The organism is Paenibacillus sp. FSL R5-0908 (assembly GCF_038006245.1).
Taxonomy (GTDB): domain Bacteria; phylum Bacillota; class Bacilli; order Paenibacillales; family Paenibacillaceae; genus Paenibacillus_AQ; species Paenibacillus_AQ odorifer.
Genome location: NZ_JBBOUV010000001.1, coordinates 346029 through 403699, shown reverse-complemented (window position 1 = coordinate 403699; position 57671 = coordinate 346029). Strand labels below are relative to the sequence as shown.

Sequence of the window (57671 nt, the reverse complement as noted above, 5' to 3'; positions counted from 1 at the left end):
CATAAATAACGTATCAATCCAGATTTCATTATCATTGAGCGTAACTTCATCCTTGCTCGCTCCTGTTGTGACATGCTGATAACCAGACTCCTCCGTCCGCGGCAAGCCATGCATCAACCACTGCACCCATTCCAGGCTTAATTCCTCCGCTTCCTTCAGTTCCATTAATGACAGCAACGGCGCTGTTGTATTGATATTCCGGCTCGGCAGTCCCTTGCCCAGCTGCTTGCTCATCCAAAGCTTGGCATATTCTTGATAACGCTCATCCTTGAAATGCTGTTCAAGCTTTTGAAGTCCGTAAAGCCCCACTCCCTGCGGCCAATCCCATTCCTCCATGCCAAAATCACGAGCAAAATACCCCCGTCGTCCCGCATCCTCCCCTAAATTTTGCAGTTCGGCTTCGTTTTCCGGCCGCTCCAGCTTCAGCAGCTTATCCGTCACGCGGTTCAGCTTTTCAATGATCTCAACTTTACTAATCCGGATGTTGTTCATCTGTTTCCCGCCCCTTCGCCTGCTATTTTGGGTCTTCCCTCATGTTGGGTAGTTCCATTCACCCGTAATATATCAAACCATTCCATACAAAAACTACTTTATATTTGCTGTAATAACCCTCATATATTGCAAATCTTGCTTTTCTGAACATATAATAAGTGCATATTACAGAATAAGGCGGTGAGAGCATTTGCTTGAAAGCGACTTACTGTACGAACAAGGGTATAGCGTACGTATCAACACGCCCGTTGATCCCCTTTTTTATTATTTTGATTATGACCAGCGTTCTCATGATATCAATATGGAGGTTCAGCATTTTCATGATTTTTACGAGATTCATATCTTAATGGATTCCCGAGCCACTCATATTATCGATGGGAATGTCTGCGCCCTCCAGCAGTATGACATCGTACTCCTGCGTCCTTATCGGATGCATAAGACACAATATCCGGAAGGGCCGCCATTTAAGCGGCTGATCATAAACTTCGCCATGCCCAAGGATATACCCGGTTTAGAGAACGCTTACAAAAGTATGTTCCTCTCATTTCGGGAAGAAATACCGATCTACCGTTTGCCAAAAGAGTTACGCAAAGCCGTGTTTGATCCTCTTAACGCTATCTTCACCTTATCACATAGCACTTCACCATTAAATCCAGTACTGATTCACAGCCTTTTCCAACAGTTTCTATGTGCTTTATACCAGCGTAGAGACCAGAACAGCTATGTCCCAGAGGAGATCGGAAATGCCATTATGCAAAAAATCTACTCGATCACCGCATACATCCATAGCCATTACAACAGCGAGTTGTCCCTTGATTTCCTCGCTAAAGAGTTCTTTATCAGCTCCTATTATTTATCACACCAATTTAAGTTAATCACCGGCTCCACGCTGACAGAATATATTCAGATGACCCGGGTCCGTAATGCCCAGCAATTGCTGATTTACACCCGCCTGAAGATTTCCGAGATCGCCGGGCAATGCGGATTCAACAGCTTCTCCCAGTTCAACCGCATATTCAATAAGCTTAGCGGGGTCTCTCCATCCGAGTTCCGCAAGAATCAGATCACATCCAACACTGCTTCGACCACACTGTCCTATTGATGCACTGCTTACCATGCTGGTGCAAGGGTAGTCACGTTTAACTGTATTTCATACAACTATTTTTTCACGCATCACGCCACCATTAGATATAGATGTATTTGGTGCAACTATTTCCTTGGTTTTTTCGCCTCAAAGCAACATCTCGAGGTTTTAGTTGTACAGAATACAGCTAAAATCCGAAGATTCACTATTTCATACGGAATAGTTGCACAGAATACAGTTATTTCTCAGATCCCAGCAAAACTCCTTCTTCCAATTGAAGATAATCCGCCCAAACAAGTCTCAGCTCAGCAAGCCACCGCAAATCAAAAAAACCAGGCAGCGATTCTCCACTAACCGGAGAATCGCTGCCTGGTTCTAACTTCAATTACATCTTAAGCCGTACGTTCCGTTGCTTTGAGACGCAGCGCTTTTTTCTCTTTCGACTTCGCCACTGGCGGTTTCAGAGAAATCGCGATGATGCAGGCCAGCAGACACAAGAGGCCAAAGATAACAAAGGTTGGTTTGAACCCGCCTAGGAAGACGGCGATAAACGAACCGGAAAGGGCACCAATACCAAAACCTTGGTAGACAATTCCGTAATTCTTACTGTGATTTTTCAGTCCGAAGAAGTCGCTGACAATGGCGGGGAACACCGTAATATTCCCGCCAAAGCAGAACGCAATGGCTGCTACACAAGTGAAGAAAAGTCCGAAATTCAGGGTCGCGTAGCTGAGGGTCAGCATAGCCGCCGCAGTTACAGCAAGTGATGCGCCTACCAGCTTCAAGCGACTCATTTTGTCAGATAAAGCACCCAGAATTAAACGTCCCGCTGTATTAAAGATCGCAATCATAGCTACCGCACTAGCTGCTGTCTGTACATCAAGTCCAGCCAGCTGCACGCCGATATCTTTTACAATACCGATCAGATACAGACCACACATACAAGCGGTGAAAAAGATGATAAATAGCAGATAAGCTTCTTTTGTCCGCAGCATTTCTTTGACCGTATAGTCTTTCGGTGAACTCATTACTGTAGCTGTCGTTGAACCCGCTGGTGCTGGGGCCGCTTGAACCGGAGCTTCTCTTACGAGCAAGGAACCGATTACAATCATGCCCATTACAATCAAACCCCAATACATAAATGTATTAGACACACCCACTGAGTCTATCAACCCGCCGTTAATATATTTAAAGATCAAACTCCCTGTTCCATAAGCACCAACGGACACGCCGGAGATTAAACCTTTATTATTCGGAAACCATTTAATTAAATTAGATAATGAAGTGATATAAGCTGTCCCATCCGCAAAACCAACGATCACCCCAACCAATAAATAGAACATGAAGAGTGAATTGGCCTGCGAGCTAAGAATCAATCCTAGTCCGAGCACAATCCCAGCAGTAGCAGTCAAACGGCGAAGTCCGAAACGATCCTGCAGCTTCCCTGCGAACAAGGTCGCGAAAGCGAGTGCAAAGCTCGTTATAGAAAAAGTAATCGAAACGGAGTTAAGCTCCCAGCCAAATTTTGTTACCAGATGCGCATTAAATAAACTCCATGTATAGATGGTACCTAGACCCATTTGCATAATTACTGTACCTAATACGATTAGCCACCGTTTGGTGCTTTTGCTGTCCATTGTCGTAGTCATGGTCTTTTCCTTCTTTCTCTCTCGTTGTCTGCTACAAGAGCTTCTATCGCCTCTTTATTGTAGCTAAACCAGCCGATGTTGAGAGAAATCCGGCATGAGATGACGGAAATGAAGAATGAATTGCATTTATAAGCGCATAATCTGCCTGAATTCCTTTACCTTACTACGACTTACCGGCACTTCAAAACCTAAATCATGCAGGCGCAGCAAATACGTATTGTTGAACCACGGGATGATTTCCTTGATCTTGGACAGGTTAACAATATAGGAACGATGGCAGCGAAAAAAACGATCCTGCGGCAGCCGCTGAAAGAAATCGCTAATACTAAGTGCCATGCTGTATTCCTCACCTTTAGTCATCACACTTGTGCTTTTTTCCTGCGCGGAGGCGTAATAAATATCGTCGGCATTCACTACGATAATCTTTTCATTTTTCCACAGATTGACCTTGTCACTGACCGGATTACGTTCTTCTTCCCCCTGTCGTCCACGGCTGGCAAACGCATTTTCCAGCTTGTGCAGCATGGCTTTGATGCGTACCTCGCTATAAGGCTTAAGAATATAGTCAAAAGCTTCAATCTCAAACGCCTCAGCGGCATGCTCCTTATACGCAGTGATGAACACTATGTAGGGTTTTACCGAGAATCTACTGATATTTTGTGCCAACAGCACTCCGTCGATGGAGGGAATATTAATATCCAGAAAAATCACATCTATCGTATCACTCTGCAAAAATTTAAGCGCGTCCAACCCATCTTCAAACTGTGCCGTTATATCGATCCCGCTGTGCGTCTCTATTAAATAAGCCAGCTCCTGTCTTGCCAGCTCTTCATCTTCTACGATGATCGCTCTCATTGGTCCTCCTTTTTAACATCAAAAAAAATGTTCGTACCTTTATCCAATCTCTGAATGGTAAGTCCAGTCCCATAGATCAGCTTTACCCGCTGGTGTACATTAAACAGCCCGATTTTATTCTCCGGCATATCGCCAGTATAGACCTTCTCTATCGTTTCCTCGCTGATGCCAGCTCCGGTATCGCGAATGCCCACCCGTACGGTATCCCCGTGGTCTTTTACAGAAATCGTTACTGTTCCTATCCCTCTTACCTTCAGTATGCCATGTATAATCGCATTTTCTACAAGCGGTTGAATGATCAGACTCGGAATCCGAACCTGAACCTCATCAATATCATAAAGCACGTTAAGCCGGCTTCCAAAACGCGCCTTTTCGATCTCTACGTATTGCTGGACCTGCTGTAGCTCTCGTTTGATATCAATGAATTCATCGGTAAGCTCCAGATTGTATCTCATATAACCGGACAGATTCACAATCAGCTCGCGCGCCTTATCCGGGTTAATTCGAATCGAGGACGCAATTGCATTCAGTGCATTGAATAAAAAATGCGGGTTAATGCTGGTCTGCAGTGCCTTCAGCTCCGCTTTGTTCGCCATTTCCTTAATGCCTTCCACCCGCGACACTTCCATCAAGGTAGAGATCATTTGCGACAGACCCACGGCCATAGCTTGGAGCGAGTAGGTAATCTTGTGGGCTTTGGTGTAATAGATTTTGAGCGCTCCCGTCACCTCACCCTTTTCCTTCAAAGGTATGATGATCAGCGACTTGATCTGCGGATTCACGTAATCACTATCATCGTTACGGATAGTAATTTCACCACTGGACAACGTTACTTTAGTTTCCTCACTGATAATATCGTTAGTTGTCTCATAATCCTCCTCACCCACGCCAACATAGGCACGAATAAACCGAGTATCGGTAATGGCTACAGCGTCTGCACCGATATCCTCTTTGATGATCTGGCAGATGGTGCGCAGCGACTCCTGATTAATATTGCGAAAATACGGCAAGGTCTTATTGGCAATATCAAGCGCCAGCTTGGACTGCTTAGCCGCAATCCGTTCCTTCTCACCTTCCACGCTCTGCACTAACACAACAATCAGGCCGACACTAATCTGGCTCATAATCATCGGAAAAGCGATCTTGGACACGATATCTACACCCAGCGCCATCGGTTGAGCCATCGCTAGAATAAGCAGCATCGTCAGTGCCTCACAGGCCATTCCCGCCAAAATCCCTGCTATCCAGCGACGCTCACCAGAGGTGCGGCGATAGATTATCCCAGATACTATGCCTGCGGTGATACTCGTAATCAGACAAGGAAGAGAGGTTACCCCTCCGATATCAATCAGAAAACGGTGAACCCCTGAGATGATGCCTGTTATAAGTCCAACCCATGGCCCGAACAAAATCCCGCCAGATACGATGGCGATAATTCGTACATTCACAAGCGAACCTTCCACATTAATCCCGCTATAAGTGCCAAAAATGGCAAATAAGCTGAAGATCATCGTCGCAATAGCAAGCTCTTGCGGAGCGTAACTCCCTTTTTGAAAAACCTCTTTAAACCGCGGCAGACGAGTCAATACAAACAGACACATCAGCAATAACGCAGCTCTTTCCAACAATTGCAGTAATATAGTAAACGTATATTGCACGGTCACCGCCTCCAAAGGTCTCGATGTCGATTCATTATAAAGATAGTTCATGCCTCTGTCCATTCAGCCTATCCCTTTCTACCTCTATTGAAACTCTTGTTGTATGATATTAACAGATTGGAAGCATGAATATTCGGAGGTGGCAGTGTGCACAAAATAGAACACGAGGCAGATATCATTCAGCTTGTACATAATGATCCCTGGATGATGGCTATTTTAGAAAACGCCAGATCGCTACAGTTACCTGACTGGTGGGTTTGTGCTGGGTTTGTACGTTCAAAAATCTGGGACACCCTACATGGCTTTGAAGAACGGACCCCTTTGCCAGATATTGATGTTATTTATTATGACGGCAGCAATCTTCATGAGGAAGTGGAAAAGCAATGGGAGGCAAAACTGAGGGAATTAAATCCCTATGTGCCATGGTCGGTTAAGAATGAAGCAAGAATGCATACCATTAACAACCTTGCACCCTATACGTCATCTGTAGATGCCATCTCCAAGTTTCCGGAAACAGCTACAGCGCTTGGGCTTTCCTTAGATGAATACGGTAAGGTTATCCTAACCGCTCCGCATGGGATTGCGGATGTTATTAATGTAGTGTTGCGGGCTACCCCTCATTTCAACAATAATCCAAGCTTACTCCCTATTTATGAAAAACGAATATCACAAAAAAACTGGCAGGCAACGTGGAAGCAATTGCAGGTCAGCGCTACCTAAAGCTAAGTTGTGTTAGCATCGGAATAAAAAAACAGCAAGCCTCTGCTACAGTAGGGCTTGCTGTTGTAGCTTTATCACACCGCTAAATCAATACCAACCACGCCTACTACATCTCCCTGACGATTCCGGATTGCTCTAGATAATGTAATACAAGAACGTTTCGTAATCGCAGATACATAAGGTTTAGAGACATATTCACCTTCATTCATGGCCCCATTCCACCAATCACGCCGCTTAGCATTCAACAGGCCAGCCGCTGGCTCGGAGTAGATAAAGGTTCCATCCGTCCGATTGGACCAAATGGCTTGTACATCTGGAATTCTCTTAATGTAAGCATTCAAAACACCTTGATGAACTTCAGTATCTGGAGCGTAAAGTTCTTCCTTGGCGGAAATCGTCTCCAAGAGACTCTGCATTTCCTGAAGCCGGGCTGCATATTGGCTCATCTCAATTTCCGCTCTGCCCGCAATGCTAGTAACCGATTGCTGCAACGATTGTGACTCCGCCAACAGATTGGCGCTGACTTCGTTCAGCTGCCCAATTTGATCCCGCTGCCGTGTCACCTGCTCCAGCGTAAGGTCTACATTGGCAATCGTCTCATTCACGATCGCTACAGCACCGCTCAGCTCCGTCGTCACTTCTACAATCAGCTTGCCCTGCTTCGCGGCAGCATCGATTGTTTCCGTTACGGCGCTGCCTACTTCATCTACTCTCGACGCGATATCATCGAGTCGAAGCTTCACCGTGCCGACCTCGTTCACCCCACGCTCCACTGAGACTTGCTCTTTCGTAACGGATTCCAGCACCTGCTGTACTCCATTATTAATGTCAAGCAAGATGCCTGAGGAGCGGTCTACCGAGCTCTTGCTTTGATCAGCCAGCTGCCGAATCCGGCTGGCCACTACTGCAAATCCGCGGCCCTGTTCACCGGCCCGGGCCGCTTCAATAGAAGCATTCAGCGCGAGCAATGAGGTCTCATTCACAATGGAATTAATCAATGTATTGATCTCCTCTACCATCGCAATATGATTACTCAGGGTAGTAAACTTAGCTAACATGTCCCCACTCTGTGTTTGCAGATCCTTCATCACCACATCTGCAATGCTCAGGGAATCTACCATTGCTGTCATTCCTTGCCGAGCATAATGCATATTCGAGCCTAGTTTTTCCGTCAATTCTTCGATATGTGCTGTAACTGAGGCTACACCACCCATCGTCTGATAGGCCCCTTCAATATTGGCTTTAGCCTCGTTGCTGCGAATCCTTAAATCCGTTTCATACGCGTGTGAATAATCTGCAGTCTGCTGCAGCTGCTCTGTATGGCGGCTGATTTCTTCAAGTGCACCATGCAGCCGATCCGAGGTAACTACAATCTCATTGCCAAGAAGCTCCACTTGGTCCTGTGACTCCTTCAGCAGCGCTTCTTTGCGATAACCGTAGCGGGATATATTCAGCGAGAACCATCCTAGAGAACCCATAAGCAGAATAATCACCAGCTTATGCATCCAGAGCATATCAATCAATAAGCTGTACACACTGACAAGAAGCAACAGGACGACTACGAAAATCTGGTTTCGACGGATCTGCATCTTTATTCCCACTCCACTCGATTGATGTTATGTATTCTAACATTATATCAGCAGAGTTAATTAAAGGAAATACTTTCTATAGTATTCCTTTTCGATCAATCATTCCCCGGGCCAGGTAATCTCCCCTTATAAAGATGCTTGTTGATCTCCTGCTTCCAAGAAAGCCATCAAGAGGAAACCTGAGCTTATTGTCGAATATATAAGCATATTGCCACTGGAAAAGAGGATCACATTATGCGCGCCACACCTCAAACTCCTCGTCAGACCTATTGGAATCGTGTGCTTCTCAATTCATTCTGGATCATCCTGATTGTGTATTTAAGTATTCAGTTCATTGTGACTCTATCCTTATGGAGCCAGCGTCCGGAAACCCCAACCAGGAACGGTTATATTGAGCACTCGTTGATTTCTGATTCCATCATAGTGGAGTTTGATCATTATTCTAGAAGTAATCTATAGATGGAGGCCTCTGTGGGCCCAACTCTCCATTACGGTTGCAAGCCATCTATTTGCGGTTTTGATTATCGTCAATCTCAGCGATGAGTTGCATGTTAAATCATTAATTATGCTGTTCCCGCTACTAGTCTCGATGATCTATCTGAAGAGCAGTTATATGATAGCCACTTCTGCTATTTCTCTACTGTACACGATCATTTTATTCACCAAGACATCCATTCACGAGTACTTCCCAATCACCCAAACAATCATTATCGCTCTTATTTTTGCAGGTACTGCTTTGGCAGGTTTTGCAGTAATCGTTCGCGGACGTGATTTGATGCAATCCCTGCAGAACTCCGTCAAGTCAGAACAGGAATTACGCATTCAGAATATAATCATGGATCGTCTATCTAAGATAGATCCCCTGACTGATCTGTATAATCACAAGACTTTTCACGAATATTTGGGTTGGCTAATCGAGCATCAGCAGAGTAATCCATTCTCCATGCAGCTTGCCGTTATGGATATCGATAATTTCAAAAAAGTAAATGATTGCTATGGACACTCCGTTGGAGATATCGTATTACAAAAAGTCGCAGCGATCCTACTCGAGTATATCGGTCCTGATGATTTCGCCGCACGGTACGGGGGCGAGGAGTTCATTGTCATTCTGACTACCAAAACCTTTGAGCAATCCTATGAAATCATGCAACAAATTCTAGCTAAAGTCGCCGATACTCCTTTTGCCGAAATGGAAGGGAAAAGCATAACCGTCAGTATCGGGATGCATGATTACACAGGCGAAGACTCCAAAAATACCACTTTTCAGCAGGCTGATGATGCACTTTACGAAGCTAAAAACACCGGGAAGAATAAAATTGTTATCAGCTAATGGCAAGCTCCACAGACACTGTTTATCTGTCGGAGCTTGTTTTTTTGCAAAGCCTTAATTTCAGAAGCATTTCACACCAAAAACCCCCACCTGTAGATGAGGGCTGTGTATCAACTGCTAAATTCCGTAACGCTTCTGCGGTTCCAAAAGCTCTACCACTTCCTGCTTCGGAACAGGTCTGCTAACCAGATATCCCTGTACCTTATCGCAGCCCGATTTTCTGAGGAAATCCAGCTGGCTGATCTCTTCCACTCCCTCCGCAACGACCTCCAGCCCCATATTGTGGCCCAGCTGTATAATGGTCTGCACAAAAGACTGGCTGTAAGCTTTTTCCGAAAGCGAATCGATAAAGGTCTTATCCATTTTAAGCGTAGAAATCGGCAATTGCTGCAAATAACTAAGAGATGAGTATCCCGTTCCGAAATCATCCAGCGCAATACGAATGCCTTGGGATTTGAGGAATTGAAGCTTATTCACGATACTCTCAAACGATTCCATAAAAATAGACTCGGTAATTTCCAGTTCAAGACAACTAGGCTTGAGCCCACTTTCAGTCAGACTTTCCTGCACCATCTCGACGAAATCATCCTGCAATAGTTGAATAATGGAAATGTTAACTGATATCTTGTAAGGAATGCCCATACGATCTTGAATGCCTTTCATAAAGATGCACGATTCCCTAAGCACCCATTCTCCAATATAAATAATCAGCCTGGAATCCTCGGCGATTTTGATAAAGGAAAGTGGAGATACAAAGCCCAGCGTTGGACTATTCCAGCGAATTAAAGCCTCAAAACCAGAAATTAATCCAGACTGGATATCCACCTGCGGTTGATAATATAACTCAAACTCATTATTATTCATGGCACTGCGCAAATGCTTCTCTATATTCATCCGTTCATTAAACGCAGTATGCATGGATTTGTCATAGACCACATAAGTCCCTTTGCCATCCTCTTTCGCCCGGTACATAGCGACGTCCGCATTTTTCAAGATTTGCTCGGTGGTCTCCCCATCTTCCGGATAAAAGGAAATTCCGATGCTTACGGAAACGTACAAATAACTCTCTCCGATTAAAAAGGACTGCCTGAATGCTCTCATGATCCGCTCCGCCAGGTCTAGCACATCCTCGTGGTTTTCTATATCCTTAATAAAAATCACGAATTCATCCCCGCCGAGCCGAGAGAGCATATCCCCTTCACGCACCACCGACTGCAGTCTTTCGCTAGCCTTTTGAATGAGAACATCACCGGATTTATGCCCTAAGGTATCATTGATGTATTTAAAATTATCGGTATCTACGAACAACAGCGCCGCCTTGCCTCCTGAACATTGCAGATATTTCTCCATAGATTCCAGTAGACATACACGGTTGGGTAAATTACTAAGCTCATCCACATAAGCCAGACGATGCATGTGTTTTTGATTCTCCACCAGCATATCGTATTGCTCTACAAGCTCCTGCTGTGTGGCTGTAAGCTGTTCATAGGTTGCCTCAAGCTCCTGATAACTGTTGCTCAGCTTTAGCTCTACCTGCTTCCGCTTACTAATATCAATCAGCGAACCGATAAATAACACAACTTCATCCTTTGGATCAACGATAGCTTTACCACTTACCTCAAACCAGACGAACTGATTATCTTTGGTCCGCATGCGGTATTCTGTCTCGTAGATAGGGGTTAAACCTGCCAGATGATCATGTCTTGCCTTTTGGGATGATGGCTGGTCATCGGGATGAATAATACTAAGTACCCCATTTTCGAATGAATTGATTTCATCCTCCGTATAGCCCATAAGCTTGTACCAGCGATCCGATAGATTATACAGTCCAGTCTCCCAGTCAAGCTCCCACATGTATGCACCAGAACCCTCTGTCGCGAGACTGAACCGTCGTTCACCTACTTGCAGCTTAGCAAATTGCTCCTGTAGCTCGACCTCTGTCGCTGACAGCTCTTCGTAAGTAGCTTCCAGTTCCTCATAACTTTGCTGAAGCCTTAGCTCATTTTGTTTGCGCTCATCGATATCCACTCCTACAAGCACAAAAATATCAGCTGCCTGCTTATCCAATCCTTTTAACAAGGTGGTCCGAAATGAAAAATACCGCGCCGCTGGCGAATTGTCCGGAAGTTTATGCTCGATATTATCAACATAGTCAAGCTGTACGGCCCTTTCCAGCAGATTCCGAATAGCCGCCGTACTGCCTGTCAGACCCTCCATATCCGCAATGTTTTTGCCCACTACTTCATTCTCGCATAGGCCCGTCATTCGCTCAGCGTAATTGTTAAACCGAACTACCTTTTTATCCGCCTGCACAGCCCAAACCACCATACCGCTATGCTCTATTACATCCTCAAAAAATTGCTGTTCCGAATAAACCGCACGCCGTAAGTGATTAATATACATTTTTAGCAAAACCGCACTAATGATTAGAAGACCAAGCAGAATAATGGCTCCCACAATAAATCTATTGCGCATCATAACTTTATAATAATCTGAATGAACGAAGAAATAGTGCTGATACAGCTCTTCAAAAGCACCGGAACGATGCAGGCGATCCAATCTCTCGTTAACATAAGTTACTAGCTCCGGAGCGGATTTACTTATTGCAAAAGCAACATCCCTAGGGTAGAGATTGCTCATTTTTTTGATAATACTCCCCTTCAATTTCTGTTCAGCAATCAGATAATCGATCACTTCCTGATTCTCAAATAGAAGGTCGATTTCCCCTTTTTCAAGAGCCTTTAAAGCTTCAGGAGTCGTTGCATACTCTATGTAATTTGTAATCCCCACCTTGCTGTTCAGCACGGTTGCAGAATACTGTCCATTCCCTAATCCAATCTTATAACTTCCCAACGTCTTTAAATCGATCTCATCCTCAAGCTCTCGCCTTGCATAGATGGAAATATAGTTTTTAATAACTGGATCTGAAAATAACACCTCTTGGTTACGCGACTCCGTAATTGCCATAAGACCTGCTATCTCAATATCTCCTTGAATCAGCCGACTGTAAACTTCATCCCATTGCCCAGTACTGTAGTGAATAAGGTAATCCTGCTTCTCAAAAATCATCGTGCTCAAATTAATATCAAACCCGGTCAAATACCCGTTTTCTACATATTTATAAGGTGGATATTCCAGTTCAACTTGGTACCTTATATCCTCTCTTTCGGCGTGAGCGGCTGTAGGAGGTACGAGCAAAAGCAGAAAAATAATCAGAAGCAACATTGTGCACCGCTTCATTGCCCAATTCCCCTTTTTGCTAAAATTTAGAATTTAAAGCATTATTCTAAAAAGTATTCGACAAAATATGGTAAGATTCCTGCTAATTCTTTCCTAAAACCACACATTATACGCAAATCCCCATCTTTCGATGGACTCTTTTATTTGTAAATGATAAAAGTTACGAAGTCTTGATTTTTATATTGCTTTTTACATAGAAAATGTGGATAATAGCAATAACGATAAATGTTGATAATGATTATCATTATTATAAGCGTTAATAATTTCAATTTACGATATTTAAGTTAAAAGGAGACTGATCACCCATGAACGTTACCTCTACCCGAACAACATTACAGGTTGACGATTATCTGGATCTGCTCAATCTTGCCGTTAAAGTTGGAGATTTGAAATGGCAAAAAGAAATTAAATCCAGATTGCAATACATTCTCTGTCTGCCGACAAGATAATGCTTCCGAGTATACGCCGTGTTCCCTTATTTGGGGGCATGGCTTTTTTTGTTGGTATGCAGACATAGCTATATAATAATAGGAGTATCTCCAGGTCACCTGATGGTTAATGATATAGTATAATTATCAGCATAATATATAGAATAAAAAGTCCTTCAGATCGGAGCGTGTCAGCTTGAAAAAGTATATAGCTTTATTCTTAATGCTCAGCCTGTTATGGGTACCTGGTGCATACGCCGCTGGAATTCCTGCCCAGCAGGGATTCGTTACCGATAACGCTGAAATGTTCAGTTCCGCAGAAGCCGCTTCTATTTCTGCTACCGCCACTGGAGAACTCCTGACCATCCATGTACTCACTGTAGATTCCACAGACGGTACTCCAGCTGATAAGTATGCAGACAAGGTTTATGACTCGTGGAAACTGTCCACGCGGGATCTTCTACTGCTGATCTCCGCTGGTGACCAGTCCATTGAGCTAAATTTCTTAAATCCAGACTTTCAAAGCTCGTTAAATACTTGGTCTAAGAATCAAGGAGGGTCCTCGGGAAGTTCAGCCATCCAAAAACTGCTCGACACCTACTTCATTCCTTATGCCAAAAAAGGGGACTTCACTGGCGGGACAAAGGCTTTGATTAATGCCATCCATTCCATCGGAGATCGTGCCGGCAATACCGGAGGAACCGCAGGAAGCGGGAGCGCAGCCGGGGTCGGGAATGGTGTAAACCGCTCCAGCAGCTCCATGTTTATGATTGCAGCGATTCTTATCGGAGCCTTTCTAATCCTCCTTCTACTCTTTGTAATGGTTACGGGTCTGCGTCGACGCAAGCAGCTTAGCGAGCAACAGAAACAGTTATCTAATTTAATGGTCCAGGCAAATCGGGCACTGGAATCGCTAAACCCTTTTCAAGGGATCGTTCAAGGGAAGACGGGAGAGCTAGTCGAAGGTATTTCCAAGCGGCTATCCGCCAAGCTCGTTGAAATCTCCGCACTACAAAGCGAAGGTCAAGGCGTTCAGCCAGCATTTTATCGCTTGGCTGCCCTCAAGACAGCCGTGAAACAATTACAGCTGTCCGAAGCTTCCTTCCGCGCAGCGCTTGAAGAGGAAGAGAAACACATTGCTGTCATCAGCGAAGCAGACCGCAATGTCAAACAGCGTATTACAGAGTTGAAAGAGGATACGCCAGAGCTTGAAGAACAGCTGCAAGGTGCAGTTAAAGAAACCGGGTATGAGCTTCAAGAAATTGTAGAGGAACTTAAGGAGCTTGCGGAGGAAACTGCTAAGGCAGACCAATTGGAGCTTTTTGATCCGATTGCTGCACAAGAGGTTACCGAGGATGCACAGGAGCGTCAGGAAAAAATCGAACAGGATCTGAAGGATGTTGATCTCTACGATGATAAGCTAAATAAATTTCCTACGGTATTAGCTGTGGCACGTGCCAAAATCACCGGGATCATTGAACAGAATTCACTGCACAATATGAAGGTTAAGCCATATGAACACCTGGAGCAGGCCCGCGTAGAATCGTTGACACTTGAAGCGCCGCTGCGTATAGGAGATATGGATGAGGTGCGCAGAATCGGCGCCAGTCTAGATCTGCTTCTGGATGAAGCTGTTGCTATGACAGAGCAGCAAGCACTGCTGCGGCAGAATAACCGCAGAGATCTAGAGACATTCCGCACCACATGGAGCCATTTGAAGCAGCGGCGAGACGAGCTGCAGGCCCGAATTACAGAAGCACGTGTACATTTCGAAGAACAGCATGTAGCTACCGTAGAGAACATTCTGATGGAGTGGAGCACACGTCTTCGGGAAGGCGCAGGTGAAGTGGCGCAAATTGAGAACTGGACCAGTGATGAACGGGGCGAATATGACAAGGCCCACGATGCGCTGGAGCGCTTGCTGTCATTGCAGGATGAAGCTGGCCGGCAATATGACGGTGTCTCTGAAAGTCTAAATGCATTAAATGAAAGACTGGATAAAGTACAACGTCTCTTCTCCGAAGGACAAAGCCGGGTAGAGACGACCCAGCGAATGCTGCACAGCAGAGGCTTGTCTTCCAGAATCCGCTTTGAGTTATCCTTACTGCCGGAATATAGCCAGTTGGAGCAACGGCTGTCATCCCGGCCTTACAACCTGGAGGAACTAGAATCGATTGGCCGCGCTTATGACGCTCAGATCACTTCCTTTGTGAATGAAGCGAACCGAATCGTTCGCCAAAAGGAAGAGGAAGAACGGCTTGCCCAGCTAGCCATGATGAGAGAGCAACAGCGGCGTGCGCAAGCCCGTAAACGAATGTCCTCCGGTCCTCCTTCTTCGGGCGGATTCGGTGGGGGACGTTCCTCCGGCGGTTCTTCCTGGGGTGGAGGAGGCAGTGGCGGCAAATCCTCCGGCGGCTCTTCTTGGGGTGGCGGCGGCAAATCCGGTGGAAATTCATCGGGTGGCTCTAAGTGGTAATTCCTCACCATTAGATGCAAATGGATATACAAAAAGACTTTTTCGCCTATACGGGCGAAAGAGTCTTTTTAATTATGAATTATTGCTGTTTCATTTGTGGTATAAATGTGCCATCGGAAGATAAATTGTAACGGCCGTGCCCACTCCCTCTTCACTAGCTATTGCCACATATCCTCTGTGGGCAGTCACGATTTTTTTGACAATCATGAAGCCAAGTCCATTTCCATCGCCTCTGGTCGTGTGAAAAGGCTCTCCTAATTTATCCAGAACTTCCTTGTTCATCCCCTCTCCATTATCGGTGAAGGTAATCACCTGGAATTCATCCTTCACATCAAGAGTCACTGTAATGCTCCCGCCAAAAGGCAAAGCTTCCATTGAATTTCTTAGGATATTCAGGAAAATCTGCTTAATCTGATTGCGGTCACATTCGATCTCAGCATCATAATGAATCTTTGTATTTAACGCTATATTATTCATCTCCACCTGAATCGCGAAAATATTCAATACTTCCAGCAGGATCGTACTACATTGTTCAGTCATATAATGCGCAGCCTGCGGCTTACCCAGAATAAGAAACTCGCTCACAATGAGATTCATTCTTTCCACTTCTGACATAATGAGATCATAATGCAGCAGACGTGAATCTTTATTAGCCAGTTGAAGCATCCCTTTCACCGTAGTCAGGGGATTGCGGATCTCATGTGCAATGCTCATGGCCAGTTGTCCTGCGACCACTAGCTTTTCTGTATTGCGCAGCACTTCTTCTGTTCTTTTCATCTCCGTGATGCTGCGCAGACTTCCAATCACACGCGCTAAGTAACCATTTGCATCGTAAACGGGGAGTACATCTAACATATAATGCTCGAACAACCCGTTTTTCTCCTGAATCACTTCTAACCCGGCACATGCGACATGATGTATGATGACATGTTGAAAGTATGCGCCCACATTCCTAATTTCAAAGACACTAGTTCCAACAACAGACTCTTGATGCTCACCACCCAAATGAAGCATGGCTAAACTGTTCTCATTTATATTCACGACTGTTCCGAATTGATCTGTTATGATTACCCCTAAGTAATTGGTCTCTAGCAAAATCCGATTTAATAATTGCAGCTGAGAATTCCCTCTTCGCAACAAAATCTCACGTTCAATCGAGTCAGCCATCGTACAGAGCAGAGGCAACAAATGGGGATGGGCTACATCTATATCTGCCATAAATGAAATTGTACCTAAAATCTCTTGCCCATTTTCTTTATAAAATGGAGCTGTACAGCACACTAAATGATGCAAAATATAATGGAAATGGTCTCGTCCTGTCAGCTGGAATGGCCTCTGATATTCAAGGGCTAAAGCGATTGAATTGGTACCCACTTCTTTGTTCATCTGCACGCCTTCTTTGATGCCTACCTGTCCTACGAGATCAATAATCGTCGCATCTCCTTGGAACGCCAATAGATAACCTGCATCATCCGAAATCGTGACTAGGATCGGGTTCCCTTTGACTGAGGAAAGAAATTTTTTGACAAAAAATTCGATAACCTCAATCACTTCACTATATGCGCTAAGCTGTGCCCCCAATTCATCAGTAGAATATCCCTTTGCAAAGACAGGCGGTTGCTCAGGATCAATTCCTTGGTCTATACAATGCTGATTGGAAGCCTTAATAATGGTCTCATCCGTCAGTATCCCTGTTGTCTCATCCAAAGCCCTTACCCCATTCTGTATGAATCTTCAATTTTGCATTGCATAATTATGTATTCTACCTCTCTCCCTCTAATCCTTTTCAATCCTTAAAAATCAAATAATCCCAATGTTAAAAAATAACTTTCTGCACAAAAAAACTCCACCCCTATAAAAGAGCGAAGTTTTGGAGGATTATTATTTTCTGTTTTTCTATTAATGCTTAGTGTCATCCAAAAAAGGTTTATTCACATAATAATACATTACCCCCATCAGTACGCCACCGCCAATTAAATTGCCGATCGTAACGGGGACAAGGTTATGCACCACGCCATACCACGATACCGTTCCGGGATGATCAAGTACAAGCGCAATCGCAAAGGTACACATATTGGCAATACTATGCTCATAGCCGGAGATGAAAAAACAGAATACGAATAAGACCATGGCGAACATTTTGGCCCCATCGCCTTTCATATTCATCGGTATAAAAAAAGCCATACAAACGAGCCAGTTACAAAGAATAGCCCGAAAGAAAAGCTGACCAGCCGGGGCTTCCATCTTATGCTCCACTACATATAGCAAAAATCCGTTTACATCTGAGCTATAGAACAGTCCTGTCAAAAAAATCAGCAAGGCAAAAACGGCAGCTCCAAGAATATTACCGATATAACTCATGATCCACATCCGGACAACCTCAGACCATTTCATTTTCCGTCTTAGTGCCGTGTATGTGTAATAAAAAGTATCTCCGGTGAATAAATCCCCGCCACCAAAAGAAATTAGAATAATAGCCGCTCCGAAAGTAATCGCAGCCATTGGATAAGCAAAGGGGGATTGCTCCATAAAGAAATAGTTGCCTGTCTTAAATGCTACAATTACACCGAATCCGATAAACATACTGGCCAGCATGGCTCTGGCAATATAGCGCATTACGCTTTGCCGGAATATCTTCTGTTTCTTAAGTGCTAATTGTTCTACCTGAAGCAGTGCCTCGTTCTCCATGTGACCTCCTTAGGGATTTTGGTATTTCCAGCTGATTATGGGCTAATCGACAGCCTTGCGTTATTATACCCAATAACCCGCTGGAAATTACTTGAACCAACTCGCGGCAAAAAATCCCTGAATAATTACGGGGAAGCGAAGCTACCTCTCGCTAATTGTCTTCATTCATTTTAGCAATGGCTTCTGCTTTTTCACTGCTGGCGACGATGATAAGCACGAGTATCAAACAGCCTAAAACCATAGCCTATCCCCACTTCCTCCACATGTAGTCTTGTGACAACTTATGTATGTGGATAGGGCTTTATGTTTGGCTGCAGCAAACTTCATTTGATTAGATCACGTTTACGCCTATGCAGCAGTTGAAGCAAGCTACTTCATATCCAAAAAAAGCAGAGCAGCGAACCTCCAGAAATGAAGGCTCACTGCTCTGCTATTTTTTTACGGACTTTTTATTAAAACAATTAGTTCAAGAAGCTGCTCAGTTGGCTCTCTGCTTCACCTTGTTTCAGCGCCTCAGGCTTGTCCGCTTCATTGAGTCCTAGACGATTGCCCAGTTGAGTATTGATCGTCGTCATTTTTGATGTATAATCCTGGCAGCTCTCGATAATACGACGGTTTGACTGTTCTGAAGTATCCAATGCGCTAAGCAGATCGCCGATCGCTTGATTCACGGCTTCCATAGACATGGAAGGTTTGGATAGAAGCTCAGTCGTTTTTTCTGTAGTCGTACGCAGCAAGCGTGCATTTTCTTTAAACTGATCTTCAATCGTCTTATTTGTTGCTTCTACAGCGTTGATAACATTCTCCTGATCAGCCAGCGACATCGCAATCATTGCCGACACTGTGATCAGATTAGAGGTTTTATCAATCGCATTATTCACGGAATCAATCAGTTTATCATTATTGTCATTGATGATATCTGTAGCAGCAATCGCTTGATTGTAGAGCAGAATCATCTCTGTCATGGACTGAATACGAACCATCACTTTACGCAGACCACGCTCCAAATAAGCTTTACGGAACTCATTCTCAGGCTTTGCAATCTCCACCTCGAACAGCTCTTTTAGCTTATTGCCGAAGGCAATTTTGGTCTGAAGGTTATAGATCTCCTCCATAGAGGTACGTTTCAGCTGGCGCATATTTACAATACTCTCTTCGAGGGTATCTCTGCCGTCGCGTAGTCCGGTAACAATCGCATCAATATTCGTGCGGACAGACTGATATTTGTACACATAGTTCTTCATCGGACTCTTCCGCAGCATTTTGCCGAAAAAGCTAACATTCTTACTCTGTTGCAGATTTTCACACTCATTCCGCAGCTTCATAATCATGTTAGGCACTTCAACACGCTTACCGGACATCAGGTCATTTACCGGACGATCCAGCAGCTTGAGGGTTTGGCCTGCTTTTTCCTGCGTCTTCACCCCAAGCTTTCCAATATCATCCATTAAAGAATCCAGCGTGACTGTATCTGTCTGGGATACCTTCTCGATCAATTGCGCGGCTTCTTCGACTACCTTTTGTTCATCTTCTTTTTTTAATTGGATCAACTGCGTGGACATGGGTTTCCCTCCTATAATTCGGAACTGCTATACCGCTGATGAATCAGTTCCGCCTTCGTCTGAAGTTCCATCAGGTCTTTATGTTCGATCGTCGAAGCAATATCCGATATTTTGGAATCAACATCTCTTAGACCGTTCAGCAGCGTTCTCCGATTCTTCGTCTTCGCTTCACCACTTAGGCGCAAAAATGGATTAATCACACCATTCAAATCCTTCAGAATCAATCTGCGGACCGTATGATTAATATCGCCATTATTGAGCTCCTGCAGCAGCGGAATTACACGTTGAAGTCTCGCAAAAAGCGCCAGTGATTTCTCGACAATTTCATTGTCCAGTGTATCCTTCTGCCCCTCGGAGATAATCATATCTTCCAGAATGCTAAGGTACTCAACTACCGGAGCAAATTCCGGTCCAATCTTCGTCGGTTCAGCCTCAGTTCTGCCACTATTGTCCGGATTACCTGGTGCAGCATTATTGGCCGCACTCGGTAAATGCGGAGCATTTGCAGAGGGAGCTGGAGCAATAGGCACCGTCTCCGGACCTGCTGGCAGCACCTCAGCCGGAAGGTTGGTTCTCGGACTTCTCGTTGCAAGAACCCCTACCGCTGCACCCGCTACAGGCAACAGCAAGGAGAGTAACTCAGGCAAAAAAGAACTCGTTAATACAGCGACAACATAGCCAATACCGGCATACAGCAACACTTTCGATTTAAATTTAATTTTTCTCACCTCTTGTGAGCGAGATTGCGAACGCTCAATTCACGGGATCCGGGATTACGGATTCGCCGTTTATTTTCATAATTAGCGGCTGCTCTACATGGCTGGCAAGCACATTATCGCCGAACTCCGCAGGCTGGACCTCTCCGCCGAGTGCACTTTTGACAGCCAGGTATGGAAAGTTAATTCCAGACAGACAAGAAATATGAAGACCTCCAGACATCCGGGGGTTAATCTCCAGCAGTTTAGGAATTCCACCACTATACTTCATTTGAATATTGAAATTGAAAGGTATTTTATATACCTCTGCTACCCGGGAAGCGATCTCCTCCAGCTCCGGAATATGCTCCATCAGCCGCAGACGACCGCCAGCTTTACGACGGGGTACAGCCGCTAACAGCCTGCCATTCTCATCTGACAAGCAATCTATACTGTATTCATAACCTTCCAGCAGTTCCATCACCATAAGTTCAGGGAATGTAGGTTCACTTCCCAGAATACGATAGGCCTCTTCGAAGGATATCAGCGGAGTTACATGACCAAACAGCTCCTGTAAAGGACTACGTGTGTTATCAATGATACGGAAGCCGAGGCCTCCCTCTGTCTCCGTGGGTTTAAAGCATACGCGATGTCCTTTGGCTACAAGATCATGATAAGCCTCTTTGAACTGCTCTGCTGTACTGACCACATGATAATCAGGAATTGTCATAATCCCGGTTTCCTTAACACTTTCGTAGAACTTACCCTTATCCATGATGGTCTCCAATAAGTCCAAATCTCTACAGACCAGAACCTTTGTGCCAATCGCATCAAACATAGCAGCATGCAAAGCTATATCCAGCATATGTAACCGTGGAATGAAGATATCGATCTCATTGCGGCGACAGAAATCCACGCAGAATTGAACATACTCTATTCCAGTCAGTGCCGGTTCAGTCCCAGCAACATCCGCCCCTTGAAGTGACATATGGTGAATATCAGGATGCGTGGCGAAGATTTGTACAGGAACGCCATCCTCATTATTGCGGATGAGATTCATATAATGGTAAGCGACGGAAAACCAGCGATTGAAATAAATGTTTACCTTTTTCATAGTGGCCCAACTCCCAATACGGTTAAGTTATTATAGATCATGTTTACATACTGTAGAATTTCATCACCAGCAAAAACACCCGCTTGCTTCGTAAAGGGATACCTTGATTTTACAAGACCACTCTGCTGCTCTGCAAATATTTCTCCATGACAAGGAGCAATCGCATAGTCCGCACTTTCTAGTAAACTCTTATCCAACAAGGAATCTCCCGATGCTACCATCGGTTCTGACCGAACCGTCCGGCGCACATGAACAATCGCATCACTTTTATTCACAGCGGCAGGAACGACATATAGCTTGCGCCCTTGTAAGGATACCCGCCAGCCCAAATCATATAATCGCTCTGCCAGATTCGTGATCTCATCCATAGGTAATAAATCACGCACTACTACAAAAGTATAAAATAAATCATCACAATACCGCTCACTAATGATCCATTCCTCGTGCACTACAGACCTAACGTGCATTCTAACTTCTTCTGCCGCAGCCGATTCATTTTGAACAAGCCTGCCCACAGAAGCTCTCCAGCTTTTATCTACTTCGCCACCAATCAGAATATTCCCGCCATTACTAGTAATCGCGTAGTCTGGAATAATCGTGTCTTGAAACAGATTAATACGCTTATACTGCGCTATGGTACGTGTTGTAACGGGCATAAAGATAATACGGGAAGTAAGCTCCATCAGATCAGCCAATGCTTTTTGGGAAATGTATGAAACCGTCTTGCCATCCACAACCTCCGCAGGAACCAAGCCCGGAGTATTCTCCGGGACACCGATTGCATTTAGGGAATAGATTAACGTTCGGTCCAAATCACTGGCATAGATCATTCCGTCTCACCTCTCAGCGGCTTAATAATCCCGCAACAGGAGTAGGTAAGTCCAGGGAATACTTCTACTGGAACCCCCCTATCCTCTGCTAAGAGAATAATATGACGGAGATTTGGATTATCCATAGTATCGACAAGAATCTTCCACGGTACTCTGCGCAGCAGCACTCGGGTAGTTTCTCCGACTCCGGGCTTGACCAAATTGATGTTATCTATGGCGAACACTTCTTGAATACTCTGAATATCACGCAGGCCCTGCCATGTAATTTCTGGCGGGAATTGCTGCATCTGTTCAGCAATCGCTTGTGCTTCTTCTGCAACGGAGGAGAAATACGGGCAGATCGCCGCAATGAATACATTGGATACATCCGTATCGAGCCATTCCTTGTAAAATTTAGCCCCATGGAATTCTTCCGGACCAATTAAATCATCGCGCAGCACTGTCCGGCTCATCAGTCCTGACACCGTAGAATTGAGGCATGCACTAGGAATAAGGTAATCCTCTCTAGTACCGAACGTGCCTGAACAGTTCCCAGGATCAGCCAATACGGCCAGGTCATCATTTAACCGAATGCCATATTTCTCATACAGGCTGTTGCACGCTTCAATCAATACCTGGCGAATAGCCCCTTTCCCCGTCCATCCGTCGACAAACTGCAAATCAGCATCAAGCCCGTGCTTTTGCAGAATATAGAGGATTGCGTTCTCATCAATCCCCTTGCCCCGAATGATAGAGATACTATAATGCGGCAGATCAGCACCATATCGCTCTTGGATATATCGCTTAATCAGTACACCAATTGGGGTTCCCGCTCTTGCCAAAGAGACTAACACCGTATCAAGTCCCCGTTGAGCGACAATCATCTCAGAGACTACCGCTACTGCTAGAGCGACCTTCTCCGCAGATTGCTCCAGCGTCTCGTGAAATAACTCAATATACTGCTCAGTAGGCTGATATTCCACGGGCAGCATCTCAGAGTAGTGTACACCTGATTGAATGGCGGCCTCTCTTTCGTCAGTCGCCCGCTCCAGTGAAACATCGCTCAGATCCTTAAGCAAAAATATAACATCTGACGGAGAATAGCTGCCTAGCGGAACCGGTTCGGCTATACTTCTATTTAGAATTTCTTCAGTTACTGTTCCCTTCATAGGTAGGGCCTCCACTTCTTCTTTCCGAGGTCAGTACAATAAGATGCACTTTATGGCGGGCCAGTTTCTTCAGTATATCAAGCATAGGTTTCATACGCTCATGCGGTACATCACGCTCAATCAGCACAAATATATCATCGTATTGACCAGGAGCTATATTATAAATAAAGTTTGTGATTTCCGGGTCACCAGCTGAAGGATACGCAGCAGCACTATGTACCCCATAATCCGGCCGACGCTCAGGGTGGATTGGACTTCTTGTGGAAGACTGGTAAGCAATCCCTTCCCCTATTTCCGCCGCCACTCTCATCGGAAGATACATAAATTCTCCTACACCCATTACCAAGGCTTTCGGTCCTCTACGCAATTGCCGCAGCTGCTCAGCTATTCGTTTCACACCCTGATCAAGCTCCAGATTATCCCGTGACTCAATTCCGAAGCGTCCACTATATTTCATATACGGCGCTGTGTTGATCTCACCATAAGAATCCATAGAGGATACCTCCAGTCGTTCCATTCCATCTTGAGCATAAGTGGTTACAACCTCACACTCTAAAGCAGCCTCTCTATCCAGCTGCTCTGTATCCTTATTAAACACCGGTGAACCTATCACTTCAATATTCCCTTGCAGCAGACATAACGACTTAATGCGAATCCCCAGCTCCTGTTCAAGCTCACTATAGTGTTGAAGATTGCTGCCGCTTCTCCAGTCCAGAAGAGAGACTACCACATATTCCTCCCGCGGGAACTTTGATTGAATATCTCGAATCGTATTAATCGCGGTTTTTCCGGTCGTAATCTCGTCATCTACCAATATAATGGGCTCTGTCCCAGATAAGAGTTCCGTATCCAAGGCATAACATAGATGATCAACTGCATGGGAATGCTCTTCTACAAAACTTACAACAGACTCCAAATCAGGAATATGCTCACGCGTAGTATGAATATAGGATGCCTGCTCAGCAAAGATGTTGTACACACTGTGACCCAATGCAGTTGCCGTTTCTGCGAATCCAATAAAAACCACAGGCTTGGGCAAAACCAGTCGGGCCGCTAGCAATTGTTGATAGGCTTCCTTAGCAAATTCAGGATGAATCAGCCCATGAACCGCCATATCCAATAACTCTGTCATACGATCACTATCCACGGAATCGCCGTTCATCTCCTGATATAACAGCAGCGCCAACGCTGCTCCGCTTAGAAGTGAAGTATACGGATCGACGGGAATATGCTTGCCAAGCACCTTACTGACAAACAGAAAAGTTCGTTTTTTATTAATTCGCGCCGCCATAGAAAATAAAGAATCCAGAGGCATATGAAAGGGGTTAAAGGTTTCGGTTACATTCACTTGCAGGTTCTCGACTATGTTATACGTGCGTAAATTCGTTTTCGGGTAATAATCCGACAAAATGCTGTTGTTCATGTAACACCCCGTATATTTGAGATCGTAGTAAAATTCGTCTTGCCCAATTCAGATGGGGCTTAATTTCGTTCATTTTATTAAAATATTGACTCTTAAACACGCCCAGACTGCCATCATTACTTTCTACAATGCTTAAAGCGTCAACGTATTCCTCATGCATCACCGTATACATCGCCTGAACAGGTCTAAGGTGAGAAGGATGAATAATCGTCTTACCCACAATTCCATTCTCTTTATCCAAAATAACCTCACGAATTAGCCCGTCCACACTGCTCGAGATATAGCTATTCCGCATATCACGGCCGTTTTTGCCGTAAGTATCCTCAAATGGCGTCTGCCGCAGCTGCGGCCGGAGAACTCGATGACCTTTATTCGCAAAATACTCCCAGACGGGTCCTGAGATCACATATCCCTCTTCAACCCGCCCAAACACATTGATAATGTCCGAGATACAGTCACGGATAGGGGTAAGATCATAAATACTAACATCAGGACTGCGACGCAGTCCGAACAGACTGGAGAAATCCGTTGCCCCAATTCTGACGTTTAGGACAAGTTCACGGTAATTACGGAGTAAATCACGGATAGATAGCAGACTGTCCACTCGACTTTCCCGATAAATAATAGGTGCAGTTTCCAAGATTGGCATCCCGTAAAGCACAGGATCATTATAACCACGCGTATTGTTGTACTCAGCTAACGTTTCAAAATATTGAATTCCATTGTCTACAGAGAACTTAGGAAATACAAACCCTGTTAACATCGTTACCAAGGATCCCAAGCGGAAAATCATTTGCCGGAGTTGGTCCGGGTTACGTACTCGTATAAAAAGAAGCGGGAGGCTGTTCGATGAATCCAGCTCATTTTCTGCGTAAGCAGCTAGATAAATGAGATGTTGGATAATAGACTCCTCTGCATTGTCAACCTGGTCATCTCCGATTGCGTCCTCCAGATCTATAATAACCGTCACTAGACCTGCATTTTTGAGCTTAATGATGTCTTCTGCAACACTTGCACGGGTAGCCGGCATATAGAGGGCAGCGCCGACAGCATAGGCTAGCAGTTCCTTGTTCGTGGTATGATCAAATGAGATAGGCGGAGTGTAAAACAAAGAGATTTCTTGTTCTTTCGTCAGGTAATCGAAGTATCTCAAATCGGTTCCCCCTTATAGTTTTGCGAAGCCAAGCAAAACAAGCGTAGACCTCTCCTCATAGAGAGTGTCAGAACCGGCAATACTCTCCCTTGGGGATGGCATCTTGGCTCTCTCAAATATAAGTGAAGGCCTACGCTATAACATATACGATTACCTGAAAGAAGCAGGCGTTTCTATTCTTGCATGATCGGCTCCGACTTCTCTATGGTGCAATTACTTTTTTAATCATGCACTTTTATGGGCATCTTTTTTCTTACGTCTAGCACTATAGAGGATCGTACCCACGAATACCGCTATAAGGATTGTAAAGAATACGACATGCGGCAATTCAAAACCAAAAGCACCCGCTAGCATCTTACCCGCAATAATGGCGATAAGCAGGAACGCTGCCTGTTCCAATTCAGGGAATTTATCAATAAGCTTCAAGAATACCTGCGCCACTCCGCGCATCATCAGAACCCCTAAGATACCACCCATAAAGAGAACCCAAACCTGATCGCTAAGTCCAAATGCTGCAATAACACTGTCAATACTGAAAGCAATATCCATTAATTCAACAAGGAGAACCGTCTTCCAAAAAGAAGTGCCTTTATTCTCCGTATGCTCTTCGCCACTGCCCTTAAATAAACCTTTATATGCGATATAAAAGAGATACAGTGCACCAAGAACCTTAACCAAAGTAAACTTAATAAGAAATGTCCCTAGTCCAATGGCCAGGAATCTGAACAAATAAGCCCCTAAGATACCGTAGAAAAGAGCCTTTTTCTGCTGCTCCTTAGGTAGATGCTTAACCATAACGGCAAGCACAAGCGCATTATCTGCTGAGAGCAAACCTTCTAGTAGAATTAAGCTTCCGATAATCCCCCAGCTCACAGGATCAGAGAGCGTGCCTACTACATCACTCCATGAGAAAAAATGCCCGTAATTCTCACTAATATTTCTAAAAAAATCTGCGAACCAATCCATTACACTTTGCGCCTCCGGTAAAATCGATTATTTGCTGCCCGCAACCCAGCGCAGCCCCCAGCCATAGGCTTCATCCATCTCACGATGACCACTGTAATATTGCACCAGCCGTTCAACACTAAATGTTTCATTGCTTACATTCCGGAATAACGCAATGGCACACATCCCTTTTCGGTTGTTATGCTCGTCCAAATTTACAATGATATCAGGTCCTCCGCCTTGTTTGATGGTGACAACTCCATCGGCCTCTGACCAGTTAGTTACCCCTTTATAAATAAAGGAAAACACTAGAATGCGTTCAATCTCGGAAATTTTGATACCATTTATACGCAAATTCTCACCAGTAGTTACGGAGCCTGTCCGGTCATCCCCATCAAGCATGACATAAGGAGGTTGATTTAGTGAGCCAAAGGCATTACCTAACGCTTGTACCACTCCTTTACTGCCATTCTTCAGTTCATACAGACAAGCAAGATCTAGGTCTATACCATTTTTACGACTAAAGAGTCCGCCCTGCTTCTGGTTCCAGTTGAGATTAATCAACAGTTCCCCTAGATCACCACTAGCTGATTTTTTCAAATTGATGGAATCGCCTTTTTTCTTCAGCTCGATTTTCTTCAAGTTGAGATTCATTGGCGAAGGCGGAGGTGTCGGTGGAGAGCTCTCTTCACGTTTCACTGGCTGCGCAGGCGGCGTTGCGAAGATTTGTGGTGGAATCAGCGGCTTAACCTCCGGCTGTGGAGCAGCAGCAGGAGCAGGCTCCTCGTTCGCTTCAATACCGAAGTTGCTGCATATCTCTTTCAAACCTCCGGCAAACCCCGCTGCAATGGCACTGAACTTCCATTCACTGTTATATCTATATAATTCCCCTACCACAATGGCCGTTTCCACGGAGAAAAGATTGTCGAGATCACATCGGAGCAGTTCCGCACCTGTCACTTGATTGAGAATCCGAAAATAGGCCTGACTAACTTGCCCAAAACTTTGACCCCTTTTCTCCCCATCATAGATGGTAAGCGTAAAGGCAATCTTCATCACATCGGAAGGAATCTTATCCAATTGAACTTCGAATTGCTTGCGGTCATTGAATCCTGGCACATCCTTATACCTAATATAAGATGTGGCTGGATTATTATAAAATATCAGATCCTCGTCTTTACTTACTTTACCCTCTGATCCAAGCAGGAAAGCAGAGCTGTCAATCTCCAGAGCAGCCGGAGCATTCCAGCCGATCTCTACGATTATAGAATGAAGTCCAGCATTGCCTTTGGTCAGATCAGCTTTTTGCCCTTTGACTACGTTAACACTCATTCTTACGCCACCTTTATAAATGGAGTAAACCAACTAATAATTTTGTAAAAAAGAACCCCACAAAGTGGAGTCTGTACTGCTCTAAATATTTAGAAAAAGGGCAGGATCGGTAATGACCCCGCCCACTTGGATGTTATTGCGCGTCCAGTCCATAGTTCTTACATAAAGCGCTTAGACCGCCGGCAAAGCCACTACCAATCGCCTGGAACTTCCAATCCGCACCATTGCGGTAGAACTCACAGAATACAACAGCTGTTTCAGTTGAGAAGTCTTCACCTAGATCAAAGCGGAGCACTTCACGATCGTTAGAAGCATCTACTACACGTACAAAAGCATTGGAGACTTGTCCAAAGTTTTGTGCCCGAGTTTCATAATCATAGATCGTTACCGTAATTCCGATACGCTGGATATGAGCAGGGATTTTGCTAAAATCCACAATAATTTGCTCGTCATCTCCATCACCCTCACCCGTACGGTTATCACCTGTATGAGTCAGGGAGCCATTGCCACCCGATGGATTGTTATAGAATACAAAATCATCGGAGCCCTTGGCTTTGCCATCTTCATGCAGTAGAAAGGCTGAAGCATCAAGGTCAAAATCTTGGCCGCCGCTATACTTATTAGTATCCCAGCCCAATCCTACCACTACCTTCGTCAAACCCGGATTAGTCTTGGTAAGATCAATCCGTTGCCCTTTAGAGAGACTGATCGTCACTGACAAAACCTTCTTTCATTTATTAATTCAATTCAACTTTAGCATGCAGAACGAAATTTATTGCAGGCCGTAGTCGCGAGTCAAACCGCTTAAGCCGTCTTTGTAGCCACTGCCGATAGCATTGAACTTCCATTCTGCACCGTTACGATACAATTCACCAACAACTACGCCTGTTTCAATGGAGAAATCCTCGCCGAGGTCGAAACGAATCAATTCTTCATTGTTCAGATCGTTTACGATACGTACGTATGAACGGGAGACTTGTCCAAAGTTTTGGCTTCTTGCTTCAGCATCATAAATTGTAATAGTAAAAGCTACTTTGTCCACATCAGCAGGGATGTTCTGAAGATCCACTTGAACCTGCTCATCATCACCATCGCCTTCACCTGTACGGTTATCTCCGGTATGAACAACAGAAGCATTCTCATTTTGCTTGTTATTGAAGAAAATGAAGTTGGTTTCTTTATCAACTTTACCACTAGCATTGGTCAAAAAGACGGATACGTCCAAATCGAAATCTTTTCCGCCATCATATTTATTAGTATCCCAGCCAAGACCTACAGTGATTTTGGATAGACCTGGGTTTCCTTTTGTTAAATCGATCTTTTGACCTTTGGATAGATTAATTGCCATGATTACATACCTCTTTTCTTATATTTGGATTATACGTAGCGTTCTGCAAGTTGATTGATATGAGCGGCGTGGCTGCCTTCACCAATTGCAGCGAACTTCCATTCTCCACCTTGGCGGTAAAGCTCTCCACAAATAAGTGCCGTAAAACCTGTGTAGTTGTCTGACAAGTTGAATTTAATCAACTCACTATTCCCGGCAGCATTTATTACCCGAATATACGCTGATTTGATCATTCCAAAATCCTGTTTGCGATTCACCGCATCGTAAATGTTAACGACAACCAGAACCTTATGAACATCGGCAGGAATAGCTTTCAAATTAACCATGATTTGCTCGTCATCTCCGTCGCCTTCTCCCGTCAGATTATCTCCGGAATGAATGACCGAGTTGCAAGGACTTTGCTTGTTGTGGAAGCAGATCAGGTTACCCTTCTTAGTTAGCTTACCATCCTCATTCAGCAGCAAAGCTGAAGCATCACAATCAATGTTAGCCTGCTTTTTGACACCGAAAAATCCCTTTTTAGCCTCTACCGGATCCCAGCCTAAGCCAACTATTACATTGGATAAGCCCGCATTACCTTTAGTCAAATCAATCTTTTGACCTTTTACCAGATTAATTCCAGCCAAATCAACTTACCTCCGTTTCCGATAAAACTATTATCTGTTAGTCTAGCTTTTAGGTGTTATATCAGTGATACGATAAAGAATAAATTACGTTTCAACGAACTTTTATCTATGACTTCACCTAATTTATAAACTGAATTCGCTAGGGTTTAATCCTAAGACGCCACAAATATTCCGCACAACTGCTTTTTCATAATCATCAAAATCACCATCAGCCGAACCAATTGCCGAGCATACACCCACGATAAGACGTCCCGCTTCTGGTTTGCTGCTAAACTTCGCAATGGCTTTCAAAGCCTCTTGTTTCCCTATTTCCGGAGAGAACTCGAAGTTACTAACATAATGGTTGAATTGAGCAATGACATCTCTCATGTCAAACACTTTCAATTCATTACTTAGATTTATATAACCGACCATTTTATTTTTCTCTGCATCTTCTATTTTACCGTCAGCCGCAGCAACCAAAGCGCAGCCTGCAACTATCGCGTTCATGAAGTCTTTATTTTTGAATTTTTTCACTTGATCTGTTAGTCCGTTTTTGGTTGTGTTTAACCAGTTTTTAAATGTGCTCATCGTATTTCTCCCTCTATCACTGCAAGATTATGATAACAAAAGATATCTCCAGAGCCTCCTCTCCACGTTCCGACAGATTTTGCATATAAATCCCTGAATTAACCGTTACTCTTCTAATATACCTGATAAAATAACAAGATTCTACTTTCCACTAAATTACAGCACCTTTGATAGAAAGGATCGTGTCCGTTCTTGCTTAGGATTTTCGAACAGCTGCTCCGGACTTCCTTCTTCCACAATCTCACCTTGTTCCATAAACAGCACACGATCCCCCACCTCACGCGCAAATCCCATCTCATGCGTCACCACGACCATCGTCATCCCCTCACGGGCCAGTTCCTTCATCACCGCCAGCACTTCCCCTACCATCTCCGGGTCAAGCGCTGAGGTTGGCTCGTCAAAGAGCATAATTTGGGGCTCCATAGCCAGCGCCCTTGCAATCGCTACCCGCTGAGCCTGCCCCCCAGACAATGAGGCTGGATACATCTCTGCCTTTTCACTTAGGCCTACTTTTTGCAGCAGCTCCAGCGCTTTTTGCCGTGCTTTATCCGGAGACCATTTACGCACCTGAACCGGCGCCAGCATAATGTTCTCTATAACCTTCATATGAGGAAATAGATTAAACTGCTGAAATACCATCCCAAGCTCTGTACGGATATCGTTAATCTTCGTACTCGCCGCCATCAAAGAAGTGCCTTCAATTACAATCTCGCCCCGCTGCGGCTGCTCCAGTAAATTAAGGCAACGCAAAAAGGTGGATTTACCCGATCCGGACGGCCCGATAACCACCACTACCTCCTGACTGATAATATCGATACTTATGTCGGCCAGCACCGTATTTGTCCCAAATGATTTATGTAAGTTACGCACTGAAATCATAGGCTCCATCCTATTTCAGCCTCCGTTCAACGTAATTCAGCAGCTTGCTAAGAGAGTAGGTAAGAATGAAATAAATAAGTGCCGCTGTCAAATAAGGCTCCCATATCCGCAAATATTGCCCTTTCATCGTGTTGGTCCAATACATTATTTCCGGTGCAGCCACCAAAGCCAGAAGAGAGGAGTCTTTCACAAGCACAATAAACTCGTTACCAAAAGCCGGAACCATCCGTTTGATCGCTTGCGGTAAAATAATAAATCTCATCGCTTGCCGACTAGTCATCCCCAGTGAAATAGCCGCTTCCCGTTGCCCACGATCAACCGACTGAATGCCTGCCCGAAAAATCTCAGCCGAATAAGCAGCCGAATTAAGCGACAGAGCAACAAACGCAGTAATTAGAGCATTGGTTTTGCCGTAAAGCGGGGGAATCACTCCAAAGTGAACAATCAAAATCTGCACATACAGTGGTGTTCCTCGAAAAAAATTGATATATGAATGGAAAGGCCAGCGCAAATACCATTTTGGGGCCATTTTGCCGAATCCGATCCCCAGTCCCAAAATAGAGCCAAATAAAATAGAAACTACAGAAATACCGATAGTCAGCAGTGTCCCTTTTAAAAGGACGGGCAAATAATGAATAATAATGTCCATTCTAAAATCCATAGGACTCTCCCCTTCTCTTCTTTATGTCATCTCTCTTTAAAAAAATAAGCATGCGCAATAGCTATCATTACGCATGCTTATTAGGTTTTTTCCTTATTTTGCATTCAATAAGCTATCCAAGTTAGGTTCTTCGCCGAACCAAGTTTTGTAGATTTCCGCGTACTTTCCGTTTTCCAGTACCTTCTTAATAGCCGGATCCAGTTTCGCTTTTAACTCACTGCCCTTAGGGTAAAGAATGCCGTAATATTCCGCTCCGAAGTTCTCCGTGTCTACAATCCCCACCAGCTTCTGCTTAGGATTGTTTTTCATGTACTCACGTACAATGGCAATATCCGCTACAACCGCATCGGCTCCGCCGCCATTCAGTTCCATCAATGCCACCGCATTGCTGTCAAAACGTTTCAAGTTAGGGTTGTCGACGCCCATTATTCCGCTCATCAGGTCGTCTGCAGTTGTGGCCCCTTGTATTGCAACTACTTTATCCTTAAGATCAAGTGCATTTTTGATGTCGCTGCCTTCCTTAACCATGATCATATTGGTAGATTCGAAATAAGGGATGGAATAGTCATAGGTTTCTTTACGTTCATCCGTAATGGATACTGAAGACAATCCTGCTTGATACTCCGTTCCCTGCTTCACACTTTGAAGCATCGTTTCCCAGCCTGTGTTCGTTACGTCATAGTCTATTCCCGCTTCTTCCATAACTGCCTTAATGAAATCGATGTCGAATCCTTTGATTTTATCCGTGTCCATGTACTCCATAGGAGCGTAGCTGGCATCACTGGCAAACTTAATTTTCTCTGCCGGGGATTCGTTACCAGCTTTACTATTATTTGCTCCACAACCTACCAATCCAACCACCACCAATGCGATAAAAACTGACATTAAAGCGCGACTTTTTATTGTCATATCTCCATACCCCCTATTTTTGGAAATAACTTAAAGAGATTTTAACAGATTAAAGGATTCATGACAATTAACTTTTCTATTTTATGTAAGGTTATATAACATAATATTATTATTTTATAAGTTTTATGCGTACATCACTCTCAAAAAATTACCATCAAACACAAAAAGGCACTACCAGAGATTGTATTCTCCCTAGCAATGCCTTTAGATTTAACCTTAAACCTATTAAAGTGTGATATCTCCATCATAAGAACCGATCAATTTATACAAATCCGGCCGGCGGTCACGGAAGATTCCCCACTCGATCCGTCCAACTTCCAAAGCATCCAGATCGAATTCGCTTACCAGCACGGTTTGCTCATCACGTCCAGCCTCAACGATTTTATTGCCCTGAGGACCTGCAATGAACGATGAACCGTAGAAATTAATGCTCGAATCCTCATCAATTTCCTCACCAATACGGTTGGAAGCCACGACTGGAATAAGATTCGCAGCTGCATGTCCAAGCATACAGGTCTGCCAATGATCCTTGGAATCGATCGATCCATCCTGCGGTTCAGACCCAATAGCCGTTGGATAGAACAGAATTTCTGCTCCCATCAGGCTCATTACTCTAGCCGCTTCTGGATACCATTGATCCCAACAGATACCTACACCAATCTTAGCATAACGAGTGTTCCATACCTTAAAGCCAGTATCTCCCGGATTAAAGTAGAACTTCTCTTCATAACCTGGGCCATCTGGAATATGACTCTTGCGGTATTTGCCCAGCACCGTTCCATCAGCATCGATTACAGCAAGTGAGTTGTAACGTGCGTAATTCTTTTTCTCATAAAAACTAATCGGCAGTACCACTTGCAGCTCCTTGGCTACTGCTTTGAAATGATTAATCGCCTTGTTATGCTCAAGCTCTGTTGCGTATGCGTAATAATCAGCTTTCTCTTTTTGACAGAAATACGGGGTCTCAAACAGCTCCTGCAGCAAAATAATTTGTGCACCCTGTGCTGCCGCTTCTCTGACCAATGTCTCGGCTTTGCTGATATTCTCCTCAATATTGCTGGAACAACTCATTTGTGTCGCAGCTACTTTTACATTTCTCAAGTATCTGTCCTCCTTATATATAAATGTCCCTTTGGACGTCTGGTTTCCTTCAAATTATTGCTGTGCAGGCATTTGCTGCGTAGTACAGTGGACATTTCCGCCTTCGGTGATAACGGCCATTCCGTTAACTGTACGAATCTTGCGATCCGGGAACAAACCAGCCAGCACTTTCTCAGCAAGTGTATCCGTTTCTGTCGCGGTGCCGCCAAACACAGGCAATATAATTCCGCCGTTCACGAAATAAAAGTTCAAATAACTGAGCGTCAGACGACTGCCGTCATGATCGACCCGTGGTGGCTGCTGAATCTTGATAATCTCCAGCTTACGCCCTTTGGCATCTGTAGTGTTCTCCAGAATACGCAGATTCTCTTGCGTAATCTCATAGTTCTCATCCTGCGGGTCCTCACAGACCTGGATAATAACTTTGCCTGGTGCAGCAAAACAAGCAATATTATCGACATGACCATCGGTTTCATCGCCACTAAGGCCACGTCTCAGCCAGATAATAGCTTCTGTACCTGTATAGTTCCGCACGTACTCTTCGATCTCTTCGCGCTTCAGCTCCGGGTTGCGGTTTAGGTTAAGCAGACACTCTTCTGTAGTAAGCAAAGTGCCTTCTCCGTCCGTATGAATCGAGCCACCCTCCATCACAAGCGGTGCATCAAAACGGGTGATCTGCGCATGCTCCAGAATCTGCGGAGCCACTTCGTCATCCAAATCCCAAGGTGAATATTTACCGCCCCAAGCATTAAACTTCCAGTTCACACCTGCCATTTGTCCTTCTTTATTAACAATAAAGGTAGGTCCGTTATCACGCAGCCAAGCATCGCTATGCGCAATAGGCAGCAGCGTTACATTCGGTCCGCCGACCAAATGTTCTACCCGCTCCACGTCCTCCGGGTTCACAATGACCGTAATCGGCTCAAACTCGGCGATGGCTGTGATAATGTCAGCATAACCTTGGCACACTGACTCGTGGTTGTCCGGGAAACACATAGATTCCTGCACCGGCCAGGAGATAAAAGTACGTTCATGCTTGCCCCATTCCGGTGGCATTGTATAGTTCAAATCTTTAGGATTCATGTGTTAACTACCTTTACTAATATATTTGGAGCCAGTCCTACCCTTAAAACTCCTTCCTCATCATACAATAATATGTTCTAGTGCTCAATTCCCTGGGACATTAATAATGTTGGAAGGAATTTTTTTCGTAGCCCCCATTTTACAGTTAAAAAATTTAAGTTTCATCCGTTACAACGAAGCTAACAGCACCCAATTCCCCAAAAAGCTCACTGAATTCATACATAGTAACGCTGTTGCTGACGCTGTCCAATCCCATGACGATTATTTTTTCCCTTGGCGTATTCAGCGCATCTGGCGTCCTTCTGTCTCATAGCAGCTCCAATATGCCGTTTCTAGTTAGCGGCGTCTTTCTGGGTTCCGCATTATGGTGGATGGGTTTGACAGGGAGCACCGCTTTGTTCAGAACCAACATAATGTCAGGACGGTCGAAACAGCTCATGTTCAACAAACTGTCCGGATTGGTAATGTTGTCCTTTGGCATTGTCTCCCTTATTCAATCTCTCAATCTTCAGGAGTTTCTTTAAACGATCCCTCTCACTATACGGTAATCTTTTTTACCACATTGCCTTCAAAATCCTTAACGATAAATTCCCCGCCCTCTAGAACAGCATAGGAATTCGGATTATTCTCTTTAGGCAGCGATATGGAGCCGGGATTCAGCACATACACTCCCTCTTTTACATCGGCAACTGGTATATGGGTATGTCCCTGAATAAAAATATCCTTCTCGGAAAGCGCCGGCAAATGCTCAATGCTAAAGCCATGACCATGTGTAGCGTAAATCCGTCTGCCTTCGTGCAAAAGCAATACATAATCGCCCATCATCGGGAATTCCAGCAGCATTTGGTCTACCTCGGCGTCACAGTTCCCACGTACTGCGGTTATCGGCTTGTTTTTGTTATATGCATTAAGCTTATTAGCAACCTCTTGTGGGTTATATTCCTTCGGCAGCGGATTTCTTGGACCATGATATAAAAAGTCTCCTAGAATAATAAGACTGTCCGGCTGCTCTTCTTCTGCCTTTTCCAAAGCCCGTTCCAGCCAAAATAAAGATCCGTGAATGTCGGAAATAAACATTAACTTCATCATGTATTCTCCTTTTCAACTTAACTTAAGTAAATATGCGCTTAGACAATAATCTTAACCTTGAACATACCACAACGCAAAGCGGACGTTCCCAAAGGAACGCCCTGCTCGCTATATCTTAACACTCAAGGCAAATTCGAGGATCCCATCAAAAAGCGGTCTACTTCGCGCGCAGTCTGACGCCCTTCGTCAATAGCCCAGACTACAAGGCTTTGCCCGCGCCGCATATCGCCTGCTGTGAACACACCTTCTACATTGGTTGCTTGTGCTCCGAACTCTGCTTTGGCGTTCCCCCGCTCATCGCGTTCCACCCCAAGCTCGCCCAGTACAGTTTCTTCGGGTCCTGTGAATCCCAATGCCAGCAATACCAGCTGCGCTTGCAGGGTCTCCTCACTGCCCGGCACTTCGACCGGTACCATTCGTCCCTGTTCATTACGAGTCCATTCAATGCGCACTGTACGCAGCTCCTGCACTTGCCCGCCCTCATCGCCGACAAACCGTTTCGTCGAAACCAGATAACGGCGTGGATCTTCTTGATACAATGAAGCGGCCTCCTGCTGGCCATAGTCCACTTTAAGCACCTTTGGCCATTCCGGCCAAGGATTGTTAGACTGACGGGTCAGCGGCGCCTGTGGCATAATCTCAAGCTGAGTCACACTGCGGCAGCCGTGACGGATAGAAGTGGCTACACAGTCTGTTCCAGTATCCCCACCGCCGATTACAACTACATCCTTACCTGCTGCTGATAAATATTCCCCATCGGCAAGCCCTGAATCCAGCAGGCTCTTTGTATTCAGCGTTAAAAACTCCATAGCTTGATGAATCCCACGCAGATCGCGTCCTTCTATCGGCAGATCACGTGCCTGTGTAGATCCACCACACAGTACTACAGCATCGTGCTCTGCCTTGAGCTGTGAAGCTGGGAGATCTCGGCCAATCTCTGTTCGAGTTACGAAGGTAATGCCCTCAGCCGCAAGCAGATTCACCCGGCGCTGCACAGTCTTTTTATCCAGCTTCATGTTGGGAATACCATAGGTAAGCAGACCACCAATCCGGTCCGCCCGTTCATACACAGTTACCGTATGTCCAGCCTTATTAAGCTGTGCCGCACAGGCAAGCCCTGCCGGACCCGAACCCACTACAGCTACCTTTTTACCCGTGCGATGAAGCGGCGGCTCAGGCACAATCCAACCTTCCGCAAAACCTCTATCTACAATCGACTTCTCAATAGATTTAATGGTGACAGGTTTGCCATTCATCCCTACCGTACAAGAGCCTTCGCAAGGAGCGGGACAGACACGGCCTGTAAATTCAGGAAAGTTGTTAGTCTTATGCAGACGTTTCAGCGCTATCTCCCAATTTCCACGATAGACCATATCGTTCCATTCAGGAATCAAGTTGTGCAAAGGGCAGCCGGAAGCCATACCAGACAACAGACGTCCTACATGACAAAATGGCGTACCGCAATCCATACAACGCGCCCCTTGCTCGCGCAGCTTTTCTTCATCCATAGGTATCGAGAATTCATTCCAATTCTTAATTCGCTCCAACGCCTCACACTCGGAGGGTGTCTGTCGTTCAAACTCTAAAAATCCGGTTGCTTTCCCCATCTCTTTCATCCTCTCACCAAAGAAAAGTACTCTCTGTCACTTTCTGCTGTTATGCCACTCTAAAGCGCCAAAGTAAATGCCTTAATATTAGCATCCTAGATCTTTAACGAAAATGAGTAATGTCACCTTTTTATGTAAAATAAGAGCATCCATTCAAAAGAAAGTTCCACACAAAAAAGCACGCAGTGTACTGCACTCATTGAGCACAATACACTGCATGCTTTTGAAGGATTATCTGTAAAAAAACATCTACTCCACCGTCAACACTACCATTCCAATCCCGCTTACAGTTAGCTTATTACCCGTCAGATTCTGCACAAGATCGGCTCCAAAAACTGTTTTCCATGCACCAAGCTGTGGCAGAACCAAAGCCGTCTGTTCTACATTAGCATTAAAAAGCACATAGATATGCTTCGCCGCATCGCCTCCAGCATGGCCACGCAATGTATACGCTACCGAACTTACCGGTGCTTTTTCAAATACTAGATGATTCCGAATGTCATCTGCCGTTCGCATACGGAAAGCCGGATGCGCTTTACGCAAGGCAATTAGCTGCTTCAGATAATCCACATCGTCCTGATGCGCGGCGCACAGCTCCCAATCCAATTGGTTGATCTTTACCGAGGATTTATAGCTGTTCTCTACCCCGTTTTTCGTGCGCATAAATTCCTGACCCGCATGGACAAAGGGGATTCCCTGACTCATGAATACTATAGCAGAAGCTAACCTATGCATAGATTGGCGCTGTTTGTCCGTCTGCCCTTGTGTGGACAGTAATATCTTATCCCATAACGTATGATTATCATGACATTCCACATAATTGACGGTTTGCTGAGGCTCCACGGCAAATTGTCCAATGCCTGGGGCAAAAGCAATGCCTCCCGCGACCCCTGCCTTTATCGCAAGCTCCAGTCCCATCATTCCGCTGATGAAGCCCGGTTGATCTTGCAGAAAAATATTCCCTTTAATTGCATCCCGGAAATCATCATTAAAATGTCCGATTCCCGGCAGAAGCGCAGCATTCTTCTGATGAGCAAGCCGCTCCATCGGCAACTCTGTCCCCATCATCCAACCTTCACCAATCGTCATGATAGACGGGTCAATCCCATCCAGACGACGCCGGATTTCCTCCATCGTGTCGAGGTCAATCAAGCCCATCAGGTCAAAACGAAAACCATCGATATGGTATTCTTTGGCCCAATAAACTACGGATTCCACGATGAAGCTGGACATCATCAATCGTTCTGAAGCCACGTCATTCCCGCAGCCAGAGCCATCCGACAGGCTTCCGTCTTGCTTGTAACGCAAATAATAGCCGGGAACCAGCTTGGTGAAATTCACGCGGTAGCCATCGTACACATGGTTGTAAACCACATCCATAATGACGCGGAGACCCCGATCATGTAGTGCTTGAATCAATGTTTTTAGTTCGCGGATACGCACTCCTGGCACATAAGGATCTGTAGCATAGGAGCCTTCTGGCACATTATAATTCTTCGGATCATAACCCCAGTTATAATGCGGTTCATCCAGCCTCGTCTCATCTACACTCTCTGTAGAATAATCATAAACAGGCAATAGCTGCACATGGGTTACACCGAGGTTCGCGATATGATCGAGTCCAGTGAGAATACCCTCCGGTCCGCGGGTTCCTTCTTCCGCCAAAGCAAGATATTGTCCTTTATGGGTCATACCGCTTGCTGGATGAATGGATAAGTCACGCAAATGAAGCTCATAAATAATGGCATCCACAGGATCATCCAAGGGCGGCTTATCTTCCGTCCACCGTTCAGGATCTGTTTTGCGTAAATCTAAAATAGCTCCCCTATCACCGTTCACTCCTACAGCACGTGCATAAGGATCAACCGCCTCATTCCACTGTTCTCCAAGACGTACTCGGTAGGTATAGAACTTGCCATCTAAATCACCGTCAACTGTAATTCTCCACGTTCCCCGGACATCACGGATCATAGAATACTTACACTCTGCTGCTCCCTGCCATGAATTATAGAGTACCAGCTCCGCTTCTTGAGCGGTGGGCGCCCACAAACAAAAAGCTGAACTCCCCGGAGAGTATGTCAGGCCGAGATCGTCCCCATCATAGCTGAATAACTGATCAAACTCCTGAGCAAACACGGAAACCCCTCTAGTAGCCGCAGGATCCCCATAATAAATGGGTTCCTTCATTTCCCTTTGTACGGACAAAGCACCTATCCCCTTTTCCAGTTATTAACTGGATTATAGTATGATCGTCTAAGTAGTGCAAACGTTTGGACTCAAATTTTTCAAGCTATTTTGTCAGGACAATCCCTCTACCTCGATGCATCTGCAATATCTAGCCCGACCATCGTAATAATGTCTTTATTTGCAAAATACGGAATACGCCGTTCTTTCCCTAGAGTGACTCTACCGTCCTTGTACCGCACACCATTATCGTGAACAATCAGGGTAGGACGCTCTCCATCATCAAATCCCTCATATCCTATACCTAGTACCCAATGGTAATCGTAAGTAAACTTGCCTCTCCACCGCAAACGAAACCACTTATCAAATTTAACAGCCACAGGCCGGCCTGCATCAATCTCTGCTTTATATACTTCAAAATCATTAAACGTAGTAATAAGTAACTTTTGCTGATCCTTCGGTAAAGTCGCTGAATGGATATAGTTCTTCAGTCCTTTGGTAAAACGGCGCACACCCATCCCCCAAGGTCTTCCGCCGTGATGGCTGTATATGTAATTAATATGAGCGGCTTTGGAAGGAAAATGACCTTTCCCCCGAATAAAGTCCGCTCCTGTATGGGTGTTCCAATACTCCGTTAACGCTGCCATCGTAGCTGGGCCACACGCAGAGGACGGGGATTTGACCCCAACCTCCCACTGTGTATATGGCTCCGCAGGCAGTTTCTTACTAATACGAGGCTGTCTATACTTCATTCGGATAGATCCCCTCTTAAAGGGCTAGACTTAGGAGTAATATGTGGAGTCGCCTCCGGAAGTAGAATTACATTTGCACCGGCATCCAATTCTCCTTCTGCAGCTGCTGCCCCTAACATAGTTGTCTCCCGTTCTTCTGTCTGCACTGTATCTTCCACATCTATCTCAGCTTTACTATCAGGATGGATCTGCAGCGTGAAATAGAAATTAGAGCCCTCTCCTTCACTGCTCTCTACAGCGATGGCTCCACCCATCAGCTCAACGAGCTTTTTACAAATCGCCAGCCCCAATCCGGTCCCTCCATATTTGCGATTAAACGAGGAATGCAGCTGATAGAAGGACTGAAACAGCCGATGCTGCTTCTCAATAGGAATGCCGATCCCCGTATCTCTAACATTAAATTTCAAAGTTAATTTCTTTTGATCTGCGGACAGCTTCTGCTCTACGTAAATACTGATGCTGCCCCGATCTGTAAACTTGATTGCATTGCTGACCAGATTGACCAATACCTGACGCAACCGCCCGGCATCGCCCATAATCAGTGGCGGCACTCCAGGTGCCATGCTGCATGATAACTGAATATTTTTCTCCAAAGCCTTAGCTGTAAATAGATCGATTACGCTGTCCAATACGGCTTGAAGCTGCACGGGCTCATTTACAATCATCATTTTTCCGGCTTCAATTTTGCTGTAATCCAGTATTTCATTCAAAATAGATAGGAGCGAGCTGCTGCTCTCCTTAATAATGTCTGTATATCCAAGCTGTTCTTCATCAAGCTCCGTTTCCGCCAGGAGATCCGTCATCCCTACAATTCCGTTCATCGGTGTACGGATTTCATGGCTCATAATAGCTAAGAACTCAGACTTAGCCTGGTCTGCTTTTTCCGCAGATTCCTTCGCACGAATAATTTCCTTCTCATCCGTGATGTCCCGGAACACTACAACAACACCTTTCGGCTCCCCCTTATCAAACAGAGGGGTTACCTGGTATTCCGCAAGAAAGCTAGAACCGTCCTTACGCCACAAGACCGCATCATTACTCTGATAAGATACACCTGACTTAATAGCCTTCATCAGTGGAGATTCCTGCGGCCGATAATGGCTCCCATCAAGCGCTATTTGCTGAATATGATCCAAATAAGGATGGCCCATAATTTCATCATGTTCATAGTCCAGCATTTGCAAACCAGCAGGGTTAATGAACGTCACCTTCTCCTCCATATCGAGTCCAAAGATGCCTTCTGAAACCGCATTTAAAATAAGGGTATACTCATTGCTAAGCTTCTCAATTTGTTCTGTATAACGGATGCGCTCTGTAATATCACGGGAAATCCCATACACACCCACTACTTGGTCATCTACAATGATCGGAATATTGGTAGTATTAATTTCTACAAAGTGTCCGTCTTTATGAATAAGCGTTAGATCATAGCTTTGAGGATAACCTTGGGCGGCTAAGTTAAAATGATACAACGTCTTCTCTATGTCCTTCTCATGCACAATGGGGCCAAAGTACATTCCGATCAGTTCCTCCAGCGAATACCCGGTCAACTTCTCCAAATTCGCATTGGCGGTCAAATAATCTCCATGCAAATTCATAGAGTACACAGCAGATGGATTGTATTCGAACAATGATTTATACCGTTGCTCGCTCTCCTTAAGCTTGAACTCGAACTGCTTACGCTCCGTAATTTCCCGTCCAATCGCTATAATCTCCATGATATTTCCCTCATCATCATAGGTATAACGACTGCTCGACTCGAACCAGACATAGGTGCCGTTCTTATGGCGGTAGCGGTAAGCTACAGCCGGAATAACGCCAGAGCTGCGGCTCTGCTCCATTAAACCTTGCATCATAACTAGATCATCGGGGTGAAGATAATTATATGCGCTTGTCCCAACCATCTCTTCAGGTTCATAACCAAGCAGGGTACGGCTAGCCGAAGAACAATATAAGAAAACACTGTCTTTGATCGCATGACGCGAGATTAAATCCAGCGAATTCTCAGACATCAATCTATAATTGCGTTCACTTTGACGAATTTGTTCTTCCATTTGCTGCTGCTGATCCCGATGATCCACCGTTTCCTGAGCTGCGATCTTTAGTTCCGTAATATCCTCGGCGTATACTATAATATACAAAGGGGCTTGTCCTTCTTCTGCTCCTAATCCAGAGAACATGAGAGACAGGCACACGGGTTGACCTTCTTTATTTAAAAAACAATGTTCCTTCTTCCAGCTGCCCGCTGGCGATTTCTGAAGCTCGTCCATTACTAATCTATAGGAGAGCTCTTTTGAATGTGCCTCTCTATTTTCCGATTCTGTAAAAAGAGCCCCGGCAAGAAACTCGGCCTCCGTAAAGCCAAGTAGATTGCAAAAAGCCGGATTGACTTTTATCCAGTTGAAATCGCCGTTATTCGAAAACAGTACGGCCATTCCTTCTGGAGACCTCATAAATGCATGATCCAGAATTGCGTTAAATTCTACCGAGCTGCCCATTTAAGCCAGACCTCCTTTGTTGCTAGTGCTAAAGCTCTCATACCTTCTTATGTCAGTATACGATAAGAGAACTGGGGAAAGAAATGTCTAGCGCATTATTTTAAATTGGAAATATTTAAATTTAAATTATTGACGTAAACAAATAAACAACTTATATTTAACAATAAATATATCGTTCGTGACCTATTACGATGGAAGCACCCGTAATAAAGGCTTTTGCCTTTGCTACGGGTGCTTTTTTGTTGTCTTCAGGGAAACGGACAAAAGGAGGAGCGAATTAATGAACGCACTAAAGTCATTCCCCTTACTACTACTGGTGATCCTGTTATCGTTAAGCACATCAACGGAAGCTTTTGCTACAGCAACGACTGAATTAACACCCTCTATTCAAGCGGAGTTTGATCTAACAGCTGCCACTGCCGACGGTCCTACAAGGATAAAGATGACTAATCTGTACAATGATTTATCTACTTTAAAGATGCAATACAATAATCGTGAGGAGCAGATCCGAACCCTTCACTATAATAATGAGCAAACACTGATTACAGTACGTAAGCAAATTAAAGAGATTGATTTAGCAACCGTAGCTCAGCTGGAGGCTACCGTTAAGAGCTGCAAACAGCACTATCAGCCCTTATTCGACCAGTACAATGCGCTTAATAAGCGTATCAAGATCGCCAAGGGTCTTAAAAACAAGACTTTGAATACCGTATTACAAGCCCAAGGTGATGCTATGAAGGTCTTGGTTCAGTTGGCACGCAAAGAAATTAGCGACAGACAGAATCAGTTGAATACAGCGAAACAGGTACGTACCCGAAAGATAACCTATGCCCGCAAAACCTTGTCTGGCATTGATAGCCCACAGGTCTCAATTAAATCTAACAAAAGCGTAGTCACCTCATTGAATAAACGGATTTCCGCAGATTGGAGTGACTTCAAAGCAGCCATTCGCAAGCAAAACCTTACATTAACCACTCAGTCTCTGTCCTCACTCGTCTCCGGGTACCGCCAAATCGCAACGCACAAGCAAAAAATCATAGAATTAGAACAAAAGATTTCTGCTGTCATTGCTGATACGAGGAAACAGATCATTTAACGGACTTTTTCTTCTCATTCGCTCTGCGGTAAGCCATTACTTTGCGGTACATGCTTTTATCAGAAAGGTGTTTAAAAATATACGGGTCCGGACTAGTATTCACTTCAATAATCCAAGGCGTCATGGATCTATCCAATCCTACATCGACACCAATCTGTCTAAACCCAGGATATTTCTTATGGTAGAAACGTCCGGTATCTTCGCCTAGCTTTCTCAGTATCTTAAGCATTTGCGCTTGCTGAGCTTCGTTCAGATAAGGAGACAGCAGCTTTTCCATAGCAGTTAGTTTGCCGCCGCTATGATAGTTGGTAACAATCTTACCTTTCTCAGCTACCCGACCGATCAGACCGGTAGTTTCCCATTTGCCCTGCGGGCTGAGCTGGACCATCACACGGATATCAAAGCGGTGTTTCCCGTGCTTTAGCAAAACTATTCCTCTTTGAATCAGGTAACTACGCCCACGCGTCGCTTTCTTTAAAGATAAATGGAAGGCGTCAAAGGTTCTAAAGGTTTTGAGTCTTGTTCCACTTTGGTACTTATATTCTGTTCCATGAGCCTCTCTACTCTGTTCAACCTTCATCACACCATTGCCATAGGTACCGTATTCCGGTTTAACATAAACCATTCCATACTTCAGCAGCATAGCTTTCAAATTGACTTTACTGAATTTTATCGTTTCGGGAATCAACGGTGAAATTTCAGCGCTTCGCATGAGCACCTTGGTTTTAATCCATTTGCTGGTCAATGCAGACTTTAACTTCTTTCCCAACTGTCCTCTCCCCTGTCCCTCAAAAATAATCACGGCCTTTGTAAGCCTTAGTATTTTATGCTGCAAATGTACAAATGGCATGAGTGAAACGCCCTCTCCGCTTTCGGATGTATCTACTGTTTACTGTGTTGCATATGGTGGAAGAGGATATCCATTAGCGGATAAAAGGAGGCGTGAACCATGCACATTTGTATCATTGCACCGGAGCAGTTCCCAGTTCCGGGAGACGGTTCTGTAGAAATCTGCATTTGGGCCATTGCCAGAAGACTGGCGGAGAGACATAAGGTAACCATTGTAAGTCGGAAGGTACCTGGATTACCTGCTGCCACTATATTGGAGCAGGTGAGAATTATCCGATTGCCTGCAAGCACCCCAGCCCATTATCTTACCTCGGTATTAGAATACATTCAGAAAGAATCCTTTGACATCATTCAGGTTGATAATCGCCCCCATCTTATGTCTGCTGTAAAGAAGCAGCTTCCTCATATCCCGGTATTTCTGTTCCTGCACTCTCTTACCTTCACACCGGGTACAGATAAAGTGGCAAATGCCTTAGCAAAAGCAGATCTGATCATCGCTAACAGCCACTCCTTACAGCGAAGATTGGATCGCCGCTTCCCTCAACTGACCACAGGGATTCATATTGTCTTATTGGGAGCTGATCTTGACCGGTTTACCCCTGTGCCGATATCTGAAAAACAACAGCTTCGTAGTTTCTACAAACTCCCGCAGACCTTCACAGTTTTGTTCGTTGGTCGGGTTATACCCCGCAAAGGAGTGCCTATATTAATACGTGCTATGTCGCATTTAAACAAACACCTCCCCGCTCATCTGGTTATCGCCGGCAAAGGCAAACCGTCGTACATACGGCAGTTGAAGCTTCTTGCACGGCGGCTGAGAGTGTCTGTTACTTTTCTAGGAAATGTGGCTCATGAGAATATTCACACCCTTTATCAGGCGGCAGACTGCTTTGTATGCCCTTCCCAGAACCATGAATCCTTCGGCCTTGTTAATGTAGAAGCTATGGCCTCCGGTCTACCTGTTATCGCTTCTAATAATGGAGGTATCCGAGAGATTGTCGCCTCTGGCCATAACGGTTATCTGGTAGAACGATATCGCGAGGCTTTACCCTTTGCCCGGTATTTGCTGCGTATAGCCCGCCATCCACAATTGGCAGTTACCATCGGATCACAAGGGAGAGCCGACGCTCTTGAAGCCTTCAATTGGCAGCGTACAGCAAACCATTTAGAACAGCTGTATCAAGCTTCTGCAACACCACAGCAAGGGTACAGAACTCTTGCAGGTGGAATGCAATTGTAGACTCACCACAAGTAGGGGTCTCCATAAGCCATCAACTGGCTGCTGGGTCCCTTTTCTTTTGGAGCTTGCTTGAGCTAAACACCAATCTCCGACTGAATTAGGTAACATATGCACATACAAGGTAGCTATCGGACACAGCTGACTCCAAACGCAGCTTTATTCCACATTTGCAAAGCTAAAGGACCCTATAACCACTATTGGCATGAAAAATGCCCCATATGAACGTCATCCATAGGAATAACGTCAGTGGAGTCCGCAAACATGTTCCAAGGGTCAAAACTCACAAATAACGTCATATGGGTCCGTAAGCCTCAGAGGAGGGTTATTACTCCGCGATGCAGACAGTTCATGAGCAACAGCAAAAAGCAGCGATCCTCCCTCACGGGAGAATCGCTGCTTGCTTTGTTTGTGAATTTTACATTACATAGGTAAGTTTCATTCAAATCAATTGAATAACTGTAAGCACAAGCCCTACGACAAACCCGCATAAAGCCCCGTTCACACGAATCCATTGCAGATCTTTACCCACTTTATCTTCCAGCATATTCACTAGACTAGCGTCATCCATGCTGTCCAGATTCTCTTTTACCAAAAGACCTATTCTGTAGTGGTTAGCCTCAACAAAAGCAATTAGCGAAGCACGAATCCGCTCTTCCCAGCTGCTGATCCATTCTTGTTCCTTGCCAATACGACGTACAAGCAGGGTATATAACGTGAACAGCTTGCGTCCCCCAGCCGCCCGATCTTCCTCCAATAGAGAAATTGCTTTGCTGCGAATGTTCTCCAATTGCGTATGCAGAAATACGGTTGCCGCTTCGCCTTCAAGCTCATTTAGTGCCCATTCTTTTAATGAAGCCAGTCTAGCCTCATCATTAACAATCTGGAACAGGGCCACTCGAATCTCACGGATAATCTCTTCACGGTATGGGCTATCCTCTTCCCGAAAATCGCGGATACCGGACTGCAACATACCTTGCAGCATTTCACCAAGCATATCTGCATCCATAAACCCGACAAAAGCCTGAAAAGCCATACCTTTAAGTCCGCCAAGCTTCACTTCAGCCAATTTCTCGCTGGCGATCTTGCCCAGCATAGCTTTCGTTTCAGGACGTCCGCTCCAATTAGATACCCCTTCCAGAGCATAGTCCAGAGCAGCTACATCTTTACCGTCATTCATTAACTTAGTAACTATTTTATCAGCCGCAACGCCAAGCTCAGCTTCACGAACATATTCGGAAGCTGCCTTTTGCAGAAACGGTACAGCCTTCTCTACCGGAAGACGAGACACGAATTCGCCAAGCTGCTCCAATATTTGTACTCTTGCCTTCTTTTTACTAAAAAACTTTGTCAGCAGCTTGGAGCCCATTGATATAAAGCCAAACTTACGCAGCTTGTTCTCAATGCTTTCCTTGTTAAGAAGCTCAGTCTCCATCGCGGTGATTAGTGATTGGATGATCTTATCGCGATTCTTGAGCAGTAGTGAGGTATGTGGAATACGCAGCCCCATCGGATGGCGGAACAGCGCCGTTACCGCGAACCAGTCGGCAATCCCCCCCACCAAACCGGCCTCGAAACCACCTCTCAGTAGAATCACGGCTAGGTTTTCAGGTAGAAACAGTGTAATCAGAAACCCACATGCCATAAAGGCGAGTGACATGGTGGCTAAGTTTTTGGATCTCATAAATAGTCCCCTTTACATAAGCAGCTGCCGATGTCCTTACGCAGGAAAAATACCGTCGGTCACGTTCCTCGAACATAAGCTGACGATAGATTCGGCTAGTCGGTTAGTTTGACAACTATTGTACCACGACTGAACTATTTTCTAAAAATATACTGTAAAAACTCTTATCTCTTGTTAGACGTTCATTATTGTGCATTTGCATGAAAATGGTTTTTGGTTTTCAGAATATTAATGATAAGATACAAGTAACGTTTCAAATCCCCTTAAAAAGTACTACTTTACCTGGAAAAGGAGCTCATACAATATGCTGATTGCTTTAGATATGGATGGAACATTACTGAACGAAGAAGGAAACATCAGTCCAAAAAACCGCGAAGCTATTATAAAAGCTCAGAAACTAGGTCACATTGTTATTATTGCTACAGGGCGCTCCTTTATGGATGCAGAACGTCAGCTTCGGCTGGCGGATCTGGAATGTCCTGTAGTCAGTCTAAATGGCGCAGTCGTCACATTATCTGATCGCACCCTCGCGGCAAGCACGCCGCTGAATAAAGCAGACATCATTCCTGCTCTACGCTGGATGAACGAAATTCCGGACTTGTATTACGAGGTATACACTGAGGATAACGTTTATGTAGAGCTGAACAAACGTGTACGGTTAGAGAAATTATCTGCACTAAGTGATGAAGAAGTTCCTGAAGAAGTCAGCTGGCTGCTGAAAGCAATGATCGATCAACAGTTTCAACAAGCAGCGGTAACCTATGTGGAGAGTATGGAAGAGGTTTGGAGCAAGGAGGAAAATGTTATTTATAAAACATTGGCTTTTTCTCTAAACCGAGAGCTGCTCAAGGAAGCTTCCACCCGCTTCGCAGCTATTCCGGGCTTAATTATTACCGCCTCCCATGTAAATAATATCGAGATTAACCATGAAGAGGCCAACAAAGGCTCCGGGGTAACCATGCTTGCTGACCATTATGGTATCCCGCTAGCGGATGTAGCTGTCATGGGTGACAGTTATAACGATCAGCCGATGTTCGAGAAGGCCGGCTACCGGATTGCTATGGCTAACGCTGCGCCAATTCTTAAGGAAATGGCGGAATTCATCACCACCAGTAATGAGGAAGACGGAGTCGCGGCAGGAATTGAGCATCTTTTGAATAGAATTTCTAAAGAATAATTTCTGTATAAAGCAGTGAATGCACAAATAGCACCGTGGGCAGTTCTGCTCACGGTGCTATTTGTGGGTTTATTTTTGCTAGGTAGAGGGCTTCCATCACACTTTAGGTTTAGGTTTAGGTTGTGGCACGCCTATAGCTTACTTATCGCTTTCCTGTAGCTTACTGTGGCTTGCCTATTGCATCCCCCGTCCCTCTCAAGAATTAGTTGTACTTCGTACAGTTAAATGCCCTCTTTTAGGCGCTAATTCGGATTTAATTGCACTCTGTACACTTATATTCAGCAAATCTATTCAAAACGCAAAAATTCGCGATTTTTAACTGTACAAACTACATCTAAATCGCAAGACATTCGCTACTCCACGAAATAGTTGCACTGAATACATCTATTTCACTTCAGCCACGCAATCTATCCATATCTATAGCAGCCTCCGGGTTAAAGCGAACTACCTTTCCATTCATCCCAAATCATCAAGGAAGCTGTCCTCCCCCTCCCATTCGGCAGACACTCGTACGTAGTCATCCACCTCAGGAAATTCCAACAGTTCAATGATAATCAATTCGAGCGCTGTAATGGCCCGCAGCCCATGCTTCGTACCAGCAGGAATCGTGACCGTGTCCCCGGCGGCAACCGCATGAAGATGGCCATTCATCCGGTATTCTCCATTCCCAGAAAGAAAAGACCAAACTTCTTTAGTATGCCGATGAAAATGGTAGCTGGTGTGCTCACCTGCCAAAATGGTTATTTTTGAGGTCGTAACCTCAATACCGGCTGCCGTGCGAGAGAAATCCAAAATGCGTGAGGTACCCCAGCGTTTTTCTTCAATCATCGGCTTCGCTGCATGGCCCTCCAGCTTCTGCTTAATTCGTTTTGCCTGCTCTATCCCAGCAACCAAAATGCCATCTGGCCCTGACGCCACGATTAAACCAGGAGCGCCAATGATATGCACAGGACAAGTGAGTTCGTTGATCAAATGGGTACCTTTTGAATCCTCAGAAATACTCCCACTGCCAATTACTCTTCCTTGCAAATGGGGAACAAGTGCATCCCAGCTGCCAATATCCGCCCACACCCCAATATAGGGGATGACTACCGCTCGCCGCGTGTGTTCTAGCACCTCATAGTCAAAGCTTCGTTCTGGCAATTGATCATAACGCTCCATAAATCCCATGTAATCTACGGGAAGATCCCGTTCCACCATACTTGAGAGCAAGTACCCTAATGAGCAGGAAAACACGCCGCAATTCCACAGTCCTCCCTGAGAAATGAACTCGGCGGCTGTCGATTCGTTCGGTTTCTCTGCAAACTGTTTAACATTTAAAAAAGACGTCCCTCCTACCCCAGACCCTTCACCCGGCAGAATATAACCGAACTGCGTAGAAGGAAATTCAGGTAAAACACCAATTAAAGCAATGTCCGCGTGTGATTCGGCAAGCACACTCGGAAATTGATGAAGCTGCTTAAAAAAAGAAGCCTCCACATACGAATCCACCGGAATGACCACTACGATCTCATTTGAGTCCATACCCTTCACAGAATGCAGATAACTCGCCGCCAGAGCTACTGCAGTAAAAGTCCCCCGTTTCTGCGGCTCTGCTAATAAAGGGACTTGAGCACCAACGGATTTGCGAGTAATCTCCACCTGACTGCGATGAGTCACAATGCAGCTTGAATCCAACAAACCTACTTCTTCCAGCCCTCTGCATACCCGCTCGATCATCGACTCCACACCGCCAGCTTCTGTTGGAAGCAGCCTTAAAAAAGCTTTTGACCTGATCTCATTTGATAGCGGCCACAACCGCTTCCCCGATCCCCCTGAAAGGAGTACGATCTGCAACCCTATCGCCCCCCTGCGTTAGATTTAGCCCCCGGTGTTCTCACATACCCCTTTCGTTTATGAAAAGACAATGATCTATACTTCTCAGCCAGCTGATTCACTTTCTGCTTGGATAGCTGTCCTGCATTCATATGGAGACCTTTATTACGCGCTTTTTGAATCTTCATTCCCTCGCGATTTTTCGAATACAGGTAATTGGCATAGGTTTCGAATTCGGAAAAGGCAAATTGCTTGGAGCGGTTCATACTGTGTAAAATAGCTCGATACCAAGGCATTTGGTGTTTTGCTTCTATCTCTCTTTTCATTTGAGCCAATTGACTGCGTTCAAACAGCATGTAATGGGTCACAAATGATGATTTTGCGGTCACCTTGCGGCCCATGAGTTTCCTATAGGTTACAAAATACTGTGGTTGGCTCCAGTTCCGGCTGTAAAAGAGTGTCTTGCCATTCGCCCGAAAATGGTGGGGGGTGATCAGAACGGTATCGGCATCAATGACCAAAAAATAATCCGCTGTGCAGAGCTTGTCGCCATTCAGCTTCAGCAGCTGTTGGAATAGCCAGCCGGAACGTTCCCAGGTGCGTGAGCGGTAATGAATGTCTTTTTTCGTAATCGGCAGCACCGTATTCTCGTCAATAAAGGTACAGCCTTTTGTGCGGCAGAACTCAATCATCCGTTTCTTTTTGGGAGCAACAATTATTATCCGGCCGATGGGATGCTTAACCTGCTTTCTAACAGCGTCAATCACATGGGGAAGGGTCTGTAAATCTTTTTCAATCGCGGGAATCAGTACATCTATAGTAACGGCATGTCTGATGCGGGCCTTACTGGGCGAGGGCATAGGGTCATCTCCATATCATGTTTTTGCTTTAGGATATGAGCATGATAGGAAAAGGGAATGGGCATCACAGAATTGTTCAGGAGAGTGGCAAATGTGCGCTGGACAATTCTGCGATGCGGGGGCAGAAATTTTTATATTATAAAAATAGAAACAGTCCTGCACCCAGCGCCCTTTACTGGGGCAAATATGCCCCTCTTTTCGCTTATGGAGGCGGGTTCGCCCTTTTCTAGGGTATTTTTGCCTCTCATTTCGCCCACGCAGCCACATTCCAGCTAATCTACGGGATTTTTACCGTACATTTCGCCCACGCAGCCGCATTCCAGCTAATCTACGGGATTTTTACCGTACATTTCGCCAACCCAGCCACGATCCAGCTAATCTGCGGGATTTTTACCGTACATTCCGCCCACACAGCCACATTCCAGCTAATCTGCGGGATTTTTACCGTACATTTCGCCCACGCAGCCACATTCCAGCTAATCTACGGGATTTTTACCGTACATTCCGCCCACGCAGCCACGATCCAGCTAATCTGCGGGATTTTTACCGTACATTCCGCCCACACAGCCACGATCCAGCTAATCTGCGGGAATTATACCGTACATGCCGCCCATGCAGCCACATTCCAGCTAATCTACGGGATTTTTACCGTACATTCCGCCAACCCAGCCACATTCCATCCTTTCTACGGGATTTATACCACCGTTGTGTCCCACTCTCACACCATTCCCCATATTTTTACTGGCTCAATATCCAACACTTTTCCTGTGCAGTAAAAAGCCTGGGATGGTATATTGTAGATTGGCTAAATTTTCGGCACATTTTAAGATGAACTCAAACATCATAGAACTAGATTTGTTGAGATCACTCTATATAGAAATAATGAAGGTGAATCTATTGAATAAGCTTTTATTTCATAATATCCCGCTGGGAGCGACTGGTGAGCGGATCCCGCAAGCGGCTGTGGCCTCAGCGCAGACAAGCCAAGAACTGGTGAAGCGGGAGGAAGAGGACTCCGCTTATTTTCGCAGGCTGGAAGAAGGCGGCATCCTGCTCAACCGTCCGCAGATTTCCGCGGTACGGCATCATAAAGGGCCGCTTCTAACATTGGCTGGCGCAGGCTCCGGCAAAACCTCGGTTCTGATCTGCCGAACCGGCTATTTGTTGTCCGTGCGCGGTGTCTCGCCAAGTCAGCTGCTATTGCTGACTTTTTCGAGTAAAGCTGCGGCGGAAATGCGCGAGCGGATCGCCCTATTACCGGGAGTAGGCCCAGCGGATGTCGCGCGGCTGCAGGCCCGCACGTTTCATTCCTTTTTCTTATTTTTCTTGCGCAGACAAGGATTGCAGCAAGAAATTTTCAGTGAGACGCGGCGCCAGCACATCCTGTTGAAACAAATCATGCGTGAGCTCGGGCTACCTAAAGATGCCTATCCACCGGAAACGCTACTCTCCCTGCTCTCTTCCTGCAAGATGAACATGGGTACCGTAGAAGGCTTGCCTGAAGGAACCACCGCTGAAAAAGAAATGAAATCCATTCTGGAAATCTACGAACAATGGAAACTAGACAATTTCAAAATCGACTTCGACGATGTCCTCTTAATCGCCTATCGGATGCTGAAGGAGCGTCCTACGCTTTTGCAGGAATTGCAGATGAGATATCTATACGTGATGGTGGATGAGTTTCAGGATACCAATGCCTTGCAGTACGAGTTAGTCAAAATGATTGCTCACCCGCAGCATAATCTGATGGTGGTTGGCGACGATGACCAGACGATTTATTCCTTCAACGGGGCACGCAGTGAATTTATTCTGGAATTCGAGAAGCTGTACCCGGGAGCAAGGGTTATTACACTTGATATTAATTACCGTTCTGGTCCAGCTATAGTCGGACTCGGCAACGGTATTATCCGGCACAATACGCGCCGGCGTTCCAAAACCCTGCAAGCTGCCAAAGGCAGCGGGAGTCAGCCCCGGTATATGCGTCCGCAGACAGCAGACGAGGAAGCTGAGCAGATGGTTGAGCATATTTTAAACGAGGTTTCGAGCGGCAAAAGAGAATATAGCGACTTCGCCATGTTATATAGAGCGTCCAGCAGCAACCGGGCCGTTCTGGAATTACTTCTTTTACGCGATATTCCCTATATTGATTATGGAGAAGGCCAATTACTGTACGAACACTGGCTAATCTCCCCGGTCGTGGATCATATGCGTCTCTCCGTGAATCGGCGGAATTTTGCGGCTATGGAGAACATCCTGCCTACTCTATATATGAACCGTGAAAAAGGTATGAATCACATCCGGCAAATGGAAGCCAGACAACCAAAGCAAGGCCCACTAATCCATCTGTTGTCCATGCCCGGCATGGAGGATTTCAAGGGCACTAAGCTTAGAGAGCGGCTGGATCTAATTCGCAATATGCGCGAGTTAACCCCAGTCCAAGCGATTCGCCAGATCCGCACGCAATTCTATGATTATTTCATCGAAGCAAATGAGCGGCATCAAGCAACCTTGCATCGTGAGACGTTAAAAGAAATGCTAGATGAACTAGAATCGTCTGCAGAGCGATTTGATAGTATCCCTGCCTTTCTGGATTTCATAGATAATGTTACGGATCGTAATGAACATAATCGTCAGCCGGACACCAAAGAACAAGGGAATCGGATCGCGCTTATGACCATTCACAAATCCAAGGGATTAGAGTTTCCTGTGGTCTTTTTGATTGGAGCCTCTGAAGGAATTCTCCCGCATAGCTCCGCCCTGGAGGGCGACCGGCTCAAGGACCGCAAGCTGGCCGCTGCAAATAGTGGAAGTTCAAGCTTGGCTGCCCTGGAAGAGGAGCGAAGACTGGCTTACGTAGCTGTTACTAGAGCCCGGGAAGAGCTATTTATCAGTTCACCTGCGAGGCATCGGGGCAAAAAAGCAGAAGTCTCCCGCTTCATGTTATCAGCCTTCCGCTCTGCCGTTTCTTCCACAGCAACGACTACGGTGAGCAGAACAGTGACAACAAGATCCTTACCTACCAGTCGCACAACTGCGACAAGAACCCATGTCGTTCCAGTATGGAATTGTACCAGCAATACCTGTCCTGGCTGGACGCGCATGAAAGCGGGCGGAGCTGAGGATCATTTAACCTCAAAGCCCTGCCCGTTATGTAGTTCCCCTATGGCAAAGGACCAACGAGAAGTTCCTGTATGATTCAACGCAAAAAAAGCAAGTTTCCTCTTCCCTGGAAACTTGCTTTTTTAATAAAAATATAGGTTTAGGCTGGAGTTACTACCGCTTCTTCTTCCTCTTCTTCATGCACGGTCTTGATCTGGATCATTACGGTTGACGGTTCGGTCAACACTTCAATCCCGTCCTTAAAGATCAGGTCAGAGACAAGCAATTGGTCGCCAATATCCAATCCGCTGATATCCACTTCCATGGAGGTAGGAAGATCTTCAGGCATACAGCGAACTTCCACTTCATAAATTTCAACCTGAAGCGTACCGCCTGCTTTAATACCTACGGCTTCACCTGCAAAATGAATAGTCACCTTGCTGTCCATGCTCTTTTTCATATTTACATGTTGAAAATCAATATGCAGAATTTTGCCGGACAGGGTATCCTTCTGAATGTTCTGAACCACGACCGGAACCTCTAGCTCTTCCGATACCTTACCTTGCAGAATTGCGCGCGGATTCTTTTTGAGAATGTCCAGAAGTTCTTTTTCATTCACTTCCAACGTCAGAGTCTCTTTACCAATACCATATAATACAGCCGGAATACGTCCTTGCTTACGCGCCTGATTGATGTTGGACTTGGTGTCAGTCTTACGTGTGTTGAATTGAATAAACTTATTCATTGGGTTTCCCGCTCTCTTTGACCATAAATTCTTGTCACACCAAGTGTAACATGACCATATAATCTAGTCAAACTTACTGGAAGAACACTAGGATTCATATTCGTCAAATGGGTCAGCGATTTCAATCTGATACGCTTCTGCATCACTCACCCCTACAGACAATACCGCCCGGCCTCCTCCAAGACGCTTCAAGCCACCACTGAAGATGACATCCTCCAGTTCCTTGCGCTTGCCCGGGCCCGCCGGAAAATCACTGCGGACTGCTATTATTTTGACCGGAGTTGCCTTATAAGTCTCAGGATTCAGCGAAAAAGCCATGGCATAATAATGTTTGTTTCCGGCGCTATCGAAGCAAGCAATATGGCCCAACACGCCCACCATTCCACCCCGCAACAGATGAGCTTCATTGGCTCCACCCCACTCTTCGGGCACGAATTGATCCTGTAGCACCTCGGCATCAATGAAGGTCTGCTCATTTAGTTCGTCCAGCGAAGGAATCACTGTGAACCCAATCTGTCCCCGCCCGCCCCGCTCGCCCTGTGGCCGGGTAAACACGCCTACACTGCCATTATCAAGCTCGATAAGCCGGATATCCTTCATCGTGCCGGGTCCTGAAGAAAAGTGGGTCAAAGAATCGATGTGATACCCCCGGTAGAACTGGGTCACCCAGGAGACAATCCGGTGCGGATCATCCGCTGCCGTAATCACTTCCACCCCGCCCACGATCAGTTCCCCCCTGATCCGGGTCCAGCACGGGTCCTGTAAATTGTACGTATGCGTATGCGCACGAGGCCTCCAGACCCCATCATGGCATGTAAAAAAGAAGACTTGAGAGAACTCACTGTCCCGTTCCTCAACTCTTCCCATTAGTACCTCTTCCCCGTTATACATAAACGGGGCGGTTATATTATAGACATCCCGGTGCCCAACACCGGTGAACGTCAGTTTATTTACAGTAGTTGTACCGCGTCCGGCATGATATGTATCCAGAAGCTGCTTACAGGTGGCTGTCCGTGCCGGGTTCCTTGTCATCGCCGTCCTCCTCGTAATCATTTGAACGATCGATCACCCAATCGTTGTCTTCAGCATCCATGGCAATCAGCTCGCCGGGCTGGACATTAAAGTATACACATAATTTTAGCAACAGATCCCTTGGATACTGCACCATCTCATTCTTATACATTCGGCGTACCGAATCAAAATGGTAATTGATCTCTTTAGCAAGCTTGCGGATCGATAATTTCGGATCATGCCTCTCCATGACCTCACTCAGTTTACTGCGTATGACTGGCATTCCTACACCTCCTCCAATAATATATCCGCACTAACCCCAAGGCGTCAATCGAATTGACAAGATAAAACGGTCATGTTACAGTGGGATTAGGAAATAA

Annotated in this window: 48 protein-coding genes and 1 pseudogene (1 of these 49 only partly in view); 10 read left to right on the top strand and 39 right to left on the bottom strand. The window is 45.3% G+C overall.

All coding sequences use genetic code 11. The features are described 5' to 3' along the window. Nucleotides 1-492, bottom strand: the 5' end (the start) of a protein-coding gene (locus tag MKZ09_RS01810; protein WP_076134816.1) for a glycoside hydrolase family 88/105 protein. It extends 624 nt beyond the left edge of the window; the window shows 492 of its 1116 coding nt (coding positions 1-492); it begins with the start codon at nucleotides 490-492; its stop codon lies off the left edge, out of view. A gap of 190 nt (nucleotides 493-682) precedes the next feature. Between MKZ09_RS01810 and MKZ09_RS01805 the strand changes: the two genes are divergently transcribed. Further along, the gene (locus MKZ09_RS01805) at nucleotides 683-1594 is read left to right on the top strand and encodes a helix-turn-helix transcriptional regulator (protein ID WP_076134815.1); all 912 of its coding nucleotides are present in this window, start codon (nucleotides 683-685) and stop codon (nucleotides 1592-1594) included. 220 nt (nucleotides 1595-1814) lie between these two features. Here the strand turns inward: MKZ09_RS01805 and MKZ09_RS01800 are convergent, their stop codons facing one another. The 4 genes from MKZ09_RS01800 to MKZ09_RS01785 form a co-directional block, all read right to left on the bottom strand. Next, nucleotides 1815-1961 (bottom strand): hypothetical protein, encoded by a 147-nt coding sequence (locus MKZ09_RS01800; RefSeq protein ID WP_162636629.1) that lies wholly within the window; start codon nucleotides 1959-1961, stop codon nucleotides 1815-1817. 7 nt (nucleotides 1962-1968) lie between these two features. Beyond that, nucleotides 1969-3213: an L-lactate MFS transporter gene (locus MKZ09_RS01795; protein WP_076124755.1), complete on the bottom strand. Its 1245-nt coding sequence runs from the start codon at nucleotides 3211-3213 to the stop codon at nucleotides 1969-1971. A 138-nt stretch (nucleotides 3214-3351) separates the two neighbouring features. Next, nucleotides 3352-4080 (bottom strand): LytR/AlgR family response regulator transcription factor, encoded by a 729-nt coding sequence (locus tag MKZ09_RS01790; protein WP_076134814.1) that lies wholly within the window; start codon nucleotides 4078-4080, stop codon nucleotides 3352-3354. Beyond that, entirely contained in the window at nucleotides 4077-5681 is a 1605-nt protein-coding gene (locus MKZ09_RS01785) for a sensor histidine kinase (protein WP_305953765.1), read from the bottom strand. Before MKZ09_RS01785 ends, MKZ09_RS01790 begins: the two co-directional genes overlap by 4 nt. 261 nt (nucleotides 5682-5942) lie before the next feature. Between MKZ09_RS01785 and MKZ09_RS01780 the strand changes: the two genes are divergently transcribed. Further along, the gene (locus MKZ09_RS01780; protein ID WP_076203647.1) at nucleotides 5943-6458 is read left to right on the top strand and encodes a nucleotidyltransferase family protein; all 516 of its coding nucleotides are present in this window, start codon (nucleotides 5943-5945) and stop codon (nucleotides 6456-6458) included. A 74-nt stretch (nucleotides 6459-6532) separates the two neighbouring features. On the opposite strand, the gene MKZ09_RS01775 is transcribed toward MKZ09_RS01780, so the two are convergent. Further along, nucleotides 6533-8047, bottom strand: a complete 1515-nt coding sequence (locus tag MKZ09_RS01775; RefSeq protein ID WP_076203440.1) for a methyl-accepting chemotaxis protein — start codon at nucleotides 8045-8047, stop codon at nucleotides 6533-6535. A gap of 430 nt (nucleotides 8048-8477) precedes the next feature. Between MKZ09_RS01775 and MKZ09_RS01770 the strand changes: the two genes are divergently transcribed. Then, nucleotides 8478-9377 (top strand): GGDEF domain-containing protein, encoded by a 900-nt coding sequence (locus MKZ09_RS01770; protein WP_081394230.1) that lies wholly within the window; start codon nucleotides 8478-8480, stop codon nucleotides 9375-9377. A 117-nt stretch (nucleotides 9378-9494) separates the two neighbouring features. On the opposite strand, the gene MKZ09_RS01765 is transcribed toward MKZ09_RS01770, so the two are convergent. Continuing rightward, complete coding sequence (locus MKZ09_RS01765; RefSeq protein ID WP_076203428.1) at nucleotides 9495-12617, bottom strand: EAL domain-containing protein; 3123 nt, start codon at nucleotides 12615-12617, stop codon at nucleotides 9495-9497. A gap of 305 nt (nucleotides 12618-12922) precedes the next feature. Between MKZ09_RS01765 and MKZ09_RS01760 the strand changes: the two genes are divergently transcribed. After that, entirely contained in the window at nucleotides 12923-13066 is a 144-nt protein-coding gene (locus tag MKZ09_RS01760; RefSeq protein ID WP_167348483.1) for a hypothetical protein, read from the top strand. 175 nt (nucleotides 13067-13241) lie between these two features. Continuing rightward, nucleotides 13242-15521: a TPM domain-containing protein gene (locus tag MKZ09_RS01755; RefSeq protein WP_076203424.1), complete on the top strand. Its 2280-nt coding sequence runs from the start codon at nucleotides 13242-13244 to the stop codon at nucleotides 15519-15521. A 90-nt stretch (nucleotides 15522-15611) separates the two neighbouring features. Here the strand turns inward: MKZ09_RS01755 and MKZ09_RS01750 are convergent, their stop codons facing one another. The 20 genes from MKZ09_RS01750 to MKZ09_RS01655 all read right to left on the bottom strand — a co-directional run bounded on the left by MKZ09_RS01750 (nucleotide 15612) and on the right by MKZ09_RS01655 (nucleotide 35588). After that, nucleotides 15612-17228 carry an ATP-binding protein gene (locus MKZ09_RS01750; protein ID WP_076203421.1) on the bottom strand — a complete coding sequence of 539 codons (1617 nt, stop codon included), beginning with the start codon at nucleotides 17226-17228 and terminating at the stop codon, nucleotides 15612-15614. Between the two features lie 192 nt (nucleotides 17229-17420). Further along, entirely contained in the window at nucleotides 17421-18209 is a 789-nt protein-coding gene (locus MKZ09_RS01745) for a formate/nitrite transporter family protein (protein ID WP_076124688.1), read from the bottom strand. A 461-nt stretch (nucleotides 18210-18670) separates the two neighbouring features. Then, on the bottom strand, nucleotides 18671-19771 hold the full coding sequence (locus tag MKZ09_RS01740; RefSeq protein ID WP_036687432.1) for a toxic anion resistance protein: 1101 nt from the start codon (nucleotides 19769-19771) through the stop codon (nucleotides 18671-18673). Nucleotides 19772-19782: 11 nt separating this feature from the next. Continuing rightward, nucleotides 19783-20490, bottom strand: a complete 708-nt coding sequence (locus tag MKZ09_RS01735; protein WP_076134898.1) for a hypothetical protein — start codon at nucleotides 20488-20490, stop codon at nucleotides 19783-19785. 34 nt (nucleotides 20491-20524) lie between these two features. Continuing rightward, nucleotides 20525-21580 (bottom strand): ATP-grasp domain-containing protein, encoded by a 1056-nt coding sequence (locus MKZ09_RS01730; protein ID WP_076134808.1) that lies wholly within the window; start codon nucleotides 21578-21580, stop codon nucleotides 20525-20527. After that, nucleotides 21577-22410 carry an HAD family hydrolase gene (locus MKZ09_RS01725; protein WP_036687429.1) on the bottom strand — a complete coding sequence of 278 codons (834 nt, stop codon included), beginning with the start codon at nucleotides 22408-22410 and terminating at the stop codon, nucleotides 21577-21579. The genes MKZ09_RS01730 and MKZ09_RS01725 overlap by 4 nt, the downstream gene beginning before the upstream one ends. Next, complete coding sequence (locus MKZ09_RS01720; RefSeq protein WP_076134807.1) at nucleotides 22407-23558, bottom strand: cysteine protease StiP family protein; 1152 nt, start codon at nucleotides 23556-23558, stop codon at nucleotides 22407-22409. The genes MKZ09_RS01725 and MKZ09_RS01720 overlap by 4 nt, the downstream gene beginning before the upstream one ends. Further along, a complete protein-coding gene (locus MKZ09_RS01715) occupies nucleotides 23539-24981 on the bottom strand; it encodes a phosphoribosyltransferase family protein (protein WP_081386804.1) in 1443 nt (480 codons plus the stop codon). The genes MKZ09_RS01720 and MKZ09_RS01715 overlap by 20 nt, the downstream gene beginning before the upstream one ends. Continuing rightward, nucleotides 24926-26134, bottom strand: a complete 1209-nt coding sequence (locus tag MKZ09_RS01710; protein WP_232061116.1) for an HpcH/HpaI aldolase/citrate lyase family protein — start codon at nucleotides 26132-26134, stop codon at nucleotides 24926-24928. The genes MKZ09_RS01715 and MKZ09_RS01710 overlap by 56 nt, the downstream gene beginning before the upstream one ends. A 225-nt stretch (nucleotides 26135-26359) precedes the next feature. Next, a complete protein-coding gene (locus tag MKZ09_RS01705; protein WP_036687425.1) occupies nucleotides 26360-27100 on the bottom strand; it encodes a TerC family protein in 741 nt (246 codons plus the stop codon). Between the two features lie 27 nt (nucleotides 27101-27127). Then, nucleotides 27128-28411, bottom strand: a complete 1284-nt coding sequence (locus tag MKZ09_RS01700) for a TerD family protein (protein ID WP_076134805.1) — start codon at nucleotides 28409-28411, stop codon at nucleotides 27128-27130. Between the two features lie 133 nt (nucleotides 28412-28544). Then, nucleotides 28545-29126, bottom strand: a complete 582-nt coding sequence (locus MKZ09_RS01695) for a TerD family protein (protein ID WP_076134804.1) — start codon at nucleotides 29124-29126, stop codon at nucleotides 28545-28547. A 57-nt stretch (nucleotides 29127-29183) separates the two neighbouring features. Then, nucleotides 29184-29759, bottom strand: a complete 576-nt coding sequence (locus MKZ09_RS01690; RefSeq protein ID WP_076134803.1) for a TerD family protein — start codon at nucleotides 29757-29759, stop codon at nucleotides 29184-29186. 29 nt (nucleotides 29760-29788) lie between these two features. Beyond that, complete coding sequence (locus tag MKZ09_RS01685; protein ID WP_076134802.1) at nucleotides 29789-30385, bottom strand: TerD family protein; 597 nt, start codon at nucleotides 30383-30385, stop codon at nucleotides 29789-29791. A 123-nt stretch (nucleotides 30386-30508) separates the two neighbouring features. Then, nucleotides 30509-30955, bottom strand: coding sequence for a tellurite resistance TerB family protein (locus tag MKZ09_RS01680; RefSeq protein WP_076134801.1), 447 nt, complete (start codon nucleotides 30953-30955; stop codon nucleotides 30509-30511). 156 nt (nucleotides 30956-31111) lie between these two features. Beyond that, entirely contained in the window at nucleotides 31112-31834 is a 723-nt protein-coding gene (locus tag MKZ09_RS01675; protein WP_076134896.1) for an amino acid ABC transporter ATP-binding protein, read from the bottom strand. Nucleotides 31835-31844: 10 nt separating this feature from the next. Continuing rightward, entirely contained in the window at nucleotides 31845-32495 is a 651-nt protein-coding gene (locus MKZ09_RS01670) for an amino acid ABC transporter permease (protein ID WP_076124698.1), read from the bottom strand. A gap of 93 nt (nucleotides 32496-32588) precedes the next feature. Continuing rightward, the gene (locus MKZ09_RS01665) at nucleotides 32589-33398 is read right to left on the bottom strand and encodes a transporter substrate-binding domain-containing protein (protein ID WP_076134895.1); all 810 of its coding nucleotides are present in this window, start codon (nucleotides 33396-33398) and stop codon (nucleotides 32589-32591) included. Nucleotides 33399-33629: 231 nt separating this feature from the next. Beyond that, a complete protein-coding gene (aguB, locus tag MKZ09_RS01660) occupies nucleotides 33630-34505 on the bottom strand; it encodes an N-carbamoylputrescine amidase (protein ID WP_076107380.1) in 876 nt (291 codons plus the stop codon). Between the two features lie 54 nt (nucleotides 34506-34559). After that, on the bottom strand, nucleotides 34560-35588 hold the full coding sequence (locus MKZ09_RS01655; protein WP_076134800.1) for an agmatine deiminase family protein: 1029 nt from the start codon (nucleotides 35586-35588) through the stop codon (nucleotides 34560-34562). A gap of 182 nt (nucleotides 35589-35770) precedes the next feature. Here MKZ09_RS01655 and MKZ09_RS34320 point away from each other — a divergent pair. Then, nucleotides 35771-36112 (top strand): annotated as a pseudogene (locus MKZ09_RS34320) (LysE family transporter); the annotation flags it as partial. 13 nt (nucleotides 36113-36125) lie between these two features. On the opposite strand, the gene yfcE reads toward MKZ09_RS34320, so the two are convergent. From yfcE to MKZ09_RS01630, 5 genes are all read right to left on the bottom strand, one after another. Then, entirely contained in the window at nucleotides 36126-36674 is a 549-nt protein-coding gene (gene yfcE / locus MKZ09_RS01650; protein WP_076134798.1) for a phosphodiesterase, read from the bottom strand. Between the two features lie 125 nt (nucleotides 36675-36799). Further along, on the bottom strand, nucleotides 36800-38284 hold the full coding sequence (locus tag MKZ09_RS01645) for a glutamate synthase subunit beta (protein ID WP_076203411.1): 1485 nt from the start codon (nucleotides 38282-38284) through the stop codon (nucleotides 36800-36802). A 249-nt stretch (nucleotides 38285-38533) separates the two neighbouring features. After that, on the bottom strand, nucleotides 38534-40489 hold the full coding sequence (pulA, locus tag MKZ09_RS01640; RefSeq protein ID WP_076134796.1) for a type I pullulanase: 1956 nt from the start codon (nucleotides 40487-40489) through the stop codon (nucleotides 38534-38536). Between the two features lie 107 nt (nucleotides 40490-40596). After that, nucleotides 40597-41220: a C39 family peptidase gene (locus MKZ09_RS01635; RefSeq protein WP_076134795.1), complete on the bottom strand. Its 624-nt coding sequence runs from the start codon at nucleotides 41218-41220 to the stop codon at nucleotides 40597-40599. Then, entirely contained in the window at nucleotides 41217-43718 is a 2502-nt protein-coding gene (locus tag MKZ09_RS01630; RefSeq protein ID WP_076203408.1) for a PAS domain-containing hybrid sensor histidine kinase/response regulator, read from the bottom strand. Before MKZ09_RS01630 ends, MKZ09_RS01635 begins: the two co-directional genes overlap by 4 nt. 280 nt (nucleotides 43719-43998) lie before the next feature. Between MKZ09_RS01630 and MKZ09_RS01625 the strand changes: the two genes are divergently transcribed. Beyond that, complete coding sequence (locus MKZ09_RS01625; protein ID WP_076134793.1) at nucleotides 43999-44814, top strand: hypothetical protein; 816 nt, start codon at nucleotides 43999-44001, stop codon at nucleotides 44812-44814. Here the strand turns inward: MKZ09_RS01625 and MKZ09_RS01620 are convergent. Continuing rightward, nucleotides 44807-45583: a YheC/YheD family protein gene (locus MKZ09_RS01620; protein ID WP_232061115.1), complete on the bottom strand. Its 777-nt coding sequence runs from the start codon at nucleotides 45581-45583 to the stop codon at nucleotides 44807-44809. The genes MKZ09_RS01625 and MKZ09_RS01620 overlap by 8 nt on opposite strands. A gap of 180 nt (nucleotides 45584-45763) precedes the next feature. Here MKZ09_RS01620 and MKZ09_RS01615 point away from each other — a divergent pair, with 180 nt between their 5' ends. Beyond that, on the top strand, nucleotides 45764-46903 hold the full coding sequence (locus MKZ09_RS01615; RefSeq protein WP_076134792.1) for a glycosyltransferase family 4 protein: 1140 nt from the start codon (nucleotides 45764-45766) through the stop codon (nucleotides 46901-46903). Nucleotides 46904-47342: 439 nt separating this feature from the next. Here MKZ09_RS01615 and MKZ09_RS01610 read toward each other — a convergent pair whose 3' ends face one another. Then, on the bottom strand, nucleotides 47343-48584 hold the full coding sequence (locus MKZ09_RS01610) for a DUF445 domain-containing protein (protein ID WP_076203405.1): 1242 nt from the start codon (nucleotides 48582-48584) through the stop codon (nucleotides 47343-47345). A gap of 304 nt (nucleotides 48585-48888) precedes the next feature. On the opposite strand from MKZ09_RS01610, the gene MKZ09_RS01605 reads away from it, so the two are divergent. Next, complete coding sequence (locus MKZ09_RS01605; protein ID WP_076203402.1) at nucleotides 48889-49761, top strand: Cof-type HAD-IIB family hydrolase; 873 nt, start codon at nucleotides 48889-48891, stop codon at nucleotides 49759-49761. A gap of 456 nt (nucleotides 49762-50217) precedes the next feature. On the opposite strand, the gene MKZ09_RS01600 is transcribed toward MKZ09_RS01605, so the two are convergent. Continuing rightward, nucleotides 50218-51597, bottom strand: a complete 1380-nt coding sequence (locus MKZ09_RS01600; RefSeq protein ID WP_076203398.1) for a sugar phosphate nucleotidyltransferase — start codon at nucleotides 51595-51597, stop codon at nucleotides 50218-50220. Between the two features lie 2 nt (nucleotides 51598-51599). After that, nucleotides 51600-52436, bottom strand: coding sequence for a DUF6492 family protein (locus tag MKZ09_RS01595; RefSeq protein ID WP_076134788.1), 837 nt, complete (start codon nucleotides 52434-52436; stop codon nucleotides 51600-51602). An 897-nt stretch (nucleotides 52437-53333) separates the two neighbouring features. Here MKZ09_RS01595 and MKZ09_RS01590 point away from each other — a divergent pair. Further along, the gene (locus tag MKZ09_RS01590; protein WP_076203392.1) at nucleotides 53334-55631 is read left to right on the top strand and encodes a UvrD-helicase domain-containing protein; all 2298 of its coding nucleotides are present in this window, start codon (nucleotides 53334-53336) and stop codon (nucleotides 55629-55631) included. 64 nt (nucleotides 55632-55695) lie between these two features. Here MKZ09_RS01590 and MKZ09_RS01585 read toward each other — a convergent pair whose 3' ends face one another. From MKZ09_RS01585 to MKZ09_RS01575, 3 genes are all read right to left on the bottom strand, one after another. Continuing rightward, nucleotides 55696-56280, bottom strand: coding sequence for a 50S ribosomal protein L25 (locus MKZ09_RS01585; RefSeq protein WP_076101172.1), 585 nt, complete (start codon nucleotides 56278-56280; stop codon nucleotides 55696-55698). Between the two features lie 87 nt (nucleotides 56281-56367). After that, nucleotides 56368-57312: a DUF1861 family protein gene (locus tag MKZ09_RS01580; protein ID WP_076203389.1), complete on the bottom strand. Its 945-nt coding sequence runs from the start codon at nucleotides 57310-57312 to the stop codon at nucleotides 56368-56370. Beyond that, nucleotides 57278-57574 carry a helix-turn-helix domain-containing protein gene (locus tag MKZ09_RS01575; protein WP_051491502.1) on the bottom strand — a complete coding sequence of 99 codons (297 nt, stop codon included), beginning with the start codon at nucleotides 57572-57574 and terminating at the stop codon, nucleotides 57278-57280. Before MKZ09_RS01575 ends, MKZ09_RS01580 begins: the two co-directional genes overlap by 35 nt. Between the last annotated feature and the right edge of the window lie 97 nt (nucleotides 57575-57671).

Bases quoted from the DNA above. Each gene is read 5' to 3' on its own strand.
- MKZ09_RS01795 (WP_076124755.1), bottom strand. From the start codon at position 3,213: ATGGACAGCAAAAGCACCAAACGGTGGCTAATCGTATTAGGTACAGTA.
- MKZ09_RS01790 (WP_076134814.1), bottom strand. From the start codon at position 4,080: ATGAGAGCGATCATCGTAGAAGATGAAGAGCTGGCAAGACAGGAGCTG.
- MKZ09_RS01785 (WP_305953765.1), bottom strand. From the start codon at position 5,681: ATGTGTCTGTTTGTATTGACTCGTCTGCCGCGGTTTAAAGAGGTTTTT.
- MKZ09_RS01780 (WP_076203647.1), top strand. From the start codon at position 5,943: ATGATGGCTATTTTAGAAAACGCCAGATCGCTACAGTTACCTGACTGG.
- MKZ09_RS01775 (WP_076203440.1), bottom strand. From the start codon at position 8,047: ATGCAGATCCGTCGAAACCAGATTTTCGTAGTCGTCCTGTTGCTTCTT.
- MKZ09_RS01765 (WP_076203428.1), bottom strand. From the start codon at position 12,617: ATGAAGCGGTGCACAATGTTGCTTCTGATTATTTTTCTGCTTTTGCTC.
- MKZ09_RS01760 (WP_167348483.1), top strand. From the start codon at position 12,923: ATGAACGTTACCTCTACCCGAACAACATTACAGGTTGACGATTATCTG.
- MKZ09_RS01745 (WP_076124688.1), bottom strand. From the start codon at position 18,209: ATGGAGAACGAGGCACTGCTTCAGGTAGAACAATTAGCACTTAAGAAA.
- MKZ09_RS01740 (WP_036687432.1), bottom strand. From the start codon at position 19,771: ATGTCCACGCAGTTGATCCAATTAAAAAAAGAAGATGAACAAAAGGTA.
- MKZ09_RS01730 (WP_076134808.1), bottom strand. From the start codon at position 21,580: ATGAAAAAGGTAAACATTTATTTCAATCGCTGGTTTTCCGTCGCTTAC.
- MKZ09_RS01725 (WP_036687429.1), bottom strand. From the start codon at position 22,410: ATGATCTATGCCAGTGATTTGGACCGAACGTTAATCTATTCCCTAAAT.
- MKZ09_RS01720 (WP_076134807.1), bottom strand. From the start codon at position 23,558: ATGAAGGGAACAGTAACTGAAGAAATTCTAAATAGAAGTATAGCCGAA.
- MKZ09_RS01715 (WP_081386804.1), bottom strand. From the start codon at position 24,981: ATGAACAACAGCATTTTGTCGGATTATTACCCGAAAACGAATTTACGC.
- MKZ09_RS01705 (WP_036687425.1), bottom strand. From the start codon at position 27,100: ATGGATTGGTTCGCAGATTTTTTTAGAAATATTAGTGAGAATTACGGG.
- MKZ09_RS01700 (WP_076134805.1), bottom strand. From the start codon at position 28,411: ATGAGTGTTAACGTAGTCAAAGGGCAAAAAGCTGATCTGACCAAAGGC.
- MKZ09_RS01690 (WP_076134803.1), bottom strand. From the start codon at position 29,759: ATGGCAATTAATCTATCCAAAGGTCAAAAGATCGATTTAACAAAAGGA.
- MKZ09_RS01680 (WP_076134801.1), bottom strand. From the start codon at position 30,955: ATGAGCACATTTAAAAACTGGTTAAACACAACCAAAAACGGACTAACA.
- MKZ09_RS01675 (WP_076134896.1), bottom strand. From the start codon at position 31,834: ATGATTTCAGTGCGTAACTTACATAAATCATTTGGGACAAATACGGTG.
- MKZ09_RS01670 (WP_076124698.1), bottom strand. From the start codon at position 32,495: ATGGATTTTAGAATGGACATTATTATTCATTATTTGCCCGTCCTTTTA.
- MKZ09_RS01655 (WP_076134800.1), bottom strand. From the start codon at position 35,588: ATGAATCCTAAAGATTTGAACTATACAATGCCACCGGAATGGGGCAAG.
- yfcE (WP_076134798.1), bottom strand. From the start codon at position 36,674: ATGAAGTTAATGTTTATTTCCGACATTCACGGATCTTTATTTTGGCTG.
- MKZ09_RS01645 (WP_076203411.1), bottom strand. From the start codon at position 38,284: ATGGGGAAAGCAACCGGATTTTTAGAGTTTGAACGACAGACACCCTCC.
- MKZ09_RS01635 (WP_076134795.1), bottom strand. From the start codon at position 41,220: ATGAAGTATAGACAGCCTCGTATTAGTAAGAAACTGCCTGCGGAGCCA.
- MKZ09_RS01630 (WP_076203408.1), bottom strand. From the start codon at position 43,718: ATGGGCAGCTCGGTAGAATTTAACGCAATTCTGGATCATGCATTTATG.
- MKZ09_RS01625 (WP_076134793.1), top strand. From the start codon at position 43,999: ATGAACGCACTAAAGTCATTCCCCTTACTACTACTGGTGATCCTGTTA.
- MKZ09_RS01615 (WP_076134792.1), top strand. From the start codon at position 45,764: ATGCACATTTGTATCATTGCACCGGAGCAGTTCCCAGTTCCGGGAGAC.
- MKZ09_RS01610 (WP_076203405.1), bottom strand. From the start codon at position 48,584: ATGAGATCCAAAAACTTAGCCACCATGTCACTCGCCTTTATGGCATGT.
- MKZ09_RS01605 (WP_076203402.1), top strand. From the start codon at position 48,889: ATGCTGATTGCTTTAGATATGGATGGAACATTACTGAACGAAGAAGGA.
- MKZ09_RS01595 (WP_076134788.1), bottom strand. From the start codon at position 52,436: ATGCCCTCGCCCAGTAAGGCCCGCATCAGACATGCCGTTACTATAGAT.
- MKZ09_RS01585 (WP_076101172.1), bottom strand. From the start codon at position 56,280: ATGAATAAGTTTATTCAATTCAACACACGTAAGACTGACACCAAGTCC.
- MKZ09_RS01580 (WP_076203389.1), bottom strand. From the start codon at position 57,312: ATGACAAGGAACCCGGCACGGACAGCCACCTGTAAGCAGCTTCTGGAT.
- MKZ09_RS01575 (WP_051491502.1), bottom strand. From the start codon at position 57,574: ATGCCAGTCATACGCAGTAAACTGAGTGAGGTCATGGAGAGGCATGAT.